Source organism: Streptomyces sp. NPDC002328 (genome assembly GCF_042890065.1).
In the GTDB taxonomy this organism is placed as follows: Bacteria; Actinomycetota; Actinomycetes; order Streptomycetales; family Streptomycetaceae; genus Streptomyces.
The window spans coordinates 1073714-1128543 of sequence record NZ_JBIARQ010000001.1; the positions used below are offsets into that span (position 1 = coordinate 1073714).

Annotated in this window: 55 protein-coding genes and 2 pseudogenes (2 of these 57 running past the window's edge); 24 read left to right on the forward strand and 33 right to left on the reverse strand. The window is 71.1% G+C overall.

Annotation, left to right across the window (positions count from 1 at the left end):
* From ACFYX4_RS04740 to ACFYX4_RS04765, 6 genes are all read right to left on the reverse strand, one after another.
* Window positions 1-2, reverse strand: a 2-nt sliver of a protein-coding gene (locus ACFYX4_RS04740; RefSeq protein ID WP_389325749.1) for a hypothetical protein. Its footprint begins 193 nt before the window's first position; just 2 of its 195 coding nucleotides fall inside the window; its start codon straddles the left edge of the window (only 2 of its three bases are visible, at window positions 1-2); its stop codon lies beyond the left edge, outside the window.
* 19 nt (window positions 3-21) lie between these two features.
* A complete protein-coding gene (locus ACFYX4_RS04745) occupies window positions 22-684 on the reverse strand; it encodes a DUF2637 domain-containing protein (RefSeq protein ID WP_389325752.1) in 663 nt (220 codons plus the stop codon).
* Window positions 684-848, reverse strand: a complete 165-nt coding sequence (locus tag ACFYX4_RS04750; RefSeq protein WP_389325754.1) for a hypothetical protein — start codon at window positions 846-848, stop codon at window positions 684-686. The genes ACFYX4_RS04745 and ACFYX4_RS04750 overlap by 1 nt, the downstream gene beginning before the upstream one ends.
* Before the next feature lie 87 nt (window positions 849-935).
* Window positions 936-2291, reverse strand: a complete 1356-nt coding sequence (locus tag ACFYX4_RS04755; RefSeq protein ID WP_389325757.1) for an FtsK/SpoIIIE domain-containing protein — start codon at window positions 2289-2291, stop codon at window positions 936-938.
* Window positions 2292-2293: 2 nt separating this feature from the next.
* On the reverse strand, window positions 2294-2656 hold the full coding sequence (locus ACFYX4_RS04760) for a hypothetical protein (protein ID WP_359435772.1): 363 nt from the start codon (window positions 2654-2656) through the stop codon (window positions 2294-2296).
* 139 nt (window positions 2657-2795) lie between these two features.
* Window positions 2796-3575 carry a GntR family transcriptional regulator gene (locus ACFYX4_RS04765; RefSeq protein WP_389326741.1) on the reverse strand — a complete coding sequence of 260 codons (780 nt, stop codon included), beginning with the start codon at window positions 3573-3575 and terminating at the stop codon, window positions 2796-2798.
* Window positions 3576-3605: 30 nt separating this feature from the next.
* Here ACFYX4_RS04765 and ACFYX4_RS04770 point away from each other — a divergent pair, with 30 nt between their 5' ends.
* The 3 genes from ACFYX4_RS04770 (at window position 3606) to ACFYX4_RS04780 (ending at window position 7957) form a co-directional block, all read left to right on the forward strand.
* Window positions 3606-4058 (forward strand): NUDIX hydrolase, encoded by a 453-nt coding sequence (locus ACFYX4_RS04770; RefSeq protein ID WP_389325761.1) that lies wholly within the window; start codon window positions 3606-3608, stop codon window positions 4056-4058.
* A gap of 462 nt (window positions 4059-4520) precedes the next feature.
* Window positions 4521-5447, forward strand: a complete 927-nt coding sequence (locus ACFYX4_RS04775; RefSeq protein WP_389325764.1) for a hypothetical protein — start codon at window positions 4521-4523, stop codon at window positions 5445-5447.
* Between the two features lie 1085 nt (window positions 5448-6532).
* Window positions 6533-7957: a hypothetical protein gene (locus tag ACFYX4_RS04780; protein WP_389325767.1), complete on the forward strand. Its 1425-nt coding sequence runs from the start codon at window positions 6533-6535 to the stop codon at window positions 7955-7957.
* Window positions 7958-8108: 151 nt separating this feature from the next.
* On the opposite strand, the gene ACFYX4_RS04785 is transcribed toward ACFYX4_RS04780, so the two are convergent.
* On the reverse strand, window positions 8109-8891 hold the full coding sequence (locus ACFYX4_RS04785; protein ID WP_389325770.1) for an endonuclease domain-containing protein: 783 nt from the start codon (window positions 8889-8891) through the stop codon (window positions 8109-8111).
* 619 nt (window positions 8892-9510) lie between these two features.
* On the opposite strand from ACFYX4_RS04785, the gene ACFYX4_RS04790 reads away from it, so the two are divergent.
* Window positions 9511-9885 (forward strand): hypothetical protein, encoded by a 375-nt coding sequence (locus ACFYX4_RS04790; RefSeq protein WP_389325773.1) that lies wholly within the window; start codon window positions 9511-9513, stop codon window positions 9883-9885.
* A 48-nt stretch (window positions 9886-9933) separates the two neighbouring features.
* Window positions 9934-10116 (forward strand): hypothetical protein, encoded by a 183-nt coding sequence (locus tag ACFYX4_RS04795; RefSeq protein WP_389325776.1) that lies wholly within the window; start codon window positions 9934-9936, stop codon window positions 10114-10116.
* 516 nt (window positions 10117-10632) lie between these two features.
* On the opposite strand, the gene ACFYX4_RS04800 is transcribed toward ACFYX4_RS04795, so the two are convergent.
* The 5 genes from ACFYX4_RS04800 to ACFYX4_RS04820 all read right to left on the reverse strand — a co-directional run bounded on the left by ACFYX4_RS04800 (window position 10633) and on the right by ACFYX4_RS04820 (window position 12683).
* Window positions 10633-10935, reverse strand: a complete 303-nt coding sequence (locus tag ACFYX4_RS04800) for a hypothetical protein (RefSeq protein ID WP_389325779.1) — start codon at window positions 10933-10935, stop codon at window positions 10633-10635.
* Window positions 10932-11675, reverse strand: a complete 744-nt coding sequence (locus ACFYX4_RS04805) for a GntR family transcriptional regulator (protein WP_389325782.1) — start codon at window positions 11673-11675, stop codon at window positions 10932-10934. The genes ACFYX4_RS04800 and ACFYX4_RS04805 overlap by 4 nt, the downstream gene beginning before the upstream one ends.
* Complete coding sequence (locus ACFYX4_RS04810) at window positions 11672-11872, reverse strand: hypothetical protein (RefSeq protein WP_389326744.1); 201 nt, start codon at window positions 11870-11872, stop codon at window positions 11672-11674. Before ACFYX4_RS04810 ends, ACFYX4_RS04805 begins: the two co-directional genes overlap by 4 nt.
* 223 nt (window positions 11873-12095) lie before the next feature.
* Window positions 12096-12317, reverse strand: a complete 222-nt coding sequence (locus ACFYX4_RS04815; protein WP_389325785.1) for a hypothetical protein — start codon at window positions 12315-12317, stop codon at window positions 12096-12098.
* A gap of 87 nt (window positions 12318-12404) precedes the next feature.
* The gene (locus ACFYX4_RS04820; RefSeq protein WP_389325788.1) at window positions 12405-12683 is read right to left on the reverse strand and encodes a hypothetical protein; all 279 of its coding nucleotides are present in this window, start codon (window positions 12681-12683) and stop codon (window positions 12405-12407) included.
* A 78-nt stretch (window positions 12684-12761) separates the two neighbouring features.
* Here ACFYX4_RS04820 and ACFYX4_RS04825 point away from each other — a divergent pair, with 78 nt between their 5' ends.
* Complete coding sequence (locus tag ACFYX4_RS04825; protein ID WP_389325791.1) at window positions 12762-13520, forward strand: GntR family transcriptional regulator; 759 nt, start codon at window positions 12762-12764, stop codon at window positions 13518-13520.
* A gap of 394 nt (window positions 13521-13914) precedes the next feature.
* On the opposite strand, the gene ACFYX4_RS04830 is transcribed toward ACFYX4_RS04825, so the two are convergent.
* Both ACFYX4_RS04830 and ACFYX4_RS04835 read right to left on the reverse strand, forming a co-directional pair.
* Window positions 13915-14691, reverse strand: a complete 777-nt coding sequence (locus ACFYX4_RS04830) for a 4'-phosphopantetheinyl transferase family protein (protein WP_389325794.1) — start codon at window positions 14689-14691, stop codon at window positions 13915-13917.
* Between the two features lie 118 nt (window positions 14692-14809).
* Window positions 14810-15217: an S-adenosylmethionine decarboxylase family protein gene (locus ACFYX4_RS04835; protein ID WP_389325797.1), complete on the reverse strand. Its 408-nt coding sequence runs from the start codon at window positions 15215-15217 to the stop codon at window positions 14810-14812.
* A gap of 391 nt (window positions 15218-15608) precedes the next feature.
* Between ACFYX4_RS04835 and ACFYX4_RS04840 the strand changes: the two genes are divergently transcribed.
* The 4 genes from ACFYX4_RS04840 (at window position 15609) to ACFYX4_RS04855 (ending at window position 19409) form a co-directional block, all read left to right on the forward strand.
* Entirely contained in the window at window positions 15609-17435 is a 1827-nt protein-coding gene (locus ACFYX4_RS04840; RefSeq protein ID WP_389325800.1) for a GNAT family N-acetyltransferase, read from the forward strand.
* Window positions 17432-18622 carry an HAD-IIIC family phosphatase gene (locus ACFYX4_RS04845; RefSeq protein ID WP_389325803.1) on the forward strand — a complete coding sequence of 397 codons (1191 nt, stop codon included), beginning with the start codon at window positions 17432-17434 and terminating at the stop codon, window positions 18620-18622. The genes ACFYX4_RS04840 and ACFYX4_RS04845 overlap by 4 nt, the downstream gene beginning before the upstream one ends.
* Window positions 18619-18924, forward strand: a complete 306-nt coding sequence (locus ACFYX4_RS04850) for an acyl carrier protein (protein ID WP_389325806.1) — start codon at window positions 18619-18621, stop codon at window positions 18922-18924. The genes ACFYX4_RS04845 and ACFYX4_RS04850 overlap by 4 nt, the downstream gene beginning before the upstream one ends.
* 137 nt (window positions 18925-19061) lie before the next feature.
* On the forward strand, window positions 19062-19409 hold the full coding sequence (locus ACFYX4_RS04855) for a chaplin (RefSeq protein WP_389325809.1): 348 nt from the start codon (window positions 19062-19064) through the stop codon (window positions 19407-19409).
* Between the two features lie 110 nt (window positions 19410-19519).
* Here the strand turns inward: ACFYX4_RS04855 and ACFYX4_RS04860 are convergent, their stop codons facing one another.
* The 7 genes from ACFYX4_RS04860 to ACFYX4_RS04890 all read right to left on the reverse strand — a co-directional run bounded on the left by ACFYX4_RS04860 (window position 19520) and on the right by ACFYX4_RS04890 (window position 24475).
* Entirely contained in the window at window positions 19520-20386 is an 867-nt protein-coding gene (locus tag ACFYX4_RS04860; RefSeq protein WP_389325812.1) for a tyrosinase family protein, read from the reverse strand.
* Entirely contained in the window at window positions 20370-20864 is a 495-nt protein-coding gene (locus ACFYX4_RS04865) for a tyrosinase cofactor (RefSeq protein ID WP_389325815.1), read from the reverse strand. Before ACFYX4_RS04865 ends, ACFYX4_RS04860 begins: the two co-directional genes overlap by 17 nt.
* 162 nt (window positions 20865-21026) lie before the next feature.
* Entirely contained in the window at window positions 21027-21548 is a 522-nt protein-coding gene (locus ACFYX4_RS04870; RefSeq protein ID WP_389325818.1) for a hypothetical protein, read from the reverse strand.
* A 182-nt stretch (window positions 21549-21730) separates the two neighbouring features.
* Entirely contained in the window at window positions 21731-22231 is a 501-nt protein-coding gene (locus tag ACFYX4_RS04875) for a DUF5949 family protein (protein WP_389325821.1), read from the reverse strand.
* Between the two features lie 217 nt (window positions 22232-22448).
* Window positions 22449-22727: a hypothetical protein gene (locus tag ACFYX4_RS04880; protein ID WP_389325824.1), complete on the reverse strand. Its 279-nt coding sequence runs from the start codon at window positions 22725-22727 to the stop codon at window positions 22449-22451.
* Between the two features lie 109 nt (window positions 22728-22836).
* On the reverse strand, window positions 22837-23958 hold the full coding sequence (locus ACFYX4_RS04885) for a hypothetical protein (RefSeq protein WP_389325827.1): 1122 nt from the start codon (window positions 23956-23958) through the stop codon (window positions 22837-22839).
* Between the two features lie 277 nt (window positions 23959-24235).
* Window positions 24236-24475, reverse strand: coding sequence for a chaplin (locus ACFYX4_RS04890; protein WP_389325830.1), 240 nt, complete (start codon window positions 24473-24475; stop codon window positions 24236-24238).
* Between the two features lie 410 nt (window positions 24476-24885).
* Here ACFYX4_RS04890 and ACFYX4_RS04895 point away from each other — a divergent pair.
* From ACFYX4_RS04895 to ACFYX4_RS04930, 8 genes and pseudogenes are all read left to right on the forward strand, one after another.
* Window positions 24886-26007 (forward strand): annotated as a pseudogene (locus ACFYX4_RS04895) (glycosyltransferase); the annotation flags it as partial.
* 476 nt (window positions 26008-26483) lie between these two features.
* Window positions 26484-27902 carry a sugar transferase gene (locus ACFYX4_RS04900; RefSeq protein ID WP_389325833.1) on the forward strand — a complete coding sequence of 473 codons (1419 nt, stop codon included), beginning with the start codon at window positions 26484-26486 and terminating at the stop codon, window positions 27900-27902.
* An 8-nt stretch (window positions 27903-27910) separates the two neighbouring features.
* Window positions 27911-29224 carry an O-antigen ligase family protein gene (locus ACFYX4_RS04905; RefSeq protein WP_389325836.1) on the forward strand — a complete coding sequence of 438 codons (1314 nt, stop codon included), beginning with the start codon at window positions 27911-27913 and terminating at the stop codon, window positions 29222-29224.
* Window positions 29221-30900: a lipid II flippase MurJ gene (locus tag ACFYX4_RS04910; RefSeq protein WP_389325839.1), complete on the forward strand. Its 1680-nt coding sequence runs from the start codon at window positions 29221-29223 to the stop codon at window positions 30898-30900. The genes ACFYX4_RS04905 and ACFYX4_RS04910 overlap by 4 nt, the downstream gene beginning before the upstream one ends.
* Window positions 30884-31642 carry a polysaccharide deacetylase family protein gene (locus tag ACFYX4_RS04915; RefSeq protein ID WP_389325842.1) on the forward strand — a complete coding sequence of 253 codons (759 nt, stop codon included), beginning with the start codon at window positions 30884-30886 and terminating at the stop codon, window positions 31640-31642. The genes ACFYX4_RS04910 and ACFYX4_RS04915 overlap by 17 nt, the downstream gene beginning before the upstream one ends.
* Entirely contained in the window at window positions 31639-32805 is a 1167-nt protein-coding gene (locus ACFYX4_RS04920; protein ID WP_389325845.1) for a glycosyltransferase, read from the forward strand. The genes ACFYX4_RS04915 and ACFYX4_RS04920 overlap by 4 nt, the downstream gene beginning before the upstream one ends.
* Window positions 32802-33398, forward strand: a pseudogene (locus ACFYX4_RS04925) (lipopolysaccharide biosynthesis protein); the annotation flags it as partial. The gene ACFYX4_RS04920 and the pseudogene ACFYX4_RS04925, both read left to right, overlap by 4 nt.
* A 284-nt stretch (window positions 33399-33682) precedes the next feature.
* Entirely contained in the window at window positions 33683-34801 is a 1119-nt protein-coding gene (locus tag ACFYX4_RS04930; RefSeq protein ID WP_389325848.1) for a GNAT family N-acetyltransferase, read from the forward strand.
* 28 nt (window positions 34802-34829) lie between these two features.
* Here ACFYX4_RS04930 and ACFYX4_RS04935 read toward each other — a convergent pair whose 3' ends face one another.
* Window positions 34830-36188 (reverse strand): glycosyl hydrolase, encoded by a 1359-nt coding sequence (locus tag ACFYX4_RS04935; RefSeq protein WP_389325851.1) that lies wholly within the window; start codon window positions 36186-36188, stop codon window positions 34830-34832.
* 161 nt (window positions 36189-36349) lie between these two features.
* On the opposite strand from ACFYX4_RS04935, the gene ACFYX4_RS04940 reads away from it, so the two are divergent.
* Complete coding sequence (locus ACFYX4_RS04940; RefSeq protein WP_389325855.1) at window positions 36350-37693, forward strand: ATP-grasp domain-containing protein; 1344 nt, start codon at window positions 36350-36352, stop codon at window positions 37691-37693.
* Between the two features lie 65 nt (window positions 37694-37758).
* On the opposite strand, the gene ACFYX4_RS04945 is transcribed toward ACFYX4_RS04940, so the two are convergent.
* The 3 genes from ACFYX4_RS04945 to ACFYX4_RS04955 all read right to left on the reverse strand — a co-directional run bounded on the left by ACFYX4_RS04945 (window position 37759) and on the right by ACFYX4_RS04955 (window position 39715).
* Entirely contained in the window at window positions 37759-38694 is a 936-nt protein-coding gene (locus tag ACFYX4_RS04945) for a chaplin (protein WP_389325858.1), read from the reverse strand.
* 105 nt (window positions 38695-38799) lie between these two features.
* Window positions 38800-39027: a chaplin gene (locus tag ACFYX4_RS04950; RefSeq protein ID WP_389325861.1), complete on the reverse strand. Its 228-nt coding sequence runs from the start codon at window positions 39025-39027 to the stop codon at window positions 38800-38802.
* Between the two features lie 274 nt (window positions 39028-39301).
* Complete coding sequence (locus ACFYX4_RS04955) at window positions 39302-39715, reverse strand: rodlin (RefSeq protein WP_389325864.1); 414 nt, start codon at window positions 39713-39715, stop codon at window positions 39302-39304.
* 269 nt (window positions 39716-39984) lie between these two features.
* Here ACFYX4_RS04955 and ACFYX4_RS04960 point away from each other — a divergent pair, with 269 nt between their 5' ends.
* Both ACFYX4_RS04960 and ACFYX4_RS04965 read left to right on the forward strand, forming a co-directional pair.
* Window positions 39985-40395, forward strand: a complete 411-nt coding sequence (locus tag ACFYX4_RS04960) for a rodlin (RefSeq protein ID WP_389325868.1) — start codon at window positions 39985-39987, stop codon at window positions 40393-40395.
* 222 nt (window positions 40396-40617) lie between these two features.
* Window positions 40618-41025: a rodlin gene (locus tag ACFYX4_RS04965; protein WP_389325871.1), complete on the forward strand. Its 408-nt coding sequence runs from the start codon at window positions 40618-40620 to the stop codon at window positions 41023-41025.
* A 106-nt stretch (window positions 41026-41131) separates the two neighbouring features.
* Here the strand turns inward: ACFYX4_RS04965 and ACFYX4_RS04970 are convergent, their stop codons facing one another.
* The 8 genes from ACFYX4_RS04970 to iolC form a co-directional block, all read right to left on the reverse strand.
* Window positions 41132-42712, reverse strand: coding sequence for a von Willebrand factor type A domain-containing protein (locus ACFYX4_RS04970; protein WP_389325874.1), 1581 nt, complete (start codon window positions 42710-42712; stop codon window positions 41132-41134).
* Window positions 42713-42861: 149 nt separating this feature from the next.
* Window positions 42862-43734: an ABC transporter permease gene (locus tag ACFYX4_RS04975; RefSeq protein ID WP_389325877.1), complete on the reverse strand. Its 873-nt coding sequence runs from the start codon at window positions 43732-43734 to the stop codon at window positions 42862-42864.
* Window positions 43735-43737: 3 nt separating this feature from the next.
* Window positions 43738-46398 carry a CocE/NonD family hydrolase gene (locus tag ACFYX4_RS04980; protein ID WP_389325881.1) on the reverse strand — a complete coding sequence of 887 codons (2661 nt, stop codon included), beginning with the start codon at window positions 46396-46398 and terminating at the stop codon, window positions 43738-43740.
* A gap of 144 nt (window positions 46399-46542) precedes the next feature.
* The gene (gene mmsA, locus ACFYX4_RS04985) at window positions 46543-48045 is read right to left on the reverse strand and encodes a CoA-acylating methylmalonate-semialdehyde dehydrogenase (RefSeq protein WP_389325884.1); all 1503 of its coding nucleotides are present in this window, start codon (window positions 48043-48045) and stop codon (window positions 46543-46545) included.
* A gap of 14 nt (window positions 48046-48059) precedes the next feature.
* Entirely contained in the window at window positions 48060-49967 is a 1908-nt protein-coding gene (gene iolD, locus ACFYX4_RS04990) for a 3D-(3,5/4)-trihydroxycyclohexane-1,2-dione acylhydrolase (decyclizing) (RefSeq protein ID WP_389325887.1), read from the reverse strand.
* Window positions 49964-50797: a 5-deoxy-glucuronate isomerase gene (gene iolB, locus ACFYX4_RS04995; protein ID WP_389325890.1), complete on the reverse strand. Its 834-nt coding sequence runs from the start codon at window positions 50795-50797 to the stop codon at window positions 49964-49966. The genes iolD and iolB overlap by 4 nt, the downstream gene beginning before the upstream one ends.
* Before the next feature lie 7 nt (window positions 50798-50804).
* Window positions 50805-51641 carry a deoxyribose-phosphate aldolase gene (locus ACFYX4_RS05000; RefSeq protein ID WP_389326747.1) on the reverse strand — a complete coding sequence of 279 codons (837 nt, stop codon included), beginning with the start codon at window positions 51639-51641 and terminating at the stop codon, window positions 50805-50807.
* Window positions 51642-51913: 272 nt separating this feature from the next.
* Entirely contained in the window at window positions 51914-52864 is a 951-nt protein-coding gene (iolC, locus tag ACFYX4_RS05005) for a 5-dehydro-2-deoxygluconokinase (protein ID WP_389325893.1), read from the reverse strand.
* Window positions 52865-53034: 170 nt separating this feature from the next.
* On the opposite strand from iolC, the gene ACFYX4_RS05010 reads away from it, so the two are divergent.
* The 3 genes from ACFYX4_RS05010 to ACFYX4_RS05020 all read left to right on the forward strand — a co-directional run.
* Window positions 53035-53979 carry a sugar phosphate isomerase/epimerase family protein gene (locus ACFYX4_RS05010; protein ID WP_389325896.1) on the forward strand — a complete coding sequence of 315 codons (945 nt, stop codon included), beginning with the start codon at window positions 53035-53037 and terminating at the stop codon, window positions 53977-53979.
* A gap of 337 nt (window positions 53980-54316) precedes the next feature.
* Complete coding sequence (locus tag ACFYX4_RS05015) at window positions 54317-54529, forward strand: helix-turn-helix transcriptional regulator (RefSeq protein WP_389325900.1); 213 nt, start codon at window positions 54317-54319, stop codon at window positions 54527-54529.
* A 56-nt stretch (window positions 54530-54585) separates the two neighbouring features.
* Window positions 54586-54830 carry the 5' portion of a GNAT family N-acetyltransferase gene (locus tag ACFYX4_RS05020; RefSeq protein WP_389325903.1) on the forward strand. The gene runs 331 nt beyond the window's last position, so only the first 245 of its 576 coding nucleotides appear in the window; it begins with the start codon at window positions 54586-54588; its stop codon lies beyond the right edge, outside the window.

The window sequence follows — 54830 nt, forward strand, 5'->3', positions numbered from 1 at the left end:
ATCTGTTGTCGTGCCTTCCGGTCAGGTGAGCTGGGCGGCGATGGCGTCAGCGAGGTGGGGCGGAACGCCGAGGCGGGCGCGCAGGGTGTCGGTGTCGATCGGGGCACCGGTGCGGTCGCGGTAGTCGGCAGCGACTTTGCGGGCGTGGTCGACGAGGACGGCGGGAACCGCGGGGGCCGGGTCAGCGGGCGGAAGCGCCGACTGTTCCTCCACCGGGGCCGCGGTGGGCACCGGGTCCGGCACGGGGTCGCTTTCCCGCTCGGGGGCTGTGACGGAGTCGGTTTCCGGTGCGGGTGCCGGCTCATCCGGGAGCCGGTGGTCGGCGGAGTGGGCGAGGAGGGTGCCGCCCAGGAAGGCGAGGGCGGGCCATCCGGCGATGCCGAGGCGGAGCAGGGCGGGTGGTTCGGCCAGGTCGAGGAACCCGGCGGTGGCGACGTTCGCCCCGAGGGAGGCGAACAGGGCGATGAGGAACCAGCACCAGGCAAGCCGGGACGGGCCCTCGGAGCGCAGTCGTCGCCAGGCGGCGACCAGGAGCAGGTCCACGCTGATTGGGTAGGCCCAGGCCTTCCAGCCGTCCTGACCGGCAGCGGCAGCGAGGTCGTGCAGGTGGGCGAAGGACAGTGCTCCGGCGATGACGGCCTGGACCAGGACGGCGTCCACGCGCAGACCGTGACGGGCGGGCATCAGAACCCCTCACCGGGCATGGCGGGCGGCTCGGGAAGCGAGGCGGCCAGGGCGGGGCTGACGACGTCGACGAAGTCGAGGTCGGCGCCGGTGGTGTCGGCGTAGAGGGCGAGCTGGCCCAGGAGCAGGACGGTCCGGGCGAAGTCCTCGCAGTCGGGGCACATGATGCGGGTTCTCCCTTCATCAGGCATGGCAGGGGTAGGGACTTGGCGCGAGGGACGGTCGCGCCGGCCGATGGGGCGAGCGAGAGATCAGGCGGTGGCCGGAGAAGGCTTGGCCGACGGCACGGGAGCGGCGGCGGGTCCGGCGAGGGCGGGCCGGAACGGTGCCAGTTCGGGCAGGGCCGGGGTCCGGTCGGCGTGCCGGTTGCAGACGTTCACGGCCTGGCGGAGCGAGGTGTGTGGGGCGCGGATGCGGTGCCAGCCGCCGGAGGAGTCACCCGCGATGGCGATTCCCCGCATCTCCGCCGGGATCTGGATGGCGGCGAGGACGGCGTCCGGGGAGATGTCGCCGAAGGCCATGTTGGCGCTGGTCTCGTCGTTGACGCGGTGGGCGGTGCGGCCGGTGAGCTGGGCACGGAGCATGGTGATGCCCTTGCCGAGTTCGGAGCCGAAGCGCTGCCCGCAGATCTCCAGGTAGATGCCGGCCGCGCGGCCGAGCTGGGCGAGGCGGACCAACGCCGTGATGATGCGGTCCCGCCGCTTCTCCTCCTCCTTGCTGGCGAACAGGGCGAGTTCGGCGACCTCGTCGACCAGGACCACGATCGGGGTCGGACGCAGTTCATCGGGCAGGTCCCAGATGTCGGCGGCGATCTCCGCGTCCGGCACGTCGACCGTGATCCGCTGCTGGGCACGGATGAGCTGATAGACGTCTGCCATCCGAGTCACGAGCGTGTCGAGCAGTTCGGCGGCGGTGTCGGGGTTGTCGGCCAGCGCGGAGAACCGGCGGGCCAGCGGGAACAGCTCGACCCCCTGTTTGCAGTCGATGCCGACGAGCGCGACGTCCATCGGGGCGAGTCCGACGACCAAGTTGCGTTGGTAGACGGACTTGCCGGATTCCGTGGCGCCGAGGGTGAGGGCGTGAGGTATCGCGCGGTAATCGCGGTAGTGCACCGAGCCGTCCTGCCGCAGGGCGACGGGAACCCGCATGGGCCGAGTCTCGGTCGTGGCGGGCATCTGCACCCGCTTGAGCACGTCGTAGCCGGTCATCCGCACCTCTACGACGCCGGACCGCAGCTCACGCGAGGTGACGCCGTACATCGAGAACGAGTGCCGCAGTCGGTCCGAGGCAGCGGCGACGTCGAAGGCGTCCTGTCCGGGGCGCAGTTTGAGCCGCAAGACCAGGCCGGTGCGAGTCGGCCGGAGCCGCAGGATGCGCGGCGGACGGGACTCCGGCATAGGGCGGTTCGTGGCCCGTGCAAGGGCGAGCCGCCATCTCGCGGGCGGTACGGTCAGCCCGCACGCGTCCATGACCGAGCCGTACCGGGCCAGAACCCGCAGCGTGGCCAGGGCGACCCCGAAGGCCAGCCAGTACCAGGCGGGACGCCGCCACCGCAGGAGACCCGCGGCGGCGACGACCAGCACCAGAACGACCGTGAAGCCGGTCATGATCAGGCCGCCTTCGGCCCTGCGGCGGCGTTGACGTTGGCGAGCGAGGTGACCGCGATCGCACGGAACGCGATGCCGTGCCGCTTCTGACCGTTGAAGTCGTTCTCCCAGGGTCGAGCGACCAGGCCGGTGAGCGCGACCGGCGTGCCCATGGCCAGCTCACCGCTGATCCCGGGCTCCGGGACGGTGATGGACAGGATCTCCACCTCCTCGTTCGCCGCGAACATCACGTCGACCGTCATCAGCTTCGAGCCGGACTCGATGTCCATGGCGATCTCGCCCGTACGGCGGTCCTTGACCTTGGGCTGCGGGGTCTTAGCGACCATCACGATCGCGGCGGAGGTGTCGACGGGAATCTGACGCATAGCGAAGCACTCCTCTATAGATGCTGGACTCCGCCACTCATGTACATGAGTGACATGAAGAAGAGTGCACCACTCCTATACATGAGTCAACCCGCCGCGAAGAAGAACTCGCGACGGGCTGTGAGGAGTTGAGGGAACGTCAGTCGTCGGCAGGGATGCGGTACTCGAAAACGAACTGGTCAGCGGCCATGAGCGTGTCGCACACCTCGACCACGAGACCCGCGGTCGTACGGGCTTCCCGGATCAGATGAATCACGGCAGCACCCGGGCTCAGCGCAAGCTCCGAGGCCTCCGACTTCGAGGCCGGCCTCGCTTGCAGCGTCTCGACGAACTCCGCGAACTCATGTCCGTGGTCTTCGAGCCGGGCGTAGATGCCACCCCCGCCGGGGTTCTCGGCGAACAGCTCCGGGATCTCCTTCACGACGTCCCACGGCAGGTAGGACGTGGCGGTCTCGACCGGAACGCCGTTGCGGAAGTAGAGACGCCGACGAGCCAGGACCTGCGCACCAGCGGGAACACCCAGCCGCCGGGCGGCCTCCTCGGGAGCCTCCATGGGCCCGATGTAGAGGACGCTCACCTTTGCGGTGGCGCCGGACTGGGCGGACTCCGCAAGGTAAGCCGCCTGCCCTCCCTGCCGGAGCGAACGCCGGAAGCGATCAGAGGAACGGTGCCGCACAGGAGGCCGGTTCTTCACGATCGAGCCCTTACCGTGCCGGGTCTCGACGAGTCCACTGGCCCGCACCTCGGCCATGGCCTTACGGATGGTGCCACCAGACACGCCGTAGCGATCCACCAGCTCGGATTCACTCGGGACCATGTCACCAGGCTTCAGAACCCTCGCCCGGATCTGCTGCACGATCTCTTCCGCGATCTGCACGTACCGAGGCCCGGCCGTGCCCCCTCCAGCAGCAGTTCCCATAGTCCTTCTCTGCCTCCTAAGCTCCTCTACATGAGTCAACCACAGGAAGCGACACCGCCTCCCCTGCACTCCGTGTCCGTAGCCGGAGTGGTGGTGCGCGAGGACGGCCGCCTCCTGGCGATCCGCCGAGCCGACAACGGCACCTGGGAGCTCCCGGGCGGCATCCTCGAACTCGACGAAACCCCGGAGGCCGGCGTCACCCGCGAGGTCCTGGAGGAAACAGGCATCCACGTCGAGGTGGACGAACTCACCGGCGTCTACAAGAACATGACCCGCGGCGTCGTCGCCCTGGTCTTCCGCTGCAAGCCCTCCGGCGGCATCGAGCGCACATCAAGTGAGTCCACGGCAGTCTCATGGCTCACACCCGACGAGGTCAGCGAGCGCATGTCCGAGGCCTTCGCCATCAGGCTCCTGGACGCTTTGGACGGCAACGGCCCCCATGTACGGAGCCACGACGGGAAGCACCTCATCCCAGCGGGATAAGACTTTCTCTCCATCATCAAGGCGGCTCGCTCCGCTCCCCGCGCGCGGCCCGGCCCCCGGCCGGGCCTGCGCTCCTGTCTCCGCCCCGCTCCAGCCCGGCCGGCGCCCGTGCCGCGCGCACAGCGATCAGCCGCCTGAAGTCAGAGAAGGGGGTACGTCGTGGCTGGAGCGGTCGGCTCCACGGCTTTAGCCACCTCCCCGATCCGGGTCCCGCGTCGAGCAAGACCAAGGCAGCCACTCGTGCACATTGCGGGCAGGTCCAAAGCCTGCCCGAGTTGCCAGCCAGCGTACGGCCCCCTGGTCATGCTCGACCCCAGACCGGGCAGGCCACCGGCCAAACCCGCTCCACCGACCTAGATGATTGAAAGCAGAGGTCACCGGGCAAAACCTCTCCCTATCATGTTCTGGGGGCGGAGGGCCTCACAGGCAGGCCCTTTATGGGCTGGGCGGCAGCCCGCGAGGTTGGGGGTCTACTTGGTAGCAACTCACCACTACTCAGGAGACGACTGGGAGCAGTACTGCCTCCTTTTGGCTCGACGTCATTACGGGGCAGACCAGGTTCAAGAAGTCCCGGCTCGACACGGCGGAGACCTTGGAATTGAGGCTTTCACTTTCTGTGGACGAGCGTTTCAGTGCTATGCCCCAGTCGAGCCACTGTCTACTGCTGAACGCTACGAGAAGCAGCGGGACAAACTCTCGACGGACCTCAGAAAGCTGGATACCAAACAGAAGGAACTTCACAAGCTGCTCGGAGATGTGAAGATTCACAACTATATATTCCTGGTGCCCATCTTCGATTCTGCTCAACTCGTTCAGCACGCCAGCACAAAGTCGGATGAGATCCGCGGCAAAGGCCTCCCATTCATCGCAGATGGCTTCAAGGTCACAGTAGCTACTGATGCAATCTACGCCGCAGAGCGAAGTGAAGTTCTGGAACGACCCACGTCTCTAATCGACGTCGTACCTACCCCTCCCGATGAGGTCGATGACTGGATGGAGGGTAACTCTCAACTTGCTCACGTCGCGCTCAAGAAACTCGCCAAACTCAGGCTGTCCCCGACTGCCCAAAAGACATATCTCGAACAGCTGGTAAATCAGTTCCTTGACTCAGAAAACGCCTTGACTCGTTTGCGAGAAAAGTATCCCGATCAGTGGGAAGCTGCAACAGGGGCGAGAGTGCGCAAGGAGCGCAAACTAGTTCTAGAATATCCTCCTGGAAGCACCAATAGCGCGGCAGACGTCACTACCATCGTAAGGGCGCTAAAAGAGGAGTTGGCCCGCCAGGCACCCGCGCTAGACGATGCATTTGTCGATGCCATGTCGTGGGGTTCGATCGCTGACTGGCTCATGCGATGCCCATTGGACTTTGAGATGGAGAGTGCATCATGAGTAACACATCCATCTTAGAGCGTGCTTTCTCGGGCATCACAAGCGGGGTAGTTTTTACGCGACGCCCCGACCCAATCCCTGGCGACCTCCGTACGGGATGGAGGCTGGCTTCAGCTGTTTTGATTCTGAAGCGCTGTCGGGGAAATACAGCGAACCTGGAGCAGATTCACGTACTTGCCTGGGCCCTACGCTCTGCACAGGGACGCAAGGTGATCAAAGAGTGGTTTACCGAGCACCGCAAGCCGAACGGTCTAATCATCCGCCATGATCCCTCGACAACCCGCACAATCAACCTGACCGTGGCTGCAGGACTGGCAAAGAGGAATGATAACTCCACCATCTCCCTCACAGAGAAGGGGGAACGACTCGCTAACAAACTCTGGACCCATCCAGAAATCTTACTGCTTGAGAAAGAGTTCTTAGCTACCCTGCCAGCCCGAATCACGCAGAAGTCCGTTAACGATCTATTGGAGTGGAGGTCCTAAGTCGTGAAAATCAGGAGGCTTTCATTAAATGTCCGCACCTCCGGGCCCACATGTGGAACAGATCTGAGTTTTGAGACAGGCCTCAATATCCTGCGAGCCGACAACTCTAGCGGCAAGTCCACATGCCTGCAGTCAATTATCTACGCACTGGGCCTTGAGGGTATGATGAGCCCTAGTCGGGATATCCCCCTCCCTCATGCCATGACGGACGTTATTGAGGTTGAGGGGAGAGAATACCGTGTAACCGAGTCAAGCGTCGCGCTCGAAATTGAGAACTCTCGGGGTGAAGTTCTAACGATTGGTCGCCCTGTTAAGAGCTCCCGGCACGATACTAGCCTCGTTCGCACCCGGAGTGGGCCCACCCTGTCGCAACCTGGCAGCGCCTACACGCAGCGGGATTACTTTGTCCGTCGAGCCGGAGCCGCACAGAGAGAGGCCGGCTTCCACTATGAACTGGCTCGTTTCCTAGGCTGGGAGCCTCCACGAGTAACCCGAATAGACGGGAGCGAAGGGCCACTTTATCTGGAATGCCTTTTTCCTTACTTCTTTGTTGAGCAGAAACACGGCTGGTCCGGCGTTCAAGCCAGAATCCCCACATACTTGGGGATTCAGGATGTTTCCAAACGATCAGCCGAGTTCATCTTGGCCATGGACGCCATGGACATGGTTCTTGAAGTGCAGAGAATCGAGTCGGCTATCTCGCTTCTTGAGGCCGACTGGAAAAGCGTGCATCGTAGCATCTCTGATGTGGCATCCAGGGCTGGAATTCTCGTGCGTGGAATCCCCAAAAAACCGAGTACTACCTGGCGCAGGGAAGATCTAGTTGGCCTAGAGGTGGATTCCGGATCTGGATGGATTTCGCTTGACGACGAGATTGACCGACTCACGAGGGATTTGGATGCCCAAGAAGTTCGGCCAGTCGCCTTCGTCGGGGAGGCCGCGACTGAGATCGAAGAAGCCCTATCCAGGAATCAGGAGAGGGTAACCCAACTAAGTATGGTGCTGGCTTCTGCGATAGAGGACTGGGAACAGGCGAACAAGCAGCGACAATCCCTGGAACTGCGCATCGAAGCGCTGGAAGAAGACCTACGAAAACACAAGGATGCCCTTCTCCTTCAGCGCCTTGGGTCGCCCGATGACTTGGGCACCGCCTACGAAAACTGCCCGACATGTGGACAGAGCCTTCCCGATGGCTTTGAAATCACCGACTACCCATTGGCGATCGAGGACAACATTGCACATCTAGAGAGAGAACTAGCGACCTTCCGCTCTATGGCACTCGACGCCGTACGGACTGCAGAGATCAGCCAGGCCCGCGTCTACAGGTTGCGCGAAGAGATGGAGGGGTTGCGGGCAGCCATCCGGTCACAAAAGGACGCGCTAGTCAGCCCCAACTCACTGCCGGATTCTTCCCTTCTGGCAGAGCGCTTGCGACTGGAAGAAAAGGTCAAAGCGCTGCGTAGCATCAGGGATTCAATTGAGTCGTCGATTGATGAGCTTGACTCGCTGGCTGCAACATGGCGACGCAATAAGGAAGAATTGGCCGCGCTCAAGGGTAGGGACCTTACGGCTTCTGATGCAGCTAAGATCGGTGCCCTGAGGTCATCGCTCGTCTCTCAGCTTGATGCGTACGGATTTCGCTCACTGGTACCACAGTCACTCGAAATCTCCAAGAAAACATATCGTCCGATTCATGAGGGATTCGATCTCGGCTTTGATTTGTCGGCGAGCGATATGATCCGCGTGATCTGGGCATACCTTTTTTCCTTCATGGAGGTATCTCGCGAATTTCGTGGACATCATCCGCAAATCTTGATTTTCGATGAGCCGAGACAGCAAGAGGCAGCTCGTGCCAGCTTTCAGCAGCTCTTGGGTCGCGCCGCAGTTAATGGTGCGGCTGGAAGTCAGATCATCTTTGCGACCAGTGAGGAAGAAGACGACTTGGACTCCATGCTGGCTGGTCTCCCTCACCATGTCAGATCCATCCGGCGAGGTGAAAAGCTGATCAAACCCCGCGATTTATAGTTACTGCAGGCGTGGGCGTAGGGTTTGTCATCGGTAGACAAACTCGCGCACTATGTCGGGGTTGCGTCGCATAGCCGCTCGCAGCTGGAAACGCTGGGGGCCGGGGTAAATACGCCCCCGCCACTCCGGGGCACCCGTGTGCTCTCACCGTCTAGTCCCCAGCGTCGATTTTTGGGGTAGGGCGCAGGGCTATTCCATCCCAGTACCGTCCAGTCGAGGACCGGCGCTGGACGCCCCCCAGTTTATGCAGGGCCTCATGAAGACTCTGCACTGGGCAGGAGGCACCTCCGGTCCAGTCTGTCCAAGCACTTCGGAGGGCACCTGCCTGGATACGAGAGGTCCCGCGAGGAGCAGGTGATATGAACTCACCGATGAACCTCTCAACGGCATCGGCATCTCTAGCTCGGCGCAAGGCGGCGACTGCCGTGTCTTCAGCTACTTCCGCCAAAATGGCCTCAAGCTCTTTGATGCGTTGCTCAGCTGCCTCTAGAGCACTCTCGGCTCGCTCAACTCGGGCTGTGAGACGTTGATCCTTTCGTTCGGCGACGATTTCTTTTCTGCGCCTACCTTGATTCCAGGGCTCAGTCGTGTGGTCTTTGAGTAGGTATTTGATAGCGGCGAAGAGGACTTCGACTTCATCACGGGCGTTGCCCAGTAGGAAGTTGCAGGATTGGCAGAGCACGCCACGTACGACTCCGCTGTCGTGACAATGATCTACCGCAAATATTCCGGACTCGAACCCCGAGGCGGTAGATGAGCAGATCATGCAAGCGCCTATAGAACGAACGACCCTGGTTTGTTCCAGAGTCAGTCCGTATATGCTTGCCGTCAGTTGCAGCGCTTGTACCTCTGCGCGGCATTCGTCTCCGCAATAACGAGCTGGTCCAGCGGGAACGAACGCTGTCCCGCACTCTTCACAGTCTTTCGTCCTCATACTTGGCAGCTACTCCTTACATGTCCCTGCTGCCGGCGACAGAGCCGACTTGATGCTCCAGACGGCCACAGCGCGGCCAAGTTGGCAAGCAGCACTGACAGAGCTTGATTTCCGACCAGCAGCAGGCGCCAACGAGTTCGGTCGGGGCTCAGATCACGGTTCGGCCGGCGGGGCTTGCTCTGGTCGACGGCATGGCAGCGTGGCCGAGGCCGGTGGGGGTGCAGCGAGGCATACGCGTGCGTGGTCGGTCGGCGCGCCCGCCGTCGTGGCTGACTGTCGTCGGCTGAGGTTCAGGCGGGCAGCCTCGAAGGTGTCCGTCGTCGACAACCGGCGGAACCGTGATGATCAACCCTGGGCCGTCTCTGGGCCGTGCGAGGGTGCCCGAGGTCGACCAACGGTGATCGACAGTGACAGACGAGCCGGAGCCGCCACCAGCGAAACGCCAGCTCACAGCCCCCGACCCGGACGGGTTTCCCCCCAGGGGTGGCCGTCCGGCAAGATGGGGTGTTACTTGCCAGCAAGTTGGTCGCTCCGCTCACATTGGACCATTCGAGCAATCCAGGCCGTTACTGGGCTCTACAGTGGTGGCGTCGAGCTGCTCTGACCGAGGAGGCGCCCCATGCAGTGTCCCTCGTGTTCTGCGCCCACGATCGTAGTAGCGACCAGCGAAGGCCACGGTGCTTCCCCAATCAGGCGACGCCGACAATGCTCTGCGTGTGGGCTGAAGTTCGCAACCTCCGAAGCCCTGTCCCTCGTTGTGATCAGACGCAAGGGCGTAACGGAGCCCTATTCTCGGCAAGCCGTGATCACAGGTGTGCGCAGAGCAGCGCAAGGAAACGTCCACGTCGTGAATGCCCTTGCTCGGCAGGGTCGTTTGAGACAGCGACTGGGCCGCCCACCCACCGGACATCTCCCTAACTCCCTGAGGCTCGAACCCAGCACGAGCGGCGGATGGTCGCCGTTCTCGCTGGCTTCTGCTTCGGGCCGGGGCTGATCCAGCGTCGTCACTTCACTGGTCTGACGTCTGCATGCAAGGAGCGCGGTGCGCAGCCCGGCCCTTCAGCGCACCCACGCCTTCATGGGGTCACTGATCCAGGACTTCGTCATCAACGTGCTCAGCGGCGTAATGGTCAGCGTGTCGGGTCTGACGCTGCGGCGACTGCGTCAACGCCACGCCCATCGGCGCACCGAGCCGACGTCAACGACGAACAACAGCGACGAGTAGCCGCGGGTGCCGACAGCCGGTGCGTTGAATGGGACGCTGGCCTCATGCAGTCGGGTTGGACGAACGCCATGGTGAGTGTCTAACTGCGTGACAACGCCAGCGGACGACGGCGAACAAGCGCGGACGCCTGCGGACCATCAGCGCAGGTAAGAGGAACACCAGCCCGAGGCAGAGCCACCGTTCAAGTTGCTTCGGCACGAAGAGGTCGTCACGCAAGGTGCCGCCTATGCGCTCCCGCCCTCGGGACTTGCTCTGGCCGCCGGCTGACAGCGTGGCTCAGGTCGGCGGGAGGGCAGGGAGGCATACGCGTGGGTGGTCGGTTGGCGCGCCCGCCGTCGCGGCTGACTGTCGTCGGTTGAAGGTCCGACGGCCAGGCGTGAAGGGCCCTGGCACCGGCATGCGGCGCATCGGCCGGGGCCCGCATAGAACGCAACGGGGAGGGGAGCCCGGCTCGGTGCTCGGGTTCCCCTCCCGCGGGAGGCCTGTCGAGGGCGGGCGCCGCTCACGCCCCCTCCGTCAGATGCGGTGTGGTTCGCTCGCCGCCAGGCGGTGACCGCGGCTGGTTGCGACGCGGAGGACGTCTCGCAGGGCTCCAGTCAGTTCTTGTGCCAGGAGCTGCACTTCCTGCGGGTCCGCCTCACCGTCGTCGAGGGTTTCGGACGCCGCCTCCAACAGGTCTGCCGCCGAGTCGAGTTGGTCTGCCTCGATGCCGTCGGCCAGGCGGGCCATGAAGCCGCCCCAGTCATCGGTACTCAGGTAGCAGGGCTTGCCCTCCGATCCCGACCAGGGGAGGAGCCGCAGTTCGTTACGTGCCGTCATCCTTGCGTCTGCCTTTCATCGGTCGTGTGGTGGGTGGTGAAGAGCACGTCGACGCGGTCCCCGGGAAACACCAGGCGGGCGGCTTCGACGACTCGGCCGGTGGTGTCGGTCGCGGCGCGGGTGACCGCGAGGACGGGTGAGGCTGAGCTGATCCGCAGGACCGAGGTCTCATCTGGCGTCGGCGGACGAGCGCACACCGTCTCGCGGATGGTGGCCGGCGACGGGCCGAGGACGGCAAATCTCGATACCGCCTCTCTGCACACGGACTCGTCGTCGAACACCCCGGCCGGGGCCAGGTCACGCGGGAGGTAGATGTGGGCCATCCCGTGTGGGGCGCCTCCTTCGAGGCTGACGCAGAAGAACTCGGCCAGGGGGCTGCCCGTTGGCACCTTGAGCAAGGTCGAGAGATGCCCGTGAGCCTGCACCGTCGTACTGCGGACAGTGACGCGCAGGGAGGCTTCGGCGGCGGTCCAGGGGTCCAGCATGCCCCAGCCGCCGACGTACACCGTCTTACGGCTACGGCGGCGGACGAAGTTTCCCTTTCCGTGGATCTTGTCGACGAGGCCTTCGCCCTGGAGCACGGCCAGTGCCCGCCGCAGCGTGAGGGTGCTGACCTTGTACCCGTCGGCCAGTGCAGCTTCGGAGGGCAAGCGCTCGCCGGCCTCCAAGCGGCCCGCCGTGATCTGGCGTCGCAGATCGTCGGCGATGTTGTGATGGCGGGAAGGCACGGCCTCCGTCACCGCCGTCTCAGCGGCCGTACGGCGATGAGCCGGGTCCGCGTGTGGATGGTCAGCAGCTTTCCCGAGTCGAGGACCAATTGCTTGGCCCCGTGCGGAAGCTGGAAGAGGTCGCTCACGCGGCATGCCCGGCCGCCGAGTTGGATGATGTCGCCGCGTTGCACTGTGGTCGAGGTGATTTCGATGTTGGCGACCAGCATGCCGCCGGGGCTCCATCCCTTCACCGGTTCACCTCCGTGGAGGCAGCCTGGTCAGCCACCGGGTGGCAGGGGCAGTCACAGGCCTCGTAGATCACGGGGAGGCCCACCGGGGGCGGTGCAGGAGCGAAGTCCGCACAGGCGAGGTGGGTTCCGATGCGGCAGGAGGCCGAGCGGTAGGGGGTGAGCGAGGCGCTCGGAACGTGCGGTTGTCGGCGAGAAGACATCACTGGACCCCCGCGAGGGACGACCATGCTTCGGCCGACAGACGGGGAGCGACGACCACCGGACGGGGTCGTGCACGCTGCTCCCAGGCCAGAACGTACGGACGGACGAGCGCGACGTCCTCGCCCGCGAGCGAATACCGGCGCGGTGCGCTGTCGGAGGCGTCGGAGACACGGCACAGGCTGAGCGTGGGCGCGTCCGGGGTGGTCGAGGAGCCTGGCATGGGCGGTAACGAGCGGCGATGCCGGCCCTTTGGCCCTCTGGTGAGGGCGACAAGCCGGCGGATACGGTTGAACACGCTGATCAGCTCCTATCGCTGATTGCCCGGTCCCCCGACATCGCCCGTCGTGGGGACCGCTTTGCGTACGACCGCCCAGAGGGTGCGGCCGTTCAAGCTGGTGGCGAGGAGCCCGAACCGATCGGCTCCAGCCACCACGTCCAGGACCTCCCGCCATGACTCGGCGGAGAGCTCTTCCGGCACCTCCGCCTCCACCGATGTGTGACGGGGGTGCACCTCCACTCGCGTGGAAAGCCCGAGGGCGGACAGCCGGGCGGCGATGGCCACCGCGCTAACTCCCGAAGCGGGCACAGGGCAGCCTCCGTCACCGGCGATCACTTTGAGTGAAGCTAGTTAACTAGATTAGAGCTAGTGGACTAGATTTTCTATATGTCTGAGCAGCCGCCCTATCTCCGCATCGCCGACGAACTCCGGCGGCGGATCGCGGAGCACGTGTGGGAGCCGGGAGACCGCCTGCCCTCCCGTGCCCAGATCGGCGAAGAGTGCGGTGTGGGCGAGAACGTGGTCCGCCGGGCTCAGGAGTTGCTGATCTCCCAGGGCGTGCTGGAGGGCCGCGCCGGATCAGGCACGTACGTCGCCGAGCCCCGGCAGCGAGTGCGAGTGGTGCGTTCCTCTGCGCGCGAGCAGCCCAACGGGTCGCCCTTCCGTGCGGACATGAAGGCCGTCGGCAGGCAAGGGGACTGGGAGAGCCGGACCGACGCCAAGGTGCCGGCGCCGGCGGAGATCGCGGCACGGCTCGGCATCGACGAGGGCGAGCCGTGCGTCCGTACGACGTACGAGTTCCTGGCCGACGGCAGGCCCGTGCAGTTGTCGACGAGTTGGGAGCCGTACGACCTCACCGCCGGCACTCTCGTCGTCCTCCCCGAGGGAGGGCCGCATGCCGGCGCGGGTGTCGTGAACCGCATGGCCGCGATCGGCATCACCGTCGGTCACGCCGTCGAGCAGCCGGAGCCGCGGCAGGCGACCGCCGAGGAGGCGTCACTCCTGGGCATCCAGAAGGCCGCTCTCGTCACGCACATTCGGCGGACGTACTACAGCGACCAGGGGCGGCCCGTGGAGACGGCGGACATCGTGGTGCCCGCCGCTCACTGCGAGATCGTCTACGAGATCCCGATCAACCGTCTGTAGCGGCCTGCGGGACCTGGGCAGCAGGCCTGCGGGTGTCGCGCCTACCTCTGGCGTCGGATGTACCAGCCCGCCACCAGCACGATGAGAAGGGCAATCACGAAGGCCGACACCGTCGTTGCGCCGTCGTACGAGCGGTAAGCAACCAGAGCAAGCATGTTCAGGCGGATACCCCGGGCGGGTGGCTTGAGCCGACACCCGGCGTCCGCCCCTCTGCCGAATGCGTGTCGAAGACTCCGCGCGTCCACAGTCGTCAGCCGAAGAACGCGAGGTCAGAGGACGTGCACCGGTGATCTCACCAAGCGCCTTCTAAGCGCTTGGCCGCAGGTTCGAGTCCTGCCGGGGGCGCCCTTCACCTCTCACCAGCGGCATCCGGTGAGGGGTTTCTCGTTGCCCTCTACAGGGGCGGAATCCGGCCACGCGCCGCGCCGTACGCGGACAGTGCGTCCGTTCCGTCGCGGTGGTCCAGGCGGACGGCGGTCGCGCCGAGAACGGCCACCGCCGCGATCGCCGGCGGGTGGGCGGTTCCTTCAACGTCCGTGTCCGCTATCGCCAGGCCAGGGGGCGCGGGGAGTTGTTCCGGCCAGGAGAGGACCGTCGGGGGATTCTCGGGCGCGGACACCTCGAGTCGGCGCAGCGGGACGGTGAGGCCGACGCCCAGGGCCTTCAGTACGGCCTCCTTGCGCGTCCAGGTGCGCAGGAAGGCGGCGGCCCGTGCGGTGGCCGGGTGGGCGTTCAGGGCGGTCAGCTCGCGGTCCGTCAGCGCGACCGGGGCCACCGTCGCCACGTCGAGGGCGGCGTCCCTCTCCTCGGCGTCGAGGCCCACCGCGACGCCACGACCGACCGCGACGCCCACGACGTCGCCGCTGTGCGTGACGGAGAAGCCGACGTCGGCGTGCGGCGCCGCCGCCAGGCCGGGCTTGCCGTGCGGGCCGCCGCAGCGGGGGCACACCCGGCGCAGGGGGATCTCGGCGGGCGGCAGGCCCAGCGGCTCGCTCAGGGCGATGCGGCTGAGGGCGCAGCCGGCCAGGAAGCGTTCCCGGTCGGCGGGCTTGGAGATCGCCTCGTACCGGGTGCGCTCGACCGGGTCCAGCAGTTCGGTGAGTGCGGCCGGCCCGGGGCGGACGCCGCTCAGGCGCGCCCACCACACCTGCACCCGCACCGCGCCGGTCACGCCGACACCGCCGGCCCGCTCGGCGACGCCAGTCCCGGCCGCACCACCGGCATCGCCCGCGTCACCAGCCCCGCCCGCGTCACCGGCATCGCCCGCGTGTCCGGCTCGGAAAGGAACCTCAGTGCACGGCGCGCAGCATGCGCGTCACGTTGATTTTCGTCGGGGACAGGCCGAGTTCCACGCTCTGCATCATCCGCTCGCCGTTCAGCCGGCCGTAGGCGAGCAGGTCGACGTTGGCCAGGCTGAATTCCGGCCAGGTGTGAATGCTCAGGTGCGATGCGGAAAGCAGCAGAATCGCGGTGACGGCACCATTCGGGAAAACATGCGAGGCTTCGCCGAGAACCTGGGCGTTTCCCTTTTCGGCGGCCGTGCGCAACACCTTGAGGAGTCGCTCTTCGTCGGTCAGGATGCTGTGGTCGCTCACCCACACGTCGACGGCGTACGAGCACAAATCGTCGACGTTTATGCCCTCGGTGCCGAGGCTGGCGGAGTTGGTCATGGGGAACCGGGGGAGGCGAACCGCCACCCCCGTCTCCTTTCGCATAGATCTACGCTGGGCGTTGCCCAGCCTAGCATCCGGGGCGCTCCTCGGCTCGCGCGCAGACATCGTCGAGTTAATCCGCCTTCGGCCCGTCACCGCCCCTTTCCCGCCTCACTTTTCTCTCGTTCTCGCCTCCCTGTCGCCTTTTTCCCGCCACTTTTGTTTCCGTGGATTGTTTTTGCGGTGTTTTTGCGGGCAGCGCCGGAATCAATCCCTCGACAATCCGTTTCCCCTTCTCCTTGACCCGTACCCTCGGCGGGTCGGGGGAGGCTCCGGCCAGCCCGTATACTCGATACTCCTGGATTCCATACAGCCCGCCCGGAGCAGCATTGTGAAAAACGCGCCTCGACACCGCCGGAGTACCACCGTCGATCAAGTGCTCACGGAAGTCGCGGACGCCGTCAGGCTTCAGGAGGGCCCGCCCGGAGTGCGGTCCGTCCTGCGAGCCCTGCGCCGCCTGGCTCCCGCCTCCACGAAGGACATCAGCCGCGCGACCGGCCTGCCCGTGCCCATCGTGGCCGCCCTCGGCAACGAACTGCGCCGCCGGGACCTGCTGACCAGCGAACGGCCCTCCCGGCTGACCCCGGCCGGCCTCGACCTCGTCGCCCGGCTCGGAATGGACCTCACCCTCGACGCCACCTGCACCACGTGCGACGGCCGTGAACTCGTCATCCCGGACGTGCTGGACGAGGCCGTGCGGCGGCTGCGCGCCGTCATGGAGACCGGGCCCGCCGCGGACATGGCGATCGACCAGTCCCACTGCACGCCCGAGACCAAGGTGCGCCGCGTCCTCGCGCTGCTCACGGCGGGCGCGCTGCCGGGCGGCTCCCTGCTGCTGATCGGCGACGACGACCTGATCTCCCTGGCCGTCGCCGTCGTCGGGGACGTCCTCGGCGGCCCGATCGTCGAGCGGGTGACCGTCGTCGACATCTCCCCCGAGATCCTCGCCTACGTGCAGAAGGTGTCCGCCGGCCTCGGCACCCGCGTCGAGACCGTCGAGCACGACCTGCGCCGGCCGCTGCCCGCCGAGCTGCACGGCGGATTCGACGTCGCGATGACCGACCCGCCCTACACCCCGGAGGGCGCCCGGCTGTTCCTGTCGCGCGCCGTGGAGGGCCTGCGGCCCGGCCCCGCGCACAGCGTCTTCTTCTCCTTCGGCGGCAAGAGCCCGGACGAGATGCTGGAGGTCCAGCGGGAGATCATGGCCCTCGGCCTGGTCACCAACGGCTACATCCGCAACTTCAACGAGTACGAGGGCAGCGGCATCCTCGGCGGGGTCGGCTTCTTCCAGCACCTGCTCACCACCACCTCGACCGCCTCCCGGCAGGGCGAGTACGGCGGCCCCCTCTACACCGGCGACAAGCGGACCCGGCAGCGTGAGTACACGTGCGTGGCCTGCGGCGCCGAGGTCCGCGTCGGCCCCGGCGCCCGTTGGACCGCCGTCGCGGCCCTCCGCGCCGACGGCTGCCCGCAGTGCGGCAAGGGCCCCTTCCGTCCGGGCCGGCTGGTCGCGGTGGAGGAGACCCCGGCGACGGAACCCGCCCCGGCCCCGGCCTCGGCTCCGACCCCGGTTCCGGCTCCGGCCCCGACTCCCGTCGCGGCTGCCGCTCCCGCGCCCGCCCCCACACCGGCACAGGCACAGGCACCGGCACCGGCACCGGCACCGGCACCCCAACGCCCCGCCTGGCACCCCCCCACCCCCGAGACCCGAGCCGCCCTCGTCGAGCGGGCGCAGCCCTACCTCACGCGGCAGGCCGACGAGCGAGACCTCCCCGCCATCGGCGAGTTCGAGGCCGAGATCGCCCGCGTCTCCTTCGGCGAGGACGCCGTCGACGACCCCGCCCGGTGGTCGTCCCGGCTGGGCCGTGCCATGGAGAAGTCGAAGGAGGGCATGATCGTCGCCCAGGGGCCGGGCGGGGAGGCGGTCGGCTGGTGCTGGGTGAGCATCAACCAGAACGCGATGACCGGCGACCGGTACGCCAACTTCCGCTCCCTCGCCGTCGCCCCGCTCGACAACCGCGCCGACGTGGCCGAACTGCTGCTCACCGCGGGCCTGGAGTTCTGCCTGGCGAACGGCATCACGGAGGTCGTCGGACGGGTCCACGTCGGCAACGTCCCGATGCGCACCGTCTACCGCAAGTTCGGCTTCGACCCCGCCACGCTGACGATGAAGCTGCGCCTCCCGGAGGAGAGCGCCCGATGACCGGGCCGGAGCCGACGGGCCACGCCCCGGTCCGGACCGAGGGCGTCGTCCTCGACCCCGACCGGATCAAGTGCGTCGTCTGGGACCTCGACGGCACCCTGTGGGACGAGATCGCGGTCGAGGCGCCCACCGACGAACTGCCCGTGCCCCGGCCGCGGATGCTCGCGGCGATCGACGCGCTGGCGGCCCGCGGGGTGCTCAGCAGCCTCGCGAGCCGCAGCGCGCCCGCGGTCCTGGACCGGCTGAGCGCCGTACCGGAGCTGCGCGAACGCTTCCTCGCGCCGCAGGTGTCCTGGCAGGACAAGAGCGAGTCGCTGCGCAGGATCGCCAAGGAACTGGGGATCGCCGTCGAGGCGCTGGTCCTCGTCGACGACTCCCCGTACGAGCGGGCCGAGGTGGAGGCGCTGCTGCCCGGCGTGCGCACCCTCGCCCCCGAGGACGTGCCCGCCCTGCTGGCGGCGTTCGAGGGGCGGGAGGTCACCCCGGAATCGCGGGAGCGGGTGCGCCGCTACCGCACGGACGAGACCCGCCGCGCCGAGGGCGAGCGTTTCCAGGGCACCCGTGAGGAGTTCCTGCGCTGGTGCGAAATGCGCCTGACCGTCGGCGCCGCAGGGCCCGACGACGTTCCCCGCGCGCTGGAGCTCGCCGCCCGCACCCACCGTCTCAACTCCTCCGGGCTGAGCCCCGAGCGGCTGGGCGGGCTGGTGTCCGAGGCGGGGCACGCGCTGTACACCGCCCGGATGGCCGACCGTTTCGGCGAGTACGGGATCATCGGGGCGGCGCTGGTCGACCGGACCGCCCCGGGCCTGTGGTCGGTCCCGCTGCTCGCGCTCTCCTGTCGGGTCGCCGGACGGGGCGCCGCCGCGGCCTTCCTGTTCTGGCTGATGGAGGAAGCACGGGCGGCGGGCGCGCGGGAGTTCCGGATCACCCTGCGGCCGACCGACGCCAACCTGGAGATGCGGATCCTGCTGCGCCAGGCGGGCCTGCGCCGCACGGACGACACCGAGAAGGCCCGGGAGGGCACCCCGGAGGTCGCCGCTGTCCTCGGCCGCTCCCTCGACGGCGACCTCCCGCAGCCCCCCGCGTGGCTGCACGTCTCCGCACAAGCAGCCCAAGCCGCACAAGCAGCCCCAGCCACCGAGGCCGCCCCCACCCCATCAGCCCCCCGAAAGGACGCCGAAGCGTGACGGACGCCCACACCCCCTCCTCCCCCGCCCTGGGAACGGACCGGGCGGCGGTCGAAGCGGAGCTCCGCTCGATGATCGCCGAGGCGGCCCGTCTGGACCCCGCCGCGGTCGCCGAACTCCCTTCCGACACCGAGCTGTTCGGCCCGCTGATCGGCCTCACCTCGCTCGCGGGCGTGACGCTGCTGGGCGCGGTCCACACCCGCTTCGGGGTGGACGTCGCCGCGCTGGACCTGAGCCTGGACAGCCTCCAGTCCATCGCCACGCTCGCCGACTTCGTCGCCGAACACGTCAAGCACGACTGACGGCGTCGGGCTCACCGATGTTCGCAACGGGTGATCCGGACGGCCCCGCCGTGACCTGCCCGGAGGCCCGGCGTTGAACGGGGAGTGCGGTGGCACGTTCCGCTGCCGCGTGAACCGAGTGAGTTAAGGAGAACCTGATGTCTCGCATCGCGAAGGCAGCCGCCGTCGCCGTCGGCACGGGCGCCATGGTGGTCAGCGGCGCCGGCCTGGCCATGGCGGACGCGGGAGCGCAGGGCGCGGCCGTCGGCTCGCCCGGCGTCCTGTCCGGCAACGTCGTGCAGGTCCCGGTCCACATCCCGGTCAACGTCTGCGGCAACACCATCAACGTCGTCGGTCTGCTGAACCCGGCCTTCGGCAACACCTGCGCCAACATCAGCGACAACGGCTCGCACAGCGGCAAGGACGACGAGGGCAAGGACGACGAGGGCAAGGACGACGAGGACAAGGGCAGCCACCACAACAGCGGCGGCAGCTACGGCGGCTGACGCCCCGCACCGCACACCACGACAGAGCCCCGGCACCTCGAGCGCCAGGGCTCTGCCCGTGTCACACGCATCCGCCTCGCCTCACGCGTATGCGTGTCGCGCGCGCCACCTCACGCGTACCGGTAAATCCCTCCCACATCCTCCAGCTGGTCCGGGGTCACGTCCCACGGGGGCAGCTTCTCGTGCCGGGCGACGACCCGCCCGTGCGGCCGGGTGCCCGCCGCCGGCGGCCCGGCGGGCAGGTAGCGGTGCTCGCGATGGCGGCGCTGCCAGCGCGTCCACAGCAGGTCGATGAAGGCGTGGTGCAGCCAGAACACGGGGTCGTTGACGGACGCGCCGCCGACCATCACCCCGCCGACCCAGCGGTGCACGCGGTTGTGGTTGCGCCAGGCGGTGCTGCCCCGGCCGCTCCCCCACCCCTCCAGCTTGTTGCGGAAGCCCCGGGTGACCGTGGAGTCCCAGGGGGAGGTGTCGTACACCGGGTCCGCCAGCGCCCATTCCAGGTCGCTCTGCTTGGGCAGGTCGATCGGGTCGCGGGCGCGGCCCAGGTCCCGGGTGAGGAACCGCCGGTCGGTCACCCCGTCCTTGATGGTCCAGTCGCCCGTGGCGTACGCGAACGGCCCCGTCGTCACCTGGAGGTCGGAGCGCCGTCCGTTGCCGCCGAGGAGGTCGGCGGTCCAGGGCGCGGAGGTGGGGGTGCGGTCCCGGGTCCAGTCCCAATAGGGCAGCGTCACCGAGGAGTCGACCCGGCGCAGCGCCTTCTCCAGCTCCAGCAGGAACCTGCGGTGCCAGGGCAGGAAGGAGGGCGCCATGTGGGCCGTGCGCAGCCCGCCCTCGCCGTCGGAGACGTAGTACTCGATGTGCATCCGCACGAATTCGTCGTACTCGCCGCGCCGTTTGACCTCCAGCAGCGCCTTGACGAAGCGCCTGCGCTCGGCGGCGGTCAGCGTGCTGACGTCCTTACGGGTGTAGGCCATGGTGTTCCCCCCTGTCGGTGTGCCTGTCTGCGGAACCGGTGTCGCGGAGCATCTCCCCGGGGCCCAGCTCGTCGACGGCGGCGCGGGCCGCCTCCAGCGGGGTGTCGTACGAGCGGTAGTGGTCGACCATGCTCAGCCAGGTGCCGTCGGCGCGGCGCATCAGGTGCAGCGGGCGGCCGTCGACGGTGACGTCCCAGCGCTCGCCGCCCGCGGCGCGGCCGGCCGAGGTGAGGACGCCGTGCAGCCGCCGGCCGCGGTACATCTCGTCGAAGGAGGTGTCCGTGTCCGGTGCGGGCCCGTCGGTGCGGGGCACCGGGCGGGAGGCGGCGACCACGGGGGCGAGCGCGAGCGCGGCGGCGGCGCCGATCAGCCCGCGCAGTACGTCCCGCCGTGCCCTGCCCCGCGCGCCGCCTCGTGCTCCGCGGTCTGTCGCGCCCACCGGCGCTGCCGTCACGGGTACTCCGTCGACGCTGACCATGGTGTGCTCCTCGTCCGGTCCGGTTGTCCACTGCGCTAACCGCCGGGCGGGCCGCCTGGTCACGTACGGTTCGCCCCCAGTGGTGACGGACCGGGGTCCGGACACACGGGAGGGGCCCGGACGGAGGTCGTCCGGGCCCGGGTTCTCCCGCGCGGGCGGGGGCTACAGGCCTCGGCCGGCTCCGAGGTTGGCGGCCGGGACCGTCTGGAGCAACGGGGTGACCACGCCGGCCTGCGGCAGCTCGAGGCCCGGGAGGCCGAACGCCTGGGCGTCGGGCGGGGTGAGGGGGGCGTCCAGCTCCAGGCCCGGGCCGAGGGTACGCAGGTCGGAGGCGGGGGCGTCGAGGCCGAGGTGGTTGAAGTCGTCGCCGAGGGCCTCCGGCAGGGGGGCGCGCAGGCCCGCGCCGGGCAGTCCGGCGCTCACGGGGAGCTGCGGGACGGCCCGCTCGGGGATGAGCCGGCCCTCGACGTACCGGGGGCCCTCGGGCGCGCCGGGCGTCGGGAGGGGGACCCGGCCGCCGATCTCGGGCAGTTCCATGCCGAGGGCCGTCTCGGCGCCGCCCAGCGGAACGGGGACGGGGACGGCGCCCGCCGCGGCCGCCGGGGTCGCGGAGGCGGCGGCGCCTGCCGCGGCCGCCACACACGTGATCACTGCGGCGAGGGTTCGTCGGGAGGTCGGCTTCATCTCGGGTACGGGACCTTTCGGAGTACGGAGGGGGGCGGCGCCTGCGTACCGGTCAACGAGCCGGGAAACGTCATCAGAGCTCGCCGGCGCTCAATTCCCCCGGCTGCCGCAGTAGTACGACGGACGGCTCGTCGGCTCGTCCGTAAATCCCACAGAACGCGGGCTGCCGTCCGACGCTGTCGTCAGACGCGCAGGCTGCGGGCGGGAAGGCGGACGTGCGCCGCCGCCAGGAGGGTCTCCTCGGAGCCCGCGAACGCCGCCAGCGCCTCGGGCTCGACGGCCTTGCCGGGGACGGCCTCGGGCCAGGGGCGGGTGGTGAAGACGAGGTAGGCGTAGCCGCGCTGCTCGACGGCGGCGATCCACTCGCGCGGCGGCACGCACTGGGCGGTGAGGCCCGGCAGGGTGAGCACGGCCGCACCGGACTCGACGAGCAGGCTGACCGGCAGACTGGGCCTGGCCATGCCGTCGACGAGGTTCCCGCCGATGGGCAGCTTGTGTTCGTTCAGCAGGTGCTCGATGGCGGCGACGGAGGCCTCGGGACCGTCGGCGGCGTCGCCGAGGGAGTACGCGAGCAGGTACGGCATGTCGCCGCCGTCGGGGGCCTCGCCGCTCCACGGCATGACGACGAGGGTGCCCAGGTCGGAGGCGCGGGGGAGGCGGGTTGCGCTGGGGGTTGAGGTCACCGCGCGACCTTATCGGCGGGCTGGCGTGCGGCCGGACGGGTTCTCACCCGCGCGGAGGACGCCGCGCGGTTCTCCACACGAACGAGGGACGCGCGCGGCGTCGCGGCTCGAAACAACGGCCGAGGGCCGGTCCCGTACACAGGAGTGCGTCACGGGACCGGCCCTTCGCGAGGCCGCCGGGCGGGGGCGTCAGCCGTTGAGCGTCAGCCCTTGAGCGTCAGCCCTTGAGCGGCAGTCCGCCGAGGAGCCGGGCGCTGTTGAGGGCGCCGGTGGCGTCGTTGACGGAGCTGAGCGCGGAGCCCTTGTTCTCGGTGTCGAGCGCGTCCGACTGCTGCTGAAGCGGCATCACGTCGATGGGGCCCTTGGTGAGCGTGTTCACGGCGCCGTTGAGGCTGGTGGGCGTCAGGTCGGCGGTGTCGTGGGCGAACGCGGGGGCGGCGACGCCGGCGATCACCATCGAACCGGCAACGACAGCGGCGGCCTTAAGGGACTTCATCGGGTTCCTTTCTGCGGCGACTCGCGTCACCAAGGGGAATGCTGACGCCGTGCCTAACGATCCCCACGGCCTGCGGAAACCCCGTCCGCGCAAAATGAGGCGGTGCGCGTCAGGCGGCGGGAGACAGGCCCTCCGTCGGCAGCGCGGGCGGGGCGGCGGGCAGCGCGGGCGGCAGCGCCGGGGTCGCCGGAGCCGCCGCGTTCTCCGAGGCCGCCGTGTTCTCCGAGGTCGCCGCGTTCTCCGGGGCCGCGGGGGCGGCCTGGAGGGCGGCCGGCAGGTCGAGTTCCGGCACGGCGGGCAGTTCCGGCAGGGCGGCCAGGGCCGGGGCGGTCAGGCCGCCGTCCTCCAGCGTGGCGGCGACCAGGTCGACCAGTCCGGTCACCACGTCGGTGGCCGCCGGCAGCACCTGTTCGGCGTTGCCGGAGGTCACGGCGGCGAGCAGCGCGTCGAGCGCCTGCTGGAGGTCGGCGAGCGCGTCGGCCTTCGCGTCGGCGGCCTTCGCGCGGACGGCCCGGCCCTGCACGGTGGCGTCGCCGCTGGGGGCGAGGGCACGCAGCAGGCCGACCGGCGGCACGGCCGTGGCCGCCCCGGCGGCGGGCACGGCGGCGGTGTCGGCGGCCGGGGCGGCGGGGACGACGGGCACGGCCGCGTCGGCGACCGGGGCGGCAGCGTCCGTGGCCGGAGCGACCGAAGCGGCCGAACCGGCCGAAGCCGCGGAAGTCCCCGCGTCCGTCCCCGAGACGGCCGCATCCGCAGCCGGAGCCGCGGCCTCCCCGGCCGGTGCCGGCACCGCCGCCGCATCGGTGGACGGCACCGTCGCCGCCTCGCCGGACGGCGTGACCGCCGCGTCCGTGGACGGCGCCATGTCGGCCGCAGGAGTGGTCAGGGAAGCAGGCGTCGCCGCGGTCGTCGCATTGATCTTGGCGAGGGCCTCCCGCACGGCGTCGCCCAGCCGGTTCGCCTGATCGGCGGTCAGCTGGCCGCCCTCGGCGGTCAGTCCGGTGCCGAGGAGGTCGGTGACCGGCGTGAGCACGGCTCCCAGGTCGCCCAGACCCTCGACCTGGCCGACGAGCGCGTCCGCGCCGGGGACGGGCGTACGGGAGGCCGCGGCAGCGCGCTCACGGGTCGCGTCCCCGTCCACCGCGAGGGCGGTGGGGGCGGCGATGCCGAGAACGAGGGCGGCGCAGAGTGCGGAGGACGCTATACGCCGTACGGGGGGCTGAGCGCGCATCAAGGTTCCTTTCGAAGTGCGTCGAGTCGCACCTCCACCGTGGGAGGGGTGTTCACACTCCGCAACACGTCGACAGCGCACCGTAATGCACACCGTCCGCCACCTGGGGCGTCGCCGCTGGTCGGACGGCACGGCGGGGCCCTCGGCGCGGGTCGTCGCCACGGCCCCCGTTCGGGGCAATGAGGGCGGCGGCGGCACACGCGAAACGGCCGCCCTCCCGAAGGAAGGGCGGCCGCCGCGGGTGATCGCGTCCAGAGACAACTCGCAGGAGGTGACGTCAGTCGTTGACGCAGGTGTTGCCGAACGCCGGGTTCAGCAGACCGATCACATTCACGGTGTTGCCACAGACGTTGACCGGGACGTGGATCGGGACCTGGACGACATTGCCCGACAGCACGCCCGGGGAGTGCTCGGCGACGCCGTTCGCGCCGCTGTCGGCGACGGCGATACCGGAGGCGCCGGCGACGGCCGCAGCGGCAACGGAGGTCAGGGCCAGGCCCTTCGCGATACGCGACATGGAGAGGTGCTCCTTGGGGTTTTGACACACACACCGGACGGAAATGTCCGGCGCTGTGTCAACGCGCGACAGGGCCGGGGGTTGTGCCGCCGTTGGAGTGAAGCGAGGGCGGTACGGACTTGACGATCGAACGCGCGTACGTAGGGCCGTTCGGGTGATTCACCGAGTCCTTCGCAACCTCCGCGCGTTAACGGAGGTTTCCATTCCGGCGACCGTCTCCGCGAACTCCACGCTCAGCGCGCCGGGCCGTTCGCGGAGGCGCACGTTCCGGCGCATGACCACCCCTCGGCCACCGAACGGCCGTGTTCGATACCGCGCGCGGGTTTCCGAGAAAGCGGTGACCAGCGGGCCTGCCAGCTCGTTTTTCCGCCCGTACCCCGGCGCCAGCCCGTGAGCGAGGAAACCGCGCGATGCATCAGCCAGAACCCGACTTCACACCGCGGGTCCTGCACATCACCCAACCAGTGGACGGCGGAGTCGCCCGCGTAGTGACGGATCTGGCGCGGGCTCAGCTCGCCGCCGGGATGCGCGTCACGGTGGCCTGCCCCGAGAGCGGCCTCGCCCGGGACCTGCGGTCCCTGGGCGCGGACGTACGACGGTGGGAGGCGACCCGGGCGCCGGGGCCCTCTCTCCCGAGCGAGGCACGGCGGCTCGGACGGATGCTGACGACGGTACGGCCCGACCTGGTCCACGCGCACAGCGCCAAGGCCGGACTGGCCGGGCGGCTCGCCGTGCGGGGGCGTATCCCGACCGTGTTCCAGCCGCACGCCTGGTCCTTCGAGGCGGTCGGCGGCGCCACCGCCGCCCTAGCCCTGCGCTGGGAACGGCTCGGGGCGCGGTGGGCCGACCGGCTGGTGTGCGTGAGCGAGGCGGAGCGCGCGACGGGCCGGCGGGCCGGGATCCCCGGGCGCTGGAGCGTCGTGCCCAACGGCATCGACCTGGAGCGCTTCCACCCGGCCCCGGTGGACACCGTGCGCGCCGCGCTGCTGCCGGACGCCGACCCGGCCGCCCCGCTGGTGGTGTGCGTGGGACGGCTGTGCCGGCAGAAGGGGCAGGACGTGCTGCTCCAGGCGTGGGACGCCGTGCTGCACCGGGTGCCCGACGCCCGGCTCGCGCTGGTCGGCGACGGCCCGGACGGCGAGGAGCTGCGGGCCCGTGCCCCGGAGTCGGTGGTGTTCGTGGGCGCCGTCGCCGACGCCGTGCCCTGGTACCAGGCCGCCGACCTGGTGGTCCTGCCGTCGCGCTGGGAGGGCATGGCGCTGGCCCCGCTGGAGGCGCTGGCCTGCGGGCGGCCCGTGGTGGTGACCGACGTCGACGGCGCGCGCGAGAGCCTGCCGGCCGCGCTCGCGCCCCGCTGCCTGGTCCCCCCGGACGAACCGGCCGCGCTGGCCGGGGCGGTCGCCCATCTGCTGCTCGACCCGCTGCTGCGCGAGGCGCTCGGCCACCAGGGACGCCGGCACGTCCTCGCCGCGCACGACGTACGGCGCACGGCGGCAGCGATCACCGACCTGTACCGCGAACTCCTCACCCCCCGCCGGTCCTTCACGCTCCCCCACCCCACCGCCCCCCGGACCTCCGCGGAAGCCACGGAAGCCACCGAAGCCACCGAAGCCACCGAACCCGCGGATGCCACGCAAGCCGCCGACGCCACCGGAGCCGCCGAACCCGCCGACGCCACCGGAGCCGCCGAACCCGCCGAACCCGCCGAACTCGCCGAACCCGCCGAACTCGCCGAACTCGCCGAAACCACCGAGCGCCCCGCCACCGCCGAACCGACCGCGACCCGACCGACCGCGACCGAGCCGACCGCGACCGACCCCGCCGCAACCGAACCGACCGACACCTCCACCACCGTGCACCTCACCACCGACGACCCGCCTTCCGAGATCCCCATCCCCTCCGAGCCCCCCACCACCGCACCACCCACCACCGCGCGCCCCACCGCCGAGCCGCCCGCCGGGCGGTCCACCGACGACAGCTCCGACGAGCGCAGGGAGTCAATCCACTCGTGACTGCGGAAAGCACCTTTCCCTCTCCCGGAACGCAGCCAGGATTCTCACCCGTCGCGGTCATCCCGTGGCACGACAACGAAGCCGGATTCCGATTCCCTGCCCGGCGGCCCCCGGCGCGGGCCGCCTCCCCTCTCCCCCTCCTGCTGGCCGACGGCCTGGGCGCGCTGGCGGGCGTGCCGGCCCTGGCCGGAGCGCGGCACAGCCCGCTGCTGCTCACCGCGCTGATCACCACCACGCTGTTCCTGCGCTCGGGCCGGCCGCGGCCCGTGCACGGGCTGCTGGACGAACTGCCCACGGTGTGCGGCCGGATCGCGATGACCTGGCTGGCCCTCGGGGCGCTCGTCGCGGCGTACGCGCCGGCGCACGCGCTCTCCTGGCGCACCCTCCTCCTGGGCTTCGCGGCCCAGGCCGCGGTCTGCTGCGCCGGCCGCGCCCTCGTCCACCAGCGCCACCGCCGGAGGCTGCTGCGCCGGCCGCACGCCGCGCTCGTCGTCGGCCCCGTGCGGACCGCGCAACGCGTGGCCGACGCCATACTGCGCCTGCCGCGGTACGGGATCGAGCCGGTCGGCATCGTCGCCCGTCACCACCACGACGGCTCCGACGGGCTGCCCGTGCTGACCACCGGCCAGGAGGTGCAGCGCGCCCTCATCCAGAACGGCGTCCGCGACGTCCTGTGCGTCGACCCCGCCGTGCGCTCCACGCAGGGCCCGCTGCTGCGGGCGCTCGCCGAGTCGGGCTGCACGGTGTGGGAACTCGACGCCGACAGCCCCTCGTACGCCAGTCGTGAGCAGCTCGCCGGGTTCGCCTGCCGTCGGCTCGACATGGGCGTCGGCTACCCGGACAGCCGTGCCAAGCGGCTGCTGGACATCGTCGTCTCCGGGACGCTGCTGCTCGCGATCAGCCCGCTGCTGCTGGTGTTCGCGCTGGTGCTGCGGCTGACCAGCGGGCCGGGCGTGGTGTTCCAGCAGGAGCGCATCGGCAAGGGCGGACGGCCGTTCACCCTGCTGAAGTTCCGCACCCACCGCCCGGCCGACCCGCACGAGTCCGCCACCCGGTGGAGCGTGGCCGGTGATCAGCAGATGAGCCGCTTCTGCCGGTTCCTGCGGCAGAGCTCGCTCGACGAGCTGCTCCAGCTGTGGAACGTCCTGTGCGGCGACATGAGCCTGGTCGGCCCGCGCCCCGAACGGCCCTACTTCGTCCGCCAGTTCAGCCAGAGCTACCCCGGTTACGCGGCCCGGCACCGGATGCGGACCGGCATCACCGGGCTCGCCCAGGTCCACGGGCTGCGCGGCGACACCTCCATCGAGGACCGGGCCCGCTTCGACAACGCGTACATCGACAACTGGTCGCTGTGGCAGGACGTCTGCATCCTGCTGCGCACCGCGGCCGCCCTCGTGCGACCGACCGGGAGCTGAACCGTCCGATGAGTCACGCCCTGTCCCTGCCGCGCGCACGGACGCTGTCGCCGGTGCTGCCGGTCGTCGCCGTCGTCGCCCTGCTCGCGCTGCCGGTCTCCCCCGGCGGCGAGGGCGGGGCCGGCCCGGCGGACGCGCTGTCCGCGCTCGTCGTGCTGTTCTGCGCGGTCCGGCTGCTGCGGCAGCGGCGGCGCCCCCTGTCCCGCACGGCGGCCGTCGTCCTCGGGCTGCCGGTGGCCGGGCTCGCGCTCGCCGCGATGGGCGCGGGCTCGGCGGGGGCGGGGGTCAGCGGCCTCGGCCGGTACCTCCAGGTCTTCGTGATCATCCCCGTGGCCGTGCTGCTGCTGATCCGCGGCCGGGCCGACTTCCGGCTGCTTGCCTGGTCGTTCGTGGGGCTGGCGGGGTGGCAGGGGGCGGTCGGTGTGCACCAGTTCGCCACCGGGACCGGCGCCTCCTACCAGGGCGAGGACATCCGGGCGGTCGGCACCTTCGGGCCGCAGGACGTGATGGGCATGGCGACGGTCGTGTCCTTCGGGCTGATCTGCGCGGTGGGGCTCGCCCTCGGGCGGAACTCCGTACGGCAGCGGACGGTCGCCGGTCTCGCGGCGCTCGCCCTGCTGCTGCCGCTCGCCCTGTCGTTCAGCCGGGGCGCGTGGATCGCGACCGCGGTGGCCTGCTCGGCGCAGCTGGCGCTGGCCGGGATGCGGCGGGCGCTGAAGGTGGGCGCGGCGGCGGTCGCGCTGGGCGTGGTGCTGGTGGGGGGCTTCGGCGTCGGCTCGGCGATGCTCCAGGAGCGCGTCGGCAGCATCACGCAGGTCGCCGACGCCCCCGACCAGTCGGTCACCGACCGGTACACGATGTGGGCGGCGGCGCTCGGCATGTGGCGCGAACAGCCGCTGACCGGCGTGGGGTTGAAGGGTTTCCCGGAGCACCGGGACGCGCACGCCTCGCTGGCGCTGTCCGCCGGCAGCGACACCGCCGGCGCCGGCTCGGGCTTCCGCAAGCAGCCGTTGCTGTCCCCGCACAACATGTACCTGCTGATCCTCGGCGAACAGGGGCTGATCGGGCTGCTCACCCTCGTGGGCAGCTGGCTGGCCCTGCTCGGCTGCGCGCTGCTCGGGCTGTTCCGGGTGCGCGGGCTCGGCGCCCCGGGCCTCGACTGCGCGCTCGTCGCCTGCGGTCTGCTGATCTGGCAGCTGACCGACTTCCTGTACGCCGACATCGGCGGCCCCTCGACCGTGCTCACCGCGGTCTGTCTGGGCCTCGCCGCCTGGTGGGCCCTGGCCTCGGCCACGCACCCCGAGGAGGCGCCCACCCGATGACGGTGACACCCGACCGGGCACCCGAACTCCCGCCTGCCTCCCGGCGTTTCCTCGCCAAGGCCGCTCTCGTCACCGCCGCCCTCTCCGTCGCCGGGGCGCTCCTCGGGCTCGTGCGGGACCAGGCGCTGGCGCGGCTGTTCGGGGCGGGCCGGGACACGGACGCGTTCCTCGTGGCGTGGACCGTGCCCGAGTTCGCGGCCACGCTGCTCATCGAGGACGGGCTGGCGTTCGCGCTGGTCCCGGCGTTCAGCGTGGCGCTGGCCAGGCGGTCCCAGGGCGCGCCCGGCGACCCGGTGCGCGCCCTGGTCGCCGGGACGCTGCCGCGGCTGTCGCTGGCGTTCGTCGCCGTCGGCGTCCTGCTCGTCGGCGTCGCGCCGCAGTTGGTCGAGCTGCTCGCCCCGGGCCTGCCCGACCCCGGGCTCGCCGTCGACTGCACCCGGCTCACCGCGACCTGCGCGGTGAGCTTCGGGCTCGCCGGGTACGCCAGCGCGGCCCTGCGCGCGCACCGGCGGTTCGTGGCGCCCGCGGCGATCTACGTGGCGTACAACGTCGGCATCGTCACGGGGATGTTCGTCCTCGGCGGGCGCTGGGGGGTGCGGTCGGCGGCGGCCGGGGTCGCCATCGGCGGCTGCCTGATGGTCGTCGTGCAACTGCCGTCCCTGATCAAGCAGTTGAAACGAAGGAGACCGGAGGCCGAAGAAGCCGGAAAAGCCGGCCAGGCCGGGGAAGCCGGCCAGTCCGGGCAGGCCGCCGAGGAGCCGCGGGTGCTCGGCGGGGCCGTCGTGGCGACCGTGCTGCTGTTCGCGCTGTGCCGGCAGTCGCAGGTCCTCGTCGAGCGGTTCCTCGCCTCGCATCTGCCGTCCGGCGCGATCTCGCACCTCAACTACGCGCAGAAGGTCGCCCAGATGCCGATGATCCTGTCGGTGATGCTGTGCACGGTCACCTACCCGGTGGTCGCGCGGGCGCTCGCCGAGGGGGACGTCGAGCGGGCCCGGGACCGGGTCGAGCGCGATCTGGCGCTGGCCGTCTGCGTGGTGCTGCTGGGCACCGCCGTGGTGGTGTCCTGCGCGCCGCAGATCATCGAACTCCTCTTCCAGCGGGGCGCGTTCACCGCGAAGGACACGGCGGCGACCGCGGGCGTGATGCGCGTGTACGCGCTCGGGCTGCTCGGCCAGACCATGGTGGGCGTGCTGGCCCGCTCGTACTTCTCGGCGGGCCGCGCCGCCTGGTACCCGTTCGGCGCGATGGCCGTCGGCATCGTCGTGACCGCCTGGTCCGGCGCGCTCGCCGTCGGCCCGTGGGGCGTGTACGGGATCGCCGCCGCCAACGCGGCCGGGATCACCGTCACCGCCCTGGTGCTGCTGGCCGGCGCGCCCGCCGCGCTGCCCGGACTGCGCTCGGCGCGGCACGGCCTCCCCCGCTGTGTGCCGATCCGCGTCCGGCCCGTGCTGCGCGAGCTGAGCCGTCCGCTGCGGGCCGCCGCCGTCGCCACGCCGGCCGGCGCGTTCGCCGCGAGCCGGATCGACGGCGCGATACCCGCGTTCGCCGCCGGGTCGCTCACCGCCACCGCCGTCTTCGTCCTGGTCGGCCGGGTCCTGGGCGCCCAGGGCGTCGACACCGCACTCCGTTCCGTCCGTTCCGCGATCCGAAGGCTTCCGCATGTCCGTTCCCGCTGACACCGCACGACGACCGTCACCGGCCCCCGGCCCGGTCCCCTGGGTGGCGATGTACCACTCCGTGGGTGACTGCTCCGACGACCCCTACCGCGTCACGGTCACCCCCGAACGCCTCGACCGGCAGCTGACCTGGCTGACCCGTAAGGGCCTCAGGGGCGTCTCCGTGCGCGAGCTGCTCGCCGCCCACACCCGGGGCGAGGGCCGCGGCCTGGTCGGCCTCACCTTCGACGACGGGTACGCCGACTTCCTCACCGGGGCGCTGCCCGTGCTGCGCCGCCACGACTGCACGGCCACCCTGTTCGCGCTGCCCGGCAGGTACGGCGGCGACAACGCGTGGGACCCGCTGGGCCCGCGCAAGCCGCTGCTGACCGCCGAGGGCATCCGGGAGGCCGCCGCCGAGGGAGTCGAGATCGGCTCGCACGGCCTGACCCACGTCGACCTGACGAAGGCCGACGACCCCACCCTGACCTCGGAGACCGTCGAGAGCCGGATCGCGCTGAGCGAGCTGCTCGGCGCCGAGGTCGACGGCTTCTGCTACCCCTACGGGACGATCGACCGGCGGGCCGTGGACGCGGTGCGCGCGGCCGGGTACGCGTACGCGTGCGCGATCGACCCGGGCCCGCTGAACGGCGTGCACGCGCTGCCCCGGGTCCATGTCGGCCAGAACGACACCTCCGCCCGGCTGTTCCTGAAGTACCGGCTGCACCGGCTGCGCCGGCGTCCCGTCGAGGGGCTGCGGTGAAGGCGCTGCACATCATCACGGGGCTGGGCGTCGGCGGCGCGGAGCAGCAACTGCGGCTGCTGCTGCGGCACCTGCCCGTCAAGTGCGACGTCGTGACGCTGACCAACCCGGGGGCGGTGGCCGACGGGCTGACCGATGACGGCGTGCGCGTCGTCGACCTCGGCATGACCGGCAACCGCGACCTGGCCGCCGTCCCCCGCCTGGTCCGCCTCGTCCGCTCAGGCGGCTACGACCTCGTCCACACCCACCTCTACCGCGCCTGTCTCTACGGCCGGCTCGCCGCGCGGCTCGCGGGCGTGCGCGCGATCGTCGCCACCGAGCACTCGCTGGGCGACTCGCAGATGGAGGGCCGCCCGCTCACCCGGGGCGTGCGCGCGCTCTACCTCGCCGGCGAGCGCCTCGGCCACGCCACGGTCGCCGTCTCCCCCACCGTCGCCGGCCGCCTCCACCGCTGGGGCGTCCCGCCGGCCCGCGTCGGCGTCGTCCCCAACGGCATCGACCTGGCCCGGTTCCGCTTCGACCCGGGCCGCCGCCACCGCACCCGGCGGCAGCTCGGCCTGCCGGACGACGCCTACGTCATCGGCGGCGTCGGCCGGCTCCACCCGGGCAAACGCTTCGACGTCGTCATCCGCGCCCTCACCGAACTCCCCGAGCGGGTGCGGCTGTTGCTGGTCGGCGGCGGCCCCGAGGAGGGCGCGCTGCGCCGCACCGCGCACGAGTGCGGCGTCGCCGGGCGCGTCCTGTTCGCCGGGGAGCGCCCCTACGTCCCCGACGGCGGCCCCGGCCCCGACCTGACCGCCCTCGCCTGCGCGATGGACGTGCTCGCCGCCCCGTCCCCGGAGGAGTCGTTCGGCCTGGCCGTCGTCGAGGCGCTCGCGTCGGGGCTGCCCGTCGTGTACGCGTCGTGCCCCGCGCTGGAGGATCTGCCGGCGCACAGCGCGCCCGGCGCACAGCGGGTCAGCGGCGGCCCCGAGGCGTTCGGCCGGGCGCTGGCCGAGGCCCACGCCCGCCGACCGCGCCCGCGCACGGTCCCCGAGGCCGCCCGCCACTACGACATCGCCCGCAGCGCCGCCCGGCTCATGGACGTGTACGCGGCGGCCCTGTCCCGACAGCCCCTGCCGTCCCCGTCGTCCCCTTCACCTCAGGGAGTCACTTCCTCATGAACGAGAACACCGTCCCGCCGGTCCGCGCGGCCGGCGGCCGGCGCCGCACCCGGGCGCTGCCGCCCTGGACCCTGCTCGCCGCCGGCGCCCTCGCGGGCGGCCTCGCCGGCGGCGCGTACGGCGCGCTGAAGCCGCCCGTGTACACGGCCACCGCGTATGTCGTCGCCGTGCCCACCGCGAAGTCGGACCCGGCGTCCGCGCTGGGCTTCGCCCAGGCCTACGGGCGGGTCGCGACCCAGCTCGCGGTGCTCGGGGACGCGCAGGTGTCGGCGGGCGTGCCGGTGCAGACGCTGCGCGACAGTGTGCAGACGGCGACCTCCCCGGACGCGCCGATGGTCGCGGTCACGGCGACCTCCTCGGAGCCCGAGCAGGCCGCCGACATGGCCAACGCGGTCTCCCGCGCGCTGATCCGGCACGCGAAGGACTCGATGTCCGCCACCAACGTCGAACTCCAGCAGTTCGCCCGCGCGGTCGAACCCGCCGAGCCGTCCTCGGCGTCGGCGACGGTGACCGGCCTGGTGGGCGCGAGCGCGGGCGGTCTGCTCGGCGGACTCGCCCTGCTGGTACGGCCGAAGGCCAAGCGGGAGACGGGGCGGGGGGACGACCTGGGCGGCCGGGACGACCGAGGCAACCTGGGAGACCGGGACGGCCAGGGAGACCGGGACGGCCGGGCAGACCGGGACGGCCGGGCAGACCGGGCAGACCGGGCAGACCGGGACGACCGGGGAGACCGGGGCGACCGCGACGACCGGGGAGACCGGGGAGACCGCGGCGACCGGGGAGACCGGGGCGACGACAGGGAGGCGGGTCGGGGGGAGAGCGGCCGTCCGGCTCCCGTGCCCGGCCCCGCCCTCGCCGCCGACACTCGCGGGGCACGGTGAAACCGGCGTACACGACGCAGGTCGTCACCGACGAGGAGGCCTTCGCCGCCCTCGCCCCCGACTGGGGCGAGCTGTACCGGCGGTGCGCGACGGCCACCCCCTTCCAGAACCACGCCTGGCTGCACTCGTGGTGGCTGTCGTACGGCAGGCGCGGCCGGCTGCGGGTGCTGGCGGTGCGCGACGGCGGCGGACTGCTCGCCGTGGCCCCGCTGATGGCGGTGCGCCGCCCGCTGCCCGCGCTGGTGCCGCTCGGCGGGGCGATCTCCGACTACGGGGACGTACTGGTCGACGACGAGCGCGGGGAGACGGCCGTCGAGGCGCTCACCGAGGCCCTCTCGACGGCCGCCCGCAGCGCGCTGATCGACTTCCGCGAGGTACGGCCGGGCGGCGCGGTCGAGCAGGTGTACGACCGCTGGCGCGGACCTCGGCGGCGGGTGAGCGACTCGGTGTGCCTGGAGCTGCCGGCCGTCGCGATGGACGAGCTGGTGGCCCGGCTGCCGTCGGCGAAGGCCCAGCAGCGGGTGCGGGCCAAGCTGCGCAAGCTGTCCGCGCTCGGCGTCGAACGCCAGATCGTGCGTCCCGACGGCGTCGAGCCGGCGCTGCGCCGCCTGCTGGAACTGCACCGGTTGCAGTGGCAGGGGCGCAAGGTGACGGGCGAGCACCTCCAGTCGCGGTTCTGCGACCACCTGGTGCGCTCGGTCGGGCCGATGGTGCGCTCGGGGGACGCGGTGGTCACCGAGTTCCGCCTCGACGACGACGTGGTGGCCGTCGATCTGACCCTGCTGTCGCGCGGCCTGGCGGGCGGCTATCTGTACGGAGCGCATCCACGGCTGCGGGAGTGCAAGGCGGACGTGGCGGTGATGCTGCTGGACGCGTGCGCGGAGCACACGTGCGGCGGCGAACGCGGCACGCTGAGCCTGCTGCGCGGCAACGAGCCGTACAAGCACCACTGGCGTCCCGAACCCGTCGTCAACCAGCGGCTGTTGCTGGCCCGTCGGCGCACCGCACCGCTGATCTCGGCGGTGTTGGGCGATGTGGCGGCGCGCCGACGGGGCAAGGAGCTGCTGCGCCGCTGGGAGCGGCAGAAGGAGGGCGCCGGTGGCGGCGGGTCCTGACGCCGGCCGGCCGCCACCGCGTCCGCTTTCAGCGGCCGGGCGACCACCGGTCCAGGCGCACGCACAGCTTGCCGCCGACCCAGTGCTCGATCCACTCGCTGAGGCCCAACGGCGCGCAGGTGGGCGCGGGTTGAGGGGCGGGCGTCGCCGGGGCGGGCGGCTGCGCCGGCTCGGCCACCGGCTCCCCGGCCGGCTCCTTCACCGGCTCCTGCGCGGGCTCCTTCGTGGGGCCGACGGTGGGCTCGGCGGTCGGCTCCGGGGCGGGCTCCTTCGTGGGGTCGGGGAGTGTGGAGGCCGACGTCGACGACACGGCGTCCGGCCCTCCGGTGCGGCCGGAGAGCAGCGAGCGATAGATCCGCGACGCCTGCGGGTTCTGCCCGCACTGCCACACGCCGTGCGGGCAGTAGTCGGTCAGCGTGTTGTACAGCGGCCTGTGCCGATCCATCCAGGCGAGCATGCTCCGCATGTAGCCGGGATTGTCGCCGTTGCGGAACAACCCCCATTCGGGGTAGGAAATGGGCTTGCCGTGGCTTTTCGCGAAGTCCACATGCGCCTGGAGTCCATAGGGTTCTGTCACCTGCTGGTCGAACGAAATTCCGGCCGGCTGGTCGTAGGAATCCATTCCGATGACGTCGACCGTGTCGTTCCCCGGATAACACTGGGTCCAGGGAACGGCGTCGCGGCCGCGACTGGGCGCGAAGTCGAACTTGAACTTCTGACCCGGCACCGCCCGCATGGTGGTGACGATCCGCTTCCAGTAGGCCTTCCAGGCCTCCGGGTCCGGCCCGCAGCGATGGGTGTAGGTAATGCCGTTCATCTCCCAGCCGAGCACGATCACCGTGTCCGGCGCGTTCACCCCGACCAGCCGCTCGGCCAGCCGGCGGAAGTGGTGATCGAACCGTCCGTCCGCCCCCAGTCGCAGCAGCCGCCGCACCGTGCGGTCGGAGAGGTCCGCCTCGTTGCGTTCCAGCATGGGGACATTGAGGACGAGCATCCGGTCGTCGCGCCCGTTGCGCCAGTTCGCCCACACGTCGAGGAACCCGGGCGGGCCCTCGATGCTGCTCCACCGGTCGCCCGGCAGGTAGGTGTGGCCGACCCGCAGGTCGGCGCCGTCCAGCCACTTGCTGAGCTGGGCGATACGGGCCACCCCGCGGGAGCCGTAGTCGAGGTAGGCGCCGAAGGCGGTGCCGGACGGGGCGGGCGGTGCCGGTTTCGCCGCCGCGCCCGCGGGGTTCGCGGCGGCCGGCGCGGGAACGGGAGCGGCGACCCGGGCCACCCCCGCGCCCGCGGCGAATCCAGGACCGGACGCCAACGCCGCCGCCGTCGCGACCGCCGCCGCCACGACGGCGAGCCGTCGGGAGGGGGCACGTCGCTGCTGTGGGGCCATGCCTGCTCCTTTCTCCACTCTGACGCTGTTTCGTGCGCTGACTACATATGACTGACACGCAGTCATATGTAAGTCAGATGAAAAGGAATCACGCCACCGCCGTTACGGCTTTCGAGTGCACTGATCGCCCACACCGGTGAACCGACCCGAAGGAAAACACCGTGTCGTTGCTCGACACCCGCGTCCCCGCCGTACTGCTGCGGATCGACCGGAATCCCTTTCACCACGGAACGCTGGGCGCGGTGCGATCCCTCGGCAGAGCCGGAGTGGACGTGCACGTCGTCGCCGAGGTGACGGGAAGTCCCATTCGCAAGTCCCGGTTCCTGCGGCGGCTGCATCCCCCGCCGCCGCCCGGCGCCTCCCCCGAGGAGATCGCCGCCCTGCTGCTGGGGGTGGCCGCCCGGATCGAACGACCCGCCGTGCTCATCCCGATGGACGACGCCGGCGCCGTCGCCGTGAGCCGGCTGCGCGAGGAGCTGACGCCCGCCTACCTGCTGCCCCAGCAGCCCGGGTCACTGCCCGAACGGGTCGCGGACAAGGGTGAGTTGGCCAACATGTGCGCGGCTGCCGACGTCGCCCACCCGACCACCGTCGCCCCCGAGAGCGCCGAGCAGGCCGCCTCCGCCGCCTGGCGGCTGGGGCTTCCGGTGATGGCGAAGTGGAGCCGGCCCTGGCTGCTGCCCTCCGGGACGGGGCTGCGCAGCACCGCCGTGCTGCGCTCCTCCCGGGAGGCACGGGAGCTGTATCTGCGCAGCGAGGAGGCCGGCAGCCGGCTGCTCCTCCAGGAGTTCCTGCCGCCGGGCGCCGACCGCGACTGGTTCTTCCACGGGTACGCCGACCGCTCGGGCGCGGTGCGCGGCGGCGGCACCGGCCGCAAGCTGAGCGCCTGGCCGCGCGGCGCGGGTCTGACGGCGGTGGGCGAATGGGTCCCCAACAGCGGGGTGCGGGAGCAGTCCGAGCGGCTCGCCGAGCGGCTCGGCTACCGCGGCATCCTCGACCTCGACTACCGCCGCTGCGGCACGACCGGCCGCTATCACCTGCTCGACTTCAACCCGCGCCCCGGCGCGCAGTTCCGGCTCTTCACCGACTCCGCCGGGCTGGACGTCGTACGCGCCCAGCACCTGGACCTGACGCACCGCTCGCTGCCGGACGGGCGGGCGCGGCCGGGGCGGACGTTCGTCGTGGAGAACTACGCCCCGCTGCCGGCGCTCCGACCGCGCCGTGGCGGCCGGGAACTGGCCTGGCACGCGCGGGACGACGCCGCTCCCGGGCGGGCGATGTGGGCCCTGTGGTGCGCGCATGTGACGCGGCGGGTGTGGGAGCGGGTTCGGGGGGTCGGGAGCGGCGCGGAGGCCGGTGGCGCGGACCTGCCGCGCGTGGTGTGCCAGGCAGCGCCGACGGCGTCGTCGCCTTCGTCCTCGTCGGCCTCGGGTGGTCTGTCGGGGGTGACCGGGGGTCCGGACGTGAGCGGTCCCGCCGGCGACGAGAAGGCGGGCAGTTGCTGACGGGGGCCGTCAGGTCGTAGGAGGGGCAGCGGGTGCCGGGCGCGGGGCGTCCGGCACCCGTGCGTTCAGCGTCGGGAGGCGGCTCGGCCGCGTCGGTACAGGAGAGCGCCGCCGGTGATCAGCGCCCCGCTCACTCCCCCGGCGGCGAGCAGGCTCTCGCTGCCGGTGTTCGACAGCTGGGGCCGCTCGGGGGCGTCGCCGGGCGGGATGCCCTCGCCGCCGTCGCCGGGAGGCAGGGGCTCGCCACCGCTGTTGAACGGGGGCGGGTTGTCCCCGCCGCCCTGCGGGGGCGTGGTGTGGCCGCCGCCGGGGGGCGGATTGGTCCCGCCGCCGCCCGGGGGCGGGTTCCCGCCGCCGTAGCCCGAGTCGTCGTCACCGCCGCCGTGACCCGGGCCGCCGTCACCGCCATTGCCGCCGTAACCCGAGCCGCCGCCGTCGCCGGCACCGCCATTACCGCCGTAACCCGAGCCACCGTCACCGCCGGCACCGCCGTAACCCGAGCCACCGTCACCGCCGGCACCGCCGTAACCCGAGCCACCGTCACCGCCGGCACCACCATTGCCGCCGTAACCCGAGCCACCGTCACCGCCGGCACCGCCGTAACCCAAGTCGTCGTCACCGCCGTAGCCCGAGCCGGAGCCGGAGCCGCCGTAGTCCGGTGCCTCGTCTCCTCCGAAGCCGGAGCCGGAGCCTGGGCCTGAGCCGGGGTCTTCGGTGTGGGGTGTGCGGTCGGTGTCGTCCGGGTGGTCCGCGTCGGCGGAAAGGTTCGCGCAGGCGTTGCCGAAGGCCGGGTCGAGCGCGGCGGCGAGGTCGGCCGCGTCGCCGCACGCGTTCACGGGGACGGTCGCCGGGGCCTGGAGGTCGTTGCCCGCCACCACGCCGGGCGAGCCCACGGCGGCCCCGTTCGCGGACGAGTCGGCGACGGCGGCGCCGCCGCACAGGGACAGCATGCTCGTCGCGGCCGCCGCCACGACCATTCCCCTGCTCAGGGTCTGTCGCATCTCTTCGTCTTCCTGATGGGAGAAGTGGGAGAGCCGGCCTTGGGACACCGAAGCGGTCGTCGAAGGCCGACCTCGACCCAGCCGTACGGCTGGTCAGACCCGTCGTCAGTCGTTGATGCAGGTGTTGCCGACCGCCGGGTTCAGCGCGGCGATCACGTTGATCGTGTTGCCGCAGACGTTGATCGGCACGTGGATCGGGATCTGCACCACGTTGCCGGAGAGGACGCCCGGGGAGTTGGCGGCCACACCGTTGGCGCCGGCGTCCGCGAAGGCGGGGGCGGCTCCGCCGAGGGCCAGGACCAGGCCCGCGACGACAGCGGCAGTCTTCTTCATGACGTTCCCTTCTCAGCGGTCATGCCTCGATGACGGTCGAAAACGAGCGAGCACAGCCGGATGGGCTCGCACCATGACCTGCGGGCTGCACACGACAAATAGACAGCGGAGGAAGCCGACGAACGCGTGCCGTCGGTGAATTCACTCGAACGCGTCCATGGAATCCACACGGCCGGACCAGTGGGAAGGAGTCGCGAGAAGAGAGGAAACGCCGGAAAACGCGCGGACGGCCCGCGGGAACTCGACGGGCCGTCCGACGGAGAGGGGGCGGAGGTCAGCCGTTGCCCACTCCGTTGCCCGACAGGGCGGAGATGTCGTTCAGGATGTGCGACAGCGGCTCGTCGCCCTTGGCCTGGGTCGAGTTCTCGACGCACTGCTGGTTCTGCGGGGCCGACAGGATCGGGATGTCCTGCACGCCGACGTTGGCGATGACGGCGACCAGCGACTGCGCGTTGATCTCGGCGGGCAGACCGATGCAGGGCTTGTTCAGCGTGCCCTGGACCAGCGAGAGCTGCGGGCTCATGTCGCCGGACGTGGCCGAGTTGCCGAATACCTCGCGGGCCCCGTTTCCGCTGGCGGAGGTGGTGCCGCTGTCGTCACCGATGGCGAGCGCCTGGGGGGCGGCTGCCGCCGTCACACCCACGAGGGAGGCGGCGACCGCCGCCGCGGCCATTGCCTTCTTCAGCATTTCGCTTTCCTTTCCTGGTTCCAGCCAGGACGCACGGTCCTGCCTCCGCACTCAACCCGGCGTGCCGGGAATGGTTCCGGGGCGTCACCCGTTCGGCGGCGTCCGGTTTCGGGGGAACCGCGGAAATCGCAGGCGGGAAAAGGGCGGAGGTCCGCTTTCCCCCTCGGGCCGGTTGTGGGCCATCAGGGTGAATCGCAGGAACCAAGCCCGCCGGACGGAGTTGACCAAGGCGCTCCGGTGGACGGGGTTTTTCCAGAAGGGACAAGCAAGTGATCAAGAAGGTTCTGGCCACCGCCGCGGTCGCCGCCTCCGTCGTGGGCGTCTCCGTCGCTGCGGCAGCCCCGGCGCTCGCCATCGGCAACGACAGCGGCACCACGTCCGCCAGCGGCAACGGCGCTTCCCAGGTGTTCGGCAACTCGGCCACGTACGGCAACATGAGCCCGCAGATGGCGCTCATCCAGGGCTCCTTCAACAAGCCCTGCATCGGTCTGCCGGCCAAGGCCAACGTCCAGTCGCTCGCCGCGCTCCTCAACGTCGGCGTCCAGGACGTCCCGATCCTGTCCGCCCCGCAGAACCAGCAGTGCGTCGAGAACTCCACCCAGGCCAAGGGCGACGAGCCGCTGTCGCACATCCTGGACGACATCTCGGTGCTCGCCGGCAACGGCGCGGGCAACGAGTGACCGACTGACCGACCGATCGAGGTGACAGCGGGCCGCCGGGTGACCGGCGGCCCGCTGTTCTGCGTGCACGCGTGCGGGCGTGCGGGCGGTGGTGAGGGGCGCGCGTGCGTCATGGCCAGTGCGCTGGGCCGATCGGGGCAAAGAACGCAACCCCGGGCGGGGTCCGACCGTTGACGATCATGCAACTCCTTCCCCGGAGTCCGCTTTTCGAAGGGAACGAACATGAAGAAGCTGTGGGCTACCGCGGCTATCGCCGCCTCGGTCGCCGGTCTCACGGCTGTGACCGCGCCGCAGGCCCTCGCCATCGGCGACGACAGCGGCACCACGTCCGCCAGCGGCAACGGCGCCTCGTCGGAGTTCGGCAACTCGGCCACGTCCGGCGACATGAGCCCGCAGCTCTCGCTGGTCCAGGGGTCGCTGAACAAGCCCTGCATCGGCCTGCCCGCCGAGGTCAACACCCAGGCCCTCGTCGGTGCGGCCAACATCGCCGTCCAGGACATCCCGATCCTCTCGGCCCCGCAGAACCAGCAGTGCGTCGAGAACAGCACCCAGGCCAAGGGCGACGAGCCGCTGTCGCACATCCTGGACGACATCTCGGTCCTGGCCGGCAACGGCGCGGGCAACGGCTGATTCCTCTCGGCGCCGCGACGGCGGGTCACCGGTTCTCCGGTGGCCCGCCGTTCCCGTGTCCCCGCGCCGCGGACGAAGAGCGGGCGAGGAGCGGGCGAGGAGTCACCTACGTGTCGAGCCGGCTCGCCCGCTCGATGGCCTCCGCGAGGTCGCGGACGTCCCTGTCCTCCGTCTCGCGCGCCAAGTCCTCGGTGTCCTGCTTCAGTTCGCTCAGGGCGGGCGCGTCCGGCAGGGCGCTCCGCTCGCCGGATCCGCGGCGCAGGGCGTCGGCGAAGTAGGCGGCGGTGGCGGTGACCCGGAAGCGGGCGGAGGCGTCGGCGAGGCCGTCGTGCAGGGCGTCCGCCTCCAGGCTGCCCGAGGCCTCGTGCGGGGTGCGGGCGGCGGGGTCGAGCCAGCGCACGGTGGCGGTGGCGAGGTGGCCCTTCGCGCCTGGCTTGGTACGGACCGCGTAGAGGGCGGTCACCGTGTGGCCGGGGCCGACTTCGCCGCCGTCGACGCGGTCGTCGCGGAAGTCCTCGTCGGCGACCCGGCGGTTGTCGTAGCCGACGAGGCGGAACTCCTCGACCGTGCGGGGGTCGAAGGCTACCTGGGCCTTGGCGTCGCGGGCGGTGAGGTCGACGTGGCGCGGGAGTTGCTCGGCGAAGACCTTCGCGGCGTCCGTCTCGTCCGAGACGTAGACGGTGTGGCCGTCGCCCTTGTCGGCGAGGCGTTCCATGAGCGCGTCGCCGTAGTCGCTGCCGACGCCGACGCCGAAGAGGGTGATGCCGTGCTCGCGGCGGGCCTGCGCGATGTTCTCCAGGATGGTGTCCGCGTCCGTGTCGCCGGTGTTGGCGAGGGCGTCGGAGACGAGGACGACCCGGTTGGTGGCGCCCTCGCGCAGGCCCTCGACGGCGGTGTCGTAGCCGGTCTCGACGCCTGCGCCGAGGTCGGTGGAGTCGGTGGGCTCCAGGCTGTCGATGGCGTCGTGGACGCGGTCGCGGTCCCGTTCGTCGTCGAGCCGGGTCATCGGCAGGACGGTCTCGGCCTCGCCGCTGAAGGCGACGATGGCGACGGAGTCGTCGTCGCGGAGCCGGTCCGTCATGGTGCCGAGGGACCGGCGGGCGAGGTCGAGCCGGCCGGGTTCGGCCATCGAGCCGGAGACGTCGACGACGAAGGTGAGGGCGGCGGGCGGGCGTTCGCCCGTCGTACCCGCGGTACGGGTGGCGAGGCCCACGCGGACGAGGGACCAGTCGTCCTCGCCGGTGCGGGCCCCGTCGACGGTGACGGAGAACCCGTTGCCGTCGGGCCGTTCGTAGTCCTGGCGGAAGCTGTTGACGAACTCCTCGGGGCGGATCGTCGAGGGGTCGGGCAGCGTGCCGTCGGCGAGGGCGCGGCGGGCGTAGCCGTAGGAGGCGGTGTCGACGTCGAGGGCGAAGGTGGAGAGGTGGTCGGGGGACGGGGCGTCGCCGTCGGCCTCGCGGGATGCCCCGTCGCGGGATGTGCCGTCGCCGGTCGTGCCGTCGCCCGCGTCCGCGGTGCCGTCGTCGTTGTCGCGCGGGGCGCTCGGGGCCGGGAAGTCGCCGCCCTGGCCGGCTCGGTCCGCGCTGCCGCTGTCCGAGGCTCCCGAGCCGCCCGCGCCGCAGCCGGTGAGCAGCACCAGCGCGGCGGCGGCGCCGGCGAGCAGTCGTCGTGTCCGGTGGATGTCCATGTGCCGTGGCCCCCCTGGGTCCGTTGACGTCGCCGTACGTGACTGTGACGGCACAGCGGACCGGAACGTGCGCTACGGGGCGTTGCGGAAGGGTCTCGAAGAGGGCACGGCACAGGCCCATCGAGACCGGTGGGTGATCTTCCGTTGACCTACGACACCACGTCCTTGCGGGCGAAACCGCGGAAGGCCAGCGCGAACAGCACGAGGGCGTACGTTATCGACAGGGACGTGCCCTGGATCATGTCCGACCAGTCGAGTCGGGGGCGCACGGCGTCGAGCCAGGCGTACTGCCAGTGCGCGGGGAGGAAGTGGCGCCAGTCGCCGAGGGCGGTGACCTCGTCGAGGACGTTGCCGACGATGGTCAGGCCGACCGCGCCGCCGACCGCGCCGAGCGGGGCGTCGGTCTTCGTGGAGAGCCAGAACGCGAGGGCGGCGGTGACCAGTTGGGACACGAAGATGTACCCGACGGTGATGACCAGGCGCTGGGCGGCGGTGCCCGCCGGCATCGAGCCGCCGGTGGGCAGCTCCAGCGGGCCCCAGCCGTAGGCGGCGGTGCCGACGGCGAGGGCGACGACCGGCAGCATGACCATCGCCACCAGGCTCAGCCCCAGCCCGACGACGAGCTTGGACCACAGCAGACGGGCGCGGGGCACCGGCGCGGCGAGCAGATAGCGCAGCGAGGACCAGCCGGCCTCGGAGGCGACGGTGTCCCCGCAGAACAGCGCGACGGGGATGACCAGCAGGAAGCCCGCGGCGGCGAACAGGTTCACCGCGGCGAAGTTCGTGCCGGACAGCGTGGCCGTGTCCATCAGGTTGACGCGGTTGTTGCCCGCGCCCGGGCCGCCGCCCACCTGGAAGGCGATGAGCAGCACGAACGGCAGGGCGAACAGGACGCCGCCCATGACCATCGTGCGACGCCGCTTGAGCTGCCGGACCAGTTCGACCCGGAGGGGCAGCGTGCGGCCGGCGCGGTAGCCGTCGGCGACCTCGACGGGCTCGGCGCGGTCCGTCACCGTGCTCATGCTTCAGTCTCCGATCAGGGTGAGGAAGGCGTCTTCGAGGCGGCGGTGCGGGCCGACCGACTCCACCGGCACCTCCAGTCGTACGAGCTCGGCGACCAGGCTCGACGCGCTGCCGTCCGAGCCGAGGCCGACGAGCAGCCCGGCGTCGGTGCGCACGGCCGAGACGACGCCGGGCAGCGCGGCGACCTTCTCGACGACCGGTTCCTCCACGGGTGCGGCCGTGCCGACCAGGAGGGTGTCGCCGGAGCCGACGATCTCGTCGACCGGGCCCGCCTGGACGAGCTGCCCGTGATCCATGACGACCAGATGCGTGCAGGACCGCTCGACCTCGGACAGGAGATGGCTGGAGACGATCACCGTGCGGCCGGCCGCCGCGTAGCGGATCATCACTTCGCGCATCTCGCGGATCTGCGGCGGGTCGAGTCCGTTGGTCGGCTCGTCGAGGATGAGCAGATCGGGCAGGCCCAGCATGGCCTGGGCGATGGCGAGGCGCTGGCGCATGCCCTGGGAGTACGTGCGCACCGCGCGGGCGAGGGCGTCGCCGAGGCCCGCGATCTCCAGGGCCTCCTCCAGGTGGGCGTCCTCCGGCGGGCGGCCGGTGGCCTGCCAGTACAGGTCGAGGTTCTCGCGGCCGGTCAGGTGCGGGAGGAAGCCCGCGCCCTCGACGAACGCGCCGACCCGGGAGAGGACCGGGGCGCCGGGCGCGATGGCGTGGCCGAAGACGCGGATCTCGCCGCCGTCCGGCTTGATCAGGCCCATCAGCATGCGCAGGGTGGTCGTCTTGCCGGCGCCGTTGGGGCCGAGAAGTCCGAGCACCTGGCCCTTCTCGACGCGGAAGGACAGGTCCTTGACGGCGTAGCGGTCGGCCGACTTGGCGTACCGCTTGGTGAGGCCGGTGATCTGGAGGGGCACCTCGGCCAGCGCGGGGTCCGCCGGGGCGGGCGGGGCGGTGCGGCGGCGGGCGGTCAGCAGCAGGGCGAGGGCGATGCCCGCGCCGGCGATCGGCATCCACCACACCCAGGCGGGCAGCGTGTCCGGGGTGTCGGCCTCGTTGAGGGCCGTCGGCACCGTCAGGTCGCTCTTGACGGACACGGTGTAGGTCGCCGGGGCCGTCGGGGAGGCGTAGCCGAGGTCGGTGGAGGCGAGGACGAGGCGCAGCCGGTGGCCGTCGTCGACCTCGTGGTCGATGGCGGGCAGGGTGATCGTGACGTCCTTGCCGGCCTTCGCGCCCTCGACGCGGAGGGGCTGCACCAGCTGGGAGGGCAGCACCTGCTGCCGTTCGCCGCCGGGGCCGACGTCGTACACCTTGGCGAAGAGGACGGCGTCGTCGGCGGTCGACTTCACATGGACGGTGACCGTGGGCGATCCGGTGATCTGGACGTCGTCGCGCAGGGGGGCCGACTCGAAGGCGGCGAACTGGCCGGGGAAGTCGAGGGAGACGCCGACGCCGAGGGTGGAGAGCTGGGCGAGGCCGCCGCCGCCGAGGCCGGGCAGGGCCGACACGGCGGGCGGGGAGGCGCCGGCCGGGTTGTCGACGCTCTGCTCGCGGCCGGTGAGGGCGAAGGAGCGGGGCTTGCCCGCGAGGCCGGGGTAGGTGTCGGCGGTGACGCCGCTCAGCCGGGGTTCGCCGTCGCCGCTGCCGTTGCCGAGGGTGCGGGTGACGCGGAAGGCGGGGCCGGTGTCGGCGCTCTCGTCGTCCTTGAGGTACCGGTCGAACCAGCTGGTGACGCGGGCCTGGACGCGGCCGTTCTCCATCTCCCCGCCGTCGTGGCCGCCCGCGATCCAGTCGACGTCGACGGGGGCGCCGTTGGCGCGGATCGCCTTCTCGGCGGCGTCGGACTGGGCGAGGGTGAAGAGGGAGTCGGTCTGTCCCTGGATGAGGAGGGTGGGCGCCTTGATGCGGTCGCCGACGGCGGACGGCGAACGCGCTTCGAGCAGTTGGCGTGCCGCCGCGTCCGGGGCACCGGACTCCGCGACCCGCTCGTACATCGCGCACAGCGTGGGCTCGAACTTGGCGCAGCCGCCGCCGGAGTTGAAGAAGACGCCGGTCCACAGCTTCTTGAAGACGCCGTCGGGGAACAGGGCGTCCGCGAGGTTCCAGTAGGTGACGGCGGGGGCGATGGCGTCGACGCGGCCGTCGTGTCCGGCGGCGAGCAGGGAGACCGCGCCGCCGTAGGAGGCGCCGGCCATGCCCACGCGCGGGTCGCCCGCCTTGTCGAGCCGGACCTGCGGCTGCTTCGCCAGCCAGTCGATCAGCTTCGAGACGTCGGCGACCTCGCCCTTCGGGTCGTTGATCCCGATCCTGCCGGTGGACTCGCCGAAGCCGCGCGCGGACCAGGTCAGCACGGCGTAGCCGTCCCGTGCGAGCTGCTCGGCCTGCTGCCGTACGTCGTCCTTGCTGCCGCCGAAGCCGTGCGCGAGCAGTACGGCGGGACGACGTCCGTCGCCGCCGGCGGTGAAGTACGAGGTGTCGAGCCGGACCCCGCCCCCCATGTCCATGACCTGCTCGTCTCGGCTCACCTTCACCGGCTCGTCGGAGGCGACGGCCGACCAGGTCCCGGCGGCGCCGACCAGCACGACGACAGCGGCCACAGCGGCGGCGAGAGCGCCCCGGGCACCCCGGGGCCGCCCCGATCGAAGCCGCCCGGGCAGTCGAAGATCCATGCGTCAACGGTACGGGGTCAACCTGTCGACAAGTTGTCGACCGAGGACCGAACTCGAAATGCTCCCGCGGACGTACGCCCCACGCCCATGAAAACTCAGCGCCCCGTTCTCCCCCGGGGAGAGGGGAGAACGGGGCGGTGGGCGTCAGTGGTTGCGGGGGAAGCCCAGGTCCACTCCTGACGGGGCGTCGGCCGGGTCCGGCCAGCGGGTGGTGACGACCTTGCCTCGGGTGTAGAAGTGGGTGCCGTCGTTGCCGTAGATGTGGTGGTCGCCGAAGAGGGAGTCCTTCCAGCCGCCGAAGCTGTGGTAGCCGACGGGGACCGGGATCGGGACGTTGACGCCGACCATGCCGGCCTCGATCTCCAGCTGGAAGCGGCGGGCCGCGCCGCCGTCGCGGGTGAAGATCGCGGTGCCGTTGCCGAAGGGGGAGCTGTTGATCAGGGCCACGCCGTCTTCGTAGGTGTCGACGCGCAGGACGCACAGCACCGGGCCGAAGATCTCGTCCTGGTAGGCCTTCGCCGTCGTCGGCACCTTGTCGAGGAGGGAGATGCCGATCCAGTGGCCGTCCTCGAAGCCGTCCACCGTGAGGCCGGTGCCGTCGAGGACCACCTCGGAGCCCTCGGCCGCCGCGCCCTGGACGTACGAGGCGACCTTGTCGCGGTGGACCGCCGTGATCAGCGGGCCCATCTCCGACGTGGGGTCGTTGCCGGGGCCGATCTTGATCTTCTCGGCGCGTTCGCGGATCTTGTCGACGAGCTCGTCGCCGATGGCTCCCACGGCCACCACCGCCGAGATGGCCATGCAGCGTTCGCCGGCCGAGCCGTACGCCGCGGACACCGCCGCGTCGGCCGCCGCGTCCAGGTCCGCGTCCGGCAGGACCAGCATGTGGTTCTTCGCCCCGCCGAGAGCCTGGACCCGCTTGCCGTTCGCGGAGGCCGTGGTGTGGATGTAGCGGGCGATCGGGGTCGAGCCGACGAAGGACACCGCCTTGACGTCCGGGTGCTCCAGGAGACGGTCGACGGCCACCTTGTCGCCGTGGACGACGTTGAAGACGCCGTCCGGCAGACCGGCCTCCGACAGGAGCTCGGCGAGCTTCAGCGACGCCGACGGGTCCTTCTCGCTCGGCTTCAGCACGAACGTGTTGCCGCACGCGATGGCGATCGGGAACATCCACATCGGGACCATCGCCGGGAAGTTGAACGGCGTGATGCCGGCGACCACGCCCAGCGGCTGGCGGATCGAGGAGACGTCCACCCGGCTCGCCACCTGCGTGGACAGCTCGCCCTTCAGCTGCACGCTGATGCCGCAGGCGAGGTCGACGATCTCCAGGCCGCGGGCGACCTCGCCGAGCGCGTCGCTGTGCACCTTGCCGTGCTCGGCGGTGATCAGCTCGGCGATCTCGTCGCGGTGCGCGTCCAGCAGCGCGCGGAACTTGAACAGGATCGACGTGCGCTGGGCCAGCGAGGACTGCCCCCAGGTGAGGTAGGCGTCCTTGGCGGCGGCGACGGCCGCGTCCACCTCGTCCACCGTCGCGAACGCGACCTTCGTGGTGACCGCGCCGGTGGCCGGGTCGGTGACCGGCCCGTACGTACCCGACGCCCCTTCGACGGACTTGCCGCCGATCCAGTGGTTGACGATCTTCGTCATGACCGAGTGCTCCTTCACAGATGGCGGCGTCGGGTTGAGACGTGCCGTTCGTACAGCTCACGGGCCTTCACCGCCGACGAGCGGGTCGCGGTCTCGGCCACGGGTACATCCCACCAGGCCTGCGCCGGAGGCGGGCCCGACACTGTGTCTGCCGTTTGGGTCTCGACGTAGACACAAGTGGGAGTGTCGGCGGCGCGCGCTTCGGCGAGGGCCGCGCGCAGCTCGCGGACGGTCTTCGCTCGCAGCACCCGCATGCCCAGGCTGGCCACGTTCGCGGCCAGGTCGACGGGCAGCGGCGCGCCGGTGAACGTGCCGTCCTCGGAGGTGAAGCGGTACGCGGTGCCGAAGCGCTCGCCGCCCACCGACTCCGACAGACCGCCGATCGAGGCGTAGCCGTGGTTCTGCACGAGCAGGATCTTGATCGCGATCCCCTCCTGCACCGCCGTGACGATCTCCGTCGGCATCATCAGATAGGTGCCGTCGCCGACCAGCGCCCAGACGTTGCGCTCGGGGGCGGCCAGCTTCACGCCGATCGCGGCGGGGATCTCGTAGCCCATGCAGGAGTAGCCGTACTCCAGGTGGTACTGGTCCCGCGAGCGCGCCCGCCACAGCTTGTGCAGATCGCCGGGGAGCGAGCCGGCCGCATTGATGATCACGTCCGACTCGTCGACCAGGGCGTCCAGCGCGCCGAGCACCTGCGGCTGCGTCGGGCGGACGTCGGGCTCCTCGGCCTCGTAGCAGGCGTCGACGCGCTGCTCCCAGCGCTCCTTGTCGTCGCCGTACTCGGTGACGTACGCGTCCGCGACGCGGTGGCCGTGCAGCAGCAGTGCCTCGGTCAGCTCCTGGAGGCCGCTGCGGGCGTCCGCGACCAGCGGCAGCCCGGCGAGCTTGTGGCCGTCGTACGGGGCGATGTTGAGGTTGAGGAAGCGGACGCCGTCGGCGGCGAAGAGGGTGTTCGAGGCGGTGGTGAAGTCGGTGTACCTGGTCCCCACGCCGATGATCAGGTCGGCCGTGCGGGCCAGTTCGTCGGCCGTCGCGGTGCCGGTGTGGCCGACGCCGCCGACGTCCTGGGGGTGGTCGTGGCGCAGGGAGCCCTTGCCGGCCTGGGTGGAGGCGACCGGGATGCCGGTGGCCTCGGCGAACTCGGCGAGGGCCTCCTCGGCGCGGCTGTGGTGGACTCCGCCGCCCGCGACGATCAGGGGCCGCCGGGCCGACCTGATCGTGGCGACGGCTTCGGCGAGTTCGGCGGGGTCGGCCCCCGGACGCCGTACGGACCAGGTGCGCTCGGCGAAGAACGCGTCCGGCCAGTCGTAGGCCTCGGCCTGGACGTCCTGGGGCAGCGCGAGGGTGACCGCGCCCGTCTCCACGGGGTCGGTGAGGACGCGCATCGCCTGGAGGGCGGCCGGGATCAGGGCCTCGGGGCGGGTGACGCGGTCGAAGTACTTCGACACCGGGCGCAGGCTGTCGTTGACCGACAGATCGCCCGCGTAGGGGACTTCGAGCTGCTGGAGGACGGGGTCGGCGACCCGGGTCGCGAAGACGTCGCCCGGCAGGAGCAGCACCGGGAGGTGGTTGATCGTGGCGAGGGCGGCTCCGGTGACCAGGTTGGTCGCGCCGGGGCCGATGGACGTCGTCACGGCGTGCGTGGAGAGGCGGTTGGACTGGCGGGCGTAGCCGACGGCCGCGTGGACCATCGACTGCTCGTTGCGGCCCTGGTGGAACGGCATGTCGTCGGCGTACTCGACGAGCGCCTGGCCGAGTCCTGCGACGTTGCCGTGGCCGAAGATGCCCCAGGTCGCGCCGATCAGCCGCTGCCGCACGCCGTCGCGCTCGGTGTACTGGGCGGCGAGGAAGCGCACCAGTGCCTGGGCGACCGTCAGCCTCGTCGTCGAGGTCCGCGTCGTCGAGGTCTGCGCCGTCATCGGTAACCCCCTGTGCTCTCTACGTGGTCCGGGTGGAAGCAGATCCGCCACTCCCGGGTCTCGCCCGGACCCGCCATGACGTTCAGGTAGTACATGGCGTGGCCGGGCTGGGCGATCGACGGGCCGTGCCATCCGTCGGGGACGAGGACGGCGTCGCCGGAGCGGACCTCGGCGAGGACGTCGGCTCCGCCCTCACGCGAGGGGGACACCCGCTGGTAGCCGACGCCGTTCGGGCCGTCGATCTCGAAGTAGTAGATCTCCTCGAGCTCCGACTCCACGCCCGGCCGGTACTCGTCGTGCTTGTGCGGCGGGTACGAGGACCAGTTGCCGCCGGGGGTGATCACCTCCACGGCGATCAGCTTGGCGCAGTCGAAGGCGTCGGCGGAGGCGAAATTGCGCACCAGGCGGGCGCAGTTGCCGCTGCCGCGCTCTTCGACGGAGACCTCCGGCGCGGGGCCGTAGCGGGCGGGGAGTTGTCGCTCGCACTTCGCTCCTGCCAGGGCGAAGCGGCCTCCCGCGCCGGAGGCGATCTGTGCCCGGGCGTCACGGGGTACGTACGCGAAGTCGGAGACTCCGGCGAACACGCTTTCCCTGCCCAGGAGTTGGAACTCGTTTCCGTCTGTCCGGACCGTACACGCGCCTTCGAGGGGGAGGACGATCCATTCGCTGTCGCCGGTGTCGAAGGCGTGCGTGCCGCCCGGCTCCAACGCGACGATCCGCAGGCTGCTGTGGGTCCAGCCGGCGCGCTCGGGGTCGATGGCGAGGGAGTAACCGCCTTCTGCCGTCGCGCCGTCGGGGACGTACAGGTCGTTGTGCCGCTTGTTCGTCATGCCACCCTCACAGCAGTCCTACGGCGGTGTCCACGGCGGCGGCGACGTTCCCGTCCGCCGGGTACAGCAGGGAACGGCCGACGACCAGGCCCCGGACGGTGGGGAGTCGCAGCGCCCCGCGCCACTTCTCGTACGCGGCGTCCTGGTCCGCCATGGAGCCGCCGACCTCGCCGCCCAGGAGCACGGCGGGCAGGGTGGAGGTCTCCATGACCTCGGCCATGTCGTCGGGGTTGTCGGTGACCGGCACCTTCAGCCAGGTGTAGGCCGAACTGCCGCCCAGGCCCGAGGCGATGGCGATGGACTTGGTGACGGCCTCGGGCGAGAGGTCGTTGCTCAGCTTGCCGTCGGGGGCGCGGCGGCTGATGAACGGCTCGACGAACAGGGGCAGTCTGCGGGCCGCCATGTCGTCGATCGCGCGGGCGGTCGTCTCCAGGGTGGTGAGGGAGCCGGGGTCGTCGTAGTCGATGCGGAGCAGCAGCTTGCCCGCGTCGAAGTTGAGGCGCTCGATGTCCTCGGCGCGGTGGCCGGTGAAGCGGTCGTCGAGCTCGAAGACCGCGCCCTGGAGGCCGCCGCGGTTCATCGAGCCCATGACGACCTTGCCGTCGAGGGCTCCGAGGAGGAGCAGGTCATCGAGGATGTCGGCGGTCGCGAGGACGCCGTCCACGCCGGGGCGGCTCAGCGCGAGGCAGAGGCGTTCGAGCAGCTCGGCGCGGTTGGCCATGGCCAGCCTGTCACCGCCGGCGCCGAGCGCGCCCCGGGCGGGGTGGTCGGCGGCGACGATCATCAGCCGACCGGAGTCGTCGAGCAACGGCCGTCGGGGGCGCCGGGCGGCGGCCTCGGCGATGGCCTCGGGGTAGTGCGTACGGAGTCGGACGAGTTCGGAGACGTCGACTTCGGGGAGGCCGCCGGGGGCGGTGGGGGTGGTCGGGGTGGAGGCGGTCGCGCCCGGGGCGGTCGCGCTGGGGGCGGTCGCGCTGGGGGTGGTTGCGTCGGCGGTGGGCGCGGTGGAGGTGGGCGCGGGCTTTCGTGGTGGCGGTGTGCCGGGGGGCGTGGCGTCCGGGGTGTGGGGGGTGTTCGCCACGGCGTCCTCCCTGGCGTCCTCCCTGTGGTTCGCCCTCACCGCACCGCTCCGGCGGTGAGCGCGGCCTCGACCTCGGCCGGGGTCGGCATCGCCGAGGAGCACTCCAGGCGGGAGGCGACGATGGCGCCGGCGGCGTTGGCGTGACGCATGATCCTCTCCAGGTCCCAGCCGGCCAGCAGGCCGTGGCAGAGGGAGCCGCCGAAGGCGTCGCCCGCGCCGAGGCCGTTCAGGACCTCGACGGGCAGCGGCGGCACCTCGGCCGACTCGCCCCGGCTGTTCACCGCGAGGACCCCCTTCGGGCCCTGCTTGACGACGGCCAGCTCCACGCCGGCGTCCAGCAACGCCCGCGCCGCGGCGTGCGGTTCGCGCAGCCCGGTGGCGACCTCCACCTCGTCCAGATTGCCGACGGCGACCGTGGTGTGCTTCAGGGCCTCGGCGTAGAAGGGGCGGGCCGCGTCCGGGTCGGTCCAGAACATGGGGCGCCAGTCGAGGTCGAAGACCGTCGTGCCGGCCTTCGCGCGGTGGGCGAGGGCCGCCAGCGTCGCCGTACGGCTGGGCTCCTCGCTCAGGCCGGTGCCGGTGACCCAGAAGACGCGCGTCTCACGGACGGCGTCGAGGTCGAGCTCATGGGCGTCGATCTCCAGATCCGGCGCCTTGGGGCGGCGGTAGAAGTAGAGCGGGAAGTCGTCCGGCGGGAAGACCTCGCAGAAGGTGACGGGCGTCGCCAGCCCGGGGACCGCGGTGACCCAGCGGTCGTCGACGCCGAAGTCGCGCAGGGCCTCGTGCAGATAGACGCCGAAGGGGTCGTCGCCGGTGCGGGTGATCACCGCGGTGTCGCGGCCGAGGCGGGCCGCGGCGACCGCGACGTTCGCGGCCGAGCCGCCGAGGAACTTCCCGAAGGACGTGACCTGCGGGAGCGGCACACCCGTCTGAAGCGGGTACAGGTCCACCCCGATCCGCCCCATGGTGATCAGGTCGTACGCCATCGAGATCCCTTCGTGTCGGCCCGCACCCGGTCCCGGACGCGCCGCCGTGTCGATCGCCGTGTCGGCTCTCCACGGCTTTCTAGCCCCGCGCGATGCGCCCTGTCAATGTTTTGTCCAGACATTCGGACGAGCCCTTGACACCCCTTCGGTGAGACTTCACGCTGACGGCCATGACGTCGTTGTCACCTCAGCCCTCGCCCCGGTCCACGGATTCCGGTTCCGGCGCGTCCCGCATCCGGATCGGATCGGCCCCCGACAGCTGGGGCGTCTGGTTCCCGGACGACCCGCAGCAGGTGCCCTGGCGGCGCTTCCTCGACGAGGTCGCGCAGTCCGGCTACGAGTGGATCGAGCTCGGCCCCTACGGATATCTGCCGACCGACCCGGCCGTCCTCACCGAGGAGACCGCCAAACGTGGCCTGAAGGTGTCGGCCGGCACGGTCTTCACCGGGCTGCACCACGGCGAGGCCGTGTGGGAGAAGACCTGGGCGCACGTCGCGGACAACGCGGTGCTCGCGCAGGCCATGGGCGCCTCCCATCTGGTCGTCATCCCGTCCTTCTGGCGGGACGACAAGACCGGTGAGGTGCTGGAGCCGGACACCCTCACGCCCGAGCAGTGGCGCAACCTCACCTCGCTTACCGAGCGGCTGGGGCGGGAGGTGCGGGAGCGGTACGGGCTTCAGATCGTCGTCCACCCGCACGCCGACACCCACATCGACAGCGAGGACAACGTCGTCCGGTTCCTCGACGGCACGGACTCCGACCTGGTGTCCCTGTGCCTCGACACCGGGCACTACGCGTACTGCGGCGGCGACAGCGTCAAGCTGATCGAGACCTACGGGGAGCGGATCGGGTACCTGCACCTCAAGCAGGTGGACCCGGAGATCCTCGCGGACGTGCGCGCGAAGGGGACGCCGTTCGGGCCGGCGGTCGCCCAGGGCGTGATGTGCGAGCCGCCCGCCGGAGTGCCGGCGCTGGGGCCCGTGCTGGAGGCGGCGCGCAAGCTGGACGTCGATCTGTTCGCGATCGTCGAGCAGGACATGTACCCGTGCGAGCCGGACACTCCGCTGCCCATCGCTCAGCGGACTCGGGCGTTTCTGCGGTCCTGCGGAGCATGAGCCTCCGGCGGTGGGGCGGGTTCGCCTAGGCGTCTGCCGGGTGCCCTTGCAGGGCGGGTGCGGGGTTCGTCGTGGCTTGGCGCGCAGTTCCCCGCGCTCCTTAGGGGGGTTGCAGCTGACGGGTGTGATGTTCTGTGTCACTTCTGTCACGAAGGCCGCGTTTGTGTCACGTATGTCATGTGTGCGCGGGCGGGGTGTCACGGGGTGTCCACAGCCGCATCCATGCGGTCACTCTGTGTCGTTGAGGGGGCAATGGCTTGGTGATCGTCAGCGCAGCGCCCGGCCCCCCGGGCGGCCTTCCGGCCGCCGTCCCGGCGCGCGCAGGGAGGTGCGGCCCATGACCGACCGGCGGCTCTGGTCCTACAAGGAGATCGCGGCGCACATCAAGGTGCAGCCGGACACCGTACGGTCCTATCGAAAGCACGGGCTGCTGCCCGCGCCCGACCAGGTGGAGGGCGGCAAACCGTACTGGTACGCGGACACCGTCCGTGCTTGGGTCGCGTCCCGGCCCGGCAACCGCAGCCGCAGCCGCAGCCGCAGACAGGTCTGAGACGGCGGAGAAAAATGGTTCTGTGCCCCGCCCTCCGGTGGGGCACAGTGCTTCCCATGGATCTCGGTACCGACTTCGGCGTCAAACCGCTCCTCACGGGTGAGAAGACCGTGCTGCGGCCCTTCGCGGAGGCCGACGCGGACACCATGTGGGAGATCATCGGCGACCCCGAGGTGGTCCGCTTCACCTTTCCGGCGAACGGCGAGCTCACGCGCGAGCACGTGCGGTCCTGGTACGCCACCCGCTCCGCGCAGCCCGACCGGCTCGATCTCGCCGTCACCGACCGCGCGACCGGCGAACT

Excerpts from the sequence above, each read along its gene's own strand:
- ACFYX4_RS04760 (WP_359435772.1), bottom strand. The coding sequence starts at position 2,656 with ATGCGTCAGATTCCCGTCGACACCTCCGCCGCGATCGTGATGGTCGCT.
- ACFYX4_RS04945 (WP_389325858.1), bottom strand. The coding sequence starts at position 38,694 with ATGCGACAGACCCTGAGCAGGGGAATGGTCGTGGCGGCGGCCGCGACG.
- ACFYX4_RS04865 (WP_389325815.1), bottom strand. The coding sequence starts at position 20,864 with ATGGTCAGCGTCGACGGAGTACCCGTGACGGCAGCGCCGGTGGGCGCG.
- ACFYX4_RS05015 (WP_389325900.1), top strand. The coding sequence starts at position 54,317 with ATGACCGACCGGCGGCTCTGGTCCTACAAGGAGATCGCGGCGCACATC.
- ACFYX4_RS04880 (WP_389325824.1), bottom strand. The coding sequence starts at position 22,727 with ATGAAGTCCCTTAAGGCCGCCGCTGTCGTTGCCGGTTCGATGGTGATC.
- ACFYX4_RS04975 (WP_389325877.1), bottom strand. The coding sequence starts at position 43,734 with ATGAGCACGGTGACGGACCGCGCCGAGCCCGTCGAGGTCGCCGACGGC.
- ACFYX4_RS04915 (WP_389325842.1), top strand. The coding sequence starts at position 30,884 with ATGTCCGTTCCCGCTGACACCGCACGACGACCGTCACCGGCCCCCGGC.
- ACFYX4_RS04905 (WP_389325836.1), top strand. The coding sequence starts at position 27,911 with ATGAGTCACGCCCTGTCCCTGCCGCGCGCACGGACGCTGTCGCCGGTG.
- ACFYX4_RS04790 (WP_389325773.1), top strand. The coding sequence starts at position 9,511 with ATGCAGTGTCCCTCGTGTTCTGCGCCCACGATCGTAGTAGCGACCAGC.
- ACFYX4_RS04980 (WP_389325881.1), bottom strand. The coding sequence starts at position 46,398 with ATGGATCTTCGACTGCCCGGGCGGCTTCGATCGGGGCGGCCCCGGGGT.
- ACFYX4_RS04845 (WP_389325803.1), top strand. The coding sequence starts at position 17,432 with ATGACCGGGCCGGAGCCGACGGGCCACGCCCCGGTCCGGACCGAGGGC.
- ACFYX4_RS04860 (WP_389325812.1), bottom strand. The coding sequence starts at position 20,386 with ATGGCCTACACCCGTAAGGACGTCAGCACGCTGACCGCCGCCGAGCGC.
- ACFYX4_RS04745 (WP_389325752.1), bottom strand. The coding sequence starts at position 684 with ATGCCCGCCCGTCACGGTCTGCGCGTGGACGCCGTCCTGGTCCAGGCC.
- ACFYX4_RS04815 (WP_389325785.1), bottom strand. The coding sequence starts at position 12,317 with ATGCCAGGCTCCTCGACCACCCCGGACGCGCCCACGCTCAGCCTGTGC.
- ACFYX4_RS04770 (WP_389325761.1), top strand. The coding sequence starts at position 3,606 with ATGAGTCAACCACAGGAAGCGACACCGCCTCCCCTGCACTCCGTGTCC.
- iolB (WP_389325890.1), bottom strand. The coding sequence starts at position 50,797 with ATGACGAACAAGCGGCACAACGACCTGTACGTCCCCGACGGCGCGACG.
- iolD (WP_389325887.1), bottom strand. The coding sequence starts at position 49,967 with ATGACGGCGCAGACCTCGACGACGCGGACCTCGACGACGAGGCTGACG.
- ACFYX4_RS04800 (WP_389325779.1), bottom strand. The coding sequence starts at position 10,935 with ATGACGGCACGTAACGAACTGCGGCTCCTCCCCTGGTCGGGATCGGAG.
- ACFYX4_RS04765 (WP_389326741.1), bottom strand. The coding sequence starts at position 3,575 with ATGGGAACTGCTGCTGGAGGGGGCACGGCCGGGCCTCGGTACGTGCAG.
- ACFYX4_RS04965 (WP_389325871.1), top strand. The coding sequence starts at position 40,618 with ATGAAGAAGCTGTGGGCTACCGCGGCTATCGCCGCCTCGGTCGCCGGT.
- ACFYX4_RS04755 (WP_389325757.1), bottom strand. The coding sequence starts at position 2,291 with ATGACCGGCTTCACGGTCGTTCTGGTGCTGGTCGTCGCCGCCGCGGGT.
- ACFYX4_RS04855 (WP_389325809.1), top strand. The coding sequence starts at position 19,062 with ATGTCTCGCATCGCGAAGGCAGCCGCCGTCGCCGTCGGCACGGGCGCC.
- ACFYX4_RS04950 (WP_389325861.1), bottom strand. The coding sequence starts at position 39,027 with ATGAAGAAGACTGCCGCTGTCGTCGCGGGCCTGGTCCTGGCCCTCGGC.
- ACFYX4_RS04935 (WP_389325851.1), bottom strand. The coding sequence starts at position 36,188 with ATGGCCCCACAGCAGCGACGTGCCCCCTCCCGACGGCTCGCCGTCGTG.
- ACFYX4_RS04750 (WP_389325754.1), bottom strand. The coding sequence starts at position 848 with ATGTGCCCCGACTGCGAGGACTTCGCCCGGACCGTCCTGCTCCTGGGC.
- iolC (WP_389325893.1), bottom strand. The coding sequence starts at position 52,864 with ATGGCGTACGACCTGATCACCATGGGGCGGATCGGGGTGGACCTGTAC.
- ACFYX4_RS04890 (WP_389325830.1), bottom strand. The coding sequence starts at position 24,475 with ATGTCGCGTATCGCGAAGGGCCTGGCCCTGACCTCCGTTGCCGCTGCG.
- mmsA (WP_389325884.1), bottom strand. The coding sequence starts at position 48,045 with ATGACGAAGATCGTCAACCACTGGATCGGCGGCAAGTCCGTCGAAGGG.
- ACFYX4_RS05010 (WP_389325896.1), top strand. The coding sequence starts at position 53,035 with ATGACGTCGTTGTCACCTCAGCCCTCGCCCCGGTCCACGGATTCCGGT.
- ACFYX4_RS04810 (WP_389326744.1), bottom strand. The coding sequence starts at position 11,872 with ATGCTGGTCGCCAACATCGAAATCACCTCGACCACAGTGCAACGCGGC.
- ACFYX4_RS04910 (WP_389325839.1), top strand. The coding sequence starts at position 29,221 with ATGACGGTGACACCCGACCGGGCACCCGAACTCCCGCCTGCCTCCCGG.
- ACFYX4_RS04885 (WP_389325827.1), bottom strand. The coding sequence starts at position 23,958 with ATGCGCGCTCAGCCCCCCGTACGGCGTATAGCGTCCTCCGCACTCTGC.
- ACFYX4_RS04970 (WP_389325874.1), bottom strand. The coding sequence starts at position 42,712 with ATGGACATCCACCGGACACGACGACTGCTCGCCGGCGCCGCCGCCGCG.
- ACFYX4_RS04825 (WP_389325791.1), top strand. The coding sequence starts at position 12,762 with ATGTCTGAGCAGCCGCCCTATCTCCGCATCGCCGACGAACTCCGGCGG.
- ACFYX4_RS04870 (WP_389325818.1), bottom strand. The coding sequence starts at position 21,548 with ATGAAGCCGACCTCCCGACGAACCCTCGCCGCAGTGATCACGTGTGTG.
- ACFYX4_RS04785 (WP_389325770.1), bottom strand. The coding sequence starts at position 8,891 with ATGAGGACGAAAGACTGTGAAGAGTGCGGGACAGCGTTCGTTCCCGCT.
- ACFYX4_RS04955 (WP_389325864.1), bottom strand. The coding sequence starts at position 39,715 with ATGCTGAAGAAGGCAATGGCCGCGGCGGCGGTCGCCGCCTCCCTCGTG.